Below are 56,680 nucleotides of genomic sequence, written 5' to 3' on the forward strand. Positions count from 1 at the left end.
ATGTGATCCTAAACGGACATTTTCATCATAGATAATATTAGCTAATCTGTTCACTCGTTTTTCATCGGATGAGATTTCGGGGTCGCGCAAAGATTCGCTCGCAATCATTATCGTTGCGACAGGTGTCTTGAATTCGTGCGTCATATTGTTGATAAAGTCAGTTTTCATTTCTGACATTTTCTTTTGCTTGAAAATGATGCTAAGTGTATATACGAAACACCCTATTAATAGTGCGAATAATGCCAGCGTAGGCAATATAAGATAGCTCATGTTGTCTGCGATAATAGACTTTTTATTCGGAAAATATACGGACAGCAGCCCGGGGGTCTGATTATTGGCATCACCCTGAAAAAGTGGAGTGCTATAACGTGTAATCTTGTCTGTTGAATTGAAATTGGCGGACGTTTGGATGTTAAAGATTAGATTGTTGTTGTGTCTGTCACGAATCTCTATATTGAACGGTGTGTGAATATCGCGGCGATCCAGTTCATCTTTGATCAATCGCTGTACAGATGCAATATTAATACGTTCCCGAAGTGGTTTTTTTGCTAACTCCATGGCGATAGCTACCTGCTCTACCAATTCCGGATTCTTACCGCCTAAGATAGCCACTGAATCTTCTAAGCTAAACGCACTTTCCAGTTTACGCAAATTTAACTCTTTTAGTTTTCGCTCATAATTGTATAGTTCGAAGGCGATTTTATCGCTTGATTTGGGCGGGAGAACGATCGTGTAGAGTTTAGCTTTTCCTGTGGTGCCGTCTATTATGGGAATGCCGTATCGGACACTATCATCCTTTGCAGCAATGGGTGGTACGTTTACGGTTGCGACAATGCTTACATCACTATTGATAAAATTCCCATCTCGACTAGGGCCTTGGCTGATTTGTATATCCACATATCGCTGATATGCCGGTCGTCGGATATAAGTTTCATAGAATGAATTCTCCAGTTCTACCGCATTGCCGTATTGGTCTTTTAGTTCGCGTTCCGCATCCCGGAATCGGTTTTCGATTTCGATTTGTTTTTGTTGGAGCAGTTTTATTTTTTCTTGAATGTCTAATTGTTCACTTAAAAGACGTTCCTTCTTTCGTTGTTTCTCTTGATCCTCTAAGTATTTTGTTTGGTTCATTTTTTGCTGTTCTCGGGTAAAGAGATAGATTTCTCTACGCTCTATGAGTCCAGAAACAGCATTTAACGAGGCCATTACACCTTCGTCAAATAATTTTGACTTCTGTTGGTATGTTTCTCGAATAAAATAATACTGCATAGCAACGACACCTAATAAGGCAATCGACATTAACCATATTATTAATGCAATACTTCTTTTTTTCATTTATTTATTTTTTCAATGGATGATGAGAGCTCGATATAAATAAGCATTGCCCTGTGTGTCAATATTATTTACATCTCGGTTTCATTCGAATTTAATTTTCTTTCACATGGTAATGAAGCCTTTTACCACAGTTGGTACCGCGAACATATTTGTCTCTGTTAAACATACTATACACCTCGGATAATTTCATTTTGTACAAAAATAGCAATGAAAATAGCTGTTCATACGCATTTAACACTATTTAACAGCTTATTTTATAGTTGATTAAGTTTCTGGTGTCTTTAAATGATAGAACTTCCTTTGCAATATATTGACAGCCGACACTTTCTTTTCACAGAACCTGCATTTTAGCTGGATTAAAGAAGATAAAGATTGTTTACTTAATAGGTTATGGTAGGGATAATCCCTATCCCACCTTCTGTATATATGACATTAAACACCTATAAAATAGGTGTTTAATGTATGAGTTAATACTAACTTTAGCGAATCATAATCCAATATATAGGACGAAGAAAGAGAGATGTAAAGCAAAGGAAAAGGGCTGTAAAAGATGCAGCCCTTTTCCTATTATCGATATATTAATCTTTATTTTAATTCGGATACACGAATAGTGTTTGTTCTTCCTTTTTCGTGTAGGGGAGTTGAGGAAGTATTAATTACGATTTGACCCGGTTCTACCAATTGATACTCTCTAAGTAAACCATTGACATCTTGAATCGTGCCGTCTGTACTTTCGTATTTTTCATAAATAAAGGTGTTAACACCCCATACTAAGCTTAAAAGCCGTAGTAAGGTTCTGTTTCCCGTGAAAACATAAATATTAGCATCCGGACGATAGCTGGCAATTTCCATTGCTGTATAGCCCGATGTTGTCATGACGGCAATTGCTGATGCTTTTGTTTTTTCAGCTAAGAAAATAGACGAGCTACAGATTGCGTCTGGAATTTTAGTAATATCGATATAGGTGTCTTCTTTAGAACTGTAATAAGGGTAAGAAGTGGATTCTACATGTGTAATCACTTTGGCCATAGTCTCGATAACAATTTCAGGGAATTCGCCCACTGAAGTTTCACCGCTCAACATCACAGCATCAGCGCCATCTAAAACAGAATTTGCAACGTCGTTTACTTCTGCGCGGGTAGGACGTGGTGTTGTAATCATACTTTCCAACATCTGCGTTGCGATAATTACCGGTTTTGATAAATCGCGACATTTTTGAACAATGATCTTTTGAAGCCCCGGAACCTCTTCCATGGGCAATTCAACACCTAGGTCACCGCGGGCCACCATTATTGCATCCGTAGCTTCAATAATAGCGTCGATATTTTCAATGGCTTCTGGTTTTTCGATTTTCGCAATTATCTTCGCATGACTTCCTTTTGCGGCAATGATTGCTTTGCCTTGTTTGATGTCTTCCGCAGACCGGACAAATGACATGGCAATCCAATCTGCACCATGATCCAATGCAAAGTTAAGGTTGTCCAAATCTTCTTCCGTCAATGAAGGAATGGAAACTTTTGTATTTGGTAAATTTACGCCCTTTCTTGAAGTTAAAACGCCACCATGGACTACTTCACAGTTTACCGTATCTAAATGATTGGTATTGATGACACGTAATTGGAGTTTTCCGTCATCCAACAAGATGATTTCGTCTTCTTTTACATCATTAGGGAAATTTTCGTAGGTAATATATATACGATTTTCGTCGCCAATTAATTCATGTGTGGTGATTTCTACAGTAGATCCATTGATTAATATGGCACCGCCTTCTTTCATTTTTCCAATACGGATTTTAGGTCCTTGTAAATCTGCTAAGATGCCGACATTGAAAGGGTTTTCAGCGTTAATTTCATTGATAGTATTAATAACTTTTAGATGATCCTCTTGACTCCCGTGAGAAAAATTTAGACGGCACACATCAACGCCTTTGGCGATCATGCGTGTTAGCACTTCCTTATTGGAAGAGGCGGGCCCTAGAGTTGCTACTATTTTTGTTCTTTTTTGAATCTTCTTCATGTAAGTATTCTTTTGTTCTTCTTTACTTTAATTAACAAGTACCTGATAATTTTCAGAAATCATTAATTTAGGTTAAATATTACAATGTGTAGTTTTTACACACTGTGAATAATCTGCTAAAATATTAGATTTTCTTTAGATTTCAATGTAATTGGGTCAATTTCTTTTACTAATAATATATCTTTTACTTTTTTTAGGTTTTCCATAAGAGCTTCTAAATCCTCTTCATCGATGAAATGCTTGATGATTAAGAAATAATCAAAATTAGCTGCTTCGGGCAATAAAAAGCCATTTTCAACACTTTTGTTATTTATAATATAAAACTCATATTCAAAAGAGTCGTTACAATATCTATACGTTGTAAAATGATGGATATTATCTTTTTTATTCTTTGATTTTTCGAATACAATGTGATAATCCAATTCTTCCTGGGTTTTATTTTTAAGATTATTATTGTGATCTAAAGGGTCTTCTTTGCCGTAGGTGAATTTAAGTCCGGTATGCTTGTTAATGAAATGGCAAAGTCTGTAATCACGAAGAGAAGAACTGATGCCAATTAAAATAAAATCCAGTTCAAGGTCAAAATCTGTTTCTAATTTGAATGTTATTTTATTCAAGGTGTTTGTAGTATTTTTTTTTACGAAAATACAATTTATGAAAGGGTTTTATGTTGCCGATGTGTAATTTTTGTATTAAATTAGAATATATTTGCAAAAAGATAATTCTTTTACTAATATTGAAAGAGGTTTGTTAGAGCCATTTAGGGGTATAAAACCCAAAATTATTGTTCTTTATTTTTCGCTAGGAATCAAAAGAGTTTGATTTTTGGGGAAATTTATTTTTCTTTGCACAGATTTATTAAACAATTAAACTATAAAATCATGTCAGATATCGCATCAAGAGTAAAAGCAATTATCGTAGAAAAGTTGGGTGTAGATGAAAACGAAGTAACACCAGAAGCTTCTTTCACGAATGATTTAGGTGCAGACTCACTTGATACAGTTGAGTTGATCATGGAGTTCGAAAAAGAATTTAACGTTGCAATTCCTGATGACCAAGCTGAAAATATCAGTACCGTAGGTCAAGCAATTGCTTATTTAGAAAAAAACGTTAACTAACTAATTTTATTAGGCCAAGCATAATAGATGGAGCTTAAAAGAGTAGTTGTAACAGGATTAGGCGCACTTACACCATTGGGCAATACCGCTCCAGCATACTGGGATGGATTGCTTAATGGTGTAAGTGGTGCTGCTCCTATTACGCAATTTGATGCGTCAAAGTTTAAAACACAATTCGCTTGTGAAGTAAAGGGTTTTGATCCGCATGAATTTATGGATCGAAAAGAAGCACGTAAGGTCGATCCTTTTGTGCAGTATGCTATCGCCTCAACTGATGAAGCGGTAAAAGATGCTAATTTGAACTTTGAGCAATTAGATACAAATCGCATAGGAGTCATTTGGGGCTCTGGTATTGGTGGATTGAAGACATTTTACGATGAAGTATCTGCCTATGCCAAAGGGGATGGTACACCTCGTTTTAATCCATTCTTTATACCCAAAATGATTGTGGATATTGCTCCAGGTCATATTTCCATGCGTTATGGTTTACGTGGTCCGAATTTTTCTTGTGTATCTGCATGTGCATCTTCAACAAATGCTATGATAGATGCGTTTAATTATATCCGCACCGGTATGTCGGATATAATCATCACAGGAGGTTCGGAAGCCATTATCAATGAAGCTGGAATAGGTGGATTCAATGCGTTACATGCGTTATCTACCCGAAACGATGATCCCCAAACTGCCTCGCGTCCTTTTGATAAAGATCGTGATGGATTTGTTGCGGGTGAAGGTTCGGGTACTATTATCTTGGAAAGTCTTGAGCATGCGTTAGCAAGGGGTGCGAAGATTTATGCGGAGATAGTAGGAGGAGGCATGAGTGCCGATGCAAATCATATTACCGCACCACACCCCGAGGGTTTGGGTGCGAAATTAGTGATGACTAATGCGCTAAGGGATGCTAATATGGACGTTACAAATATTGATTATATCAATGTACACGGAACATCCACTCCTCTGGGGGATATTAGTGAAACTAAAGCAATAAAAGAATTATTTGGTGAACACGCTTATAAACTGAATATTAGTTCGACTAAATCTATGACAGGTCACTTATTAGGTGCTGCTGGAGCTGTTGAAGCTATTGCATCGATTTATGCTGTTCAAAATGATATAGTGCCGCCTACGATTAACCATTTTACGGATGATCCAGAATTGGATAATAAATTGAATTTCACTTTCAATGCTCCTCAAAAACGTGTGGTTAATGCCGCTATGAGCAATACTTTTGGATTCGGAGGTCACAACGCTTCTGTTGTGATTAAAAAATACAAAGCTTAATAGTGTGGGTAGGCTAAAGATCTTAATAGGTAGTTTTACAGCTACCTATTTCTTCTTATAGTAAAAACATGTCGTTTAGTATTTACAAGCTCTATTTATCTCCTCAGAAAGCTTATATTAAGAAGCTTAAGAATTTGCTTGGGTTTGTCCCGGGTAATGTTAAGCTATATCAAATGGCTTTTCGACATAAGTCTGCTGCGAAAATAATTAAGGAAGGTGTAAAAAATAGCAATGAGCGGTTGGAATTCTTGGGAGATGCCGTATTAGGGTCGGTCGTGGCTGAATTGCTTTTTAAACTTTATCCCTATAAGGATGAGGGGTTTTTAACGGAAATGCGTTCAAAAATCGTCTCCCGAGCCAATTTAAACCAATTATCCCGAAAATTGGGACTGAACGAATTAATTCAGTACGATGCGCGGATGATAAGCTATCCTAATAAACAGGGCTCGTTACTCGGGGATGCATTTGAAGCCTTGATTGGCGCAGTGTACTTGGATAAGGGGTATCAGTTTACGCGTGAATTTTTGCTGTCACGGATTATAAAACCTCATGTTGATATACACACACTGGAGAATACGGAGACAAATTTTAAAAGCCGTTTAATTGAATGGTGCCAACAGGAAGGTAAGGATGTACAATTTGTGCAAACGGATAACCCTGAAGGAGAATCGCCCAAGATGTTTAGTATACAAGTGCAGGTAAATGGTGAAGTGTGTGGCTTAGGACGTGATTTCAACAAAAAGAGTGCGGAAAAGCTGGCAGCAGAACGTGCTTGTGAATTTCTCAGGATTATCGAATCGGTATAGCACTGCTTTTTTAACTTTAATTCCTTTTTTCTTATTCACTTTCTTATATTACCTTTGCGCTATGGCAATAGTAAAACCCTCTTTGGCAAAAGGTACACGTGACTTTTCTCCAATCGAAATGGAGAAACGTAATCATATTTTTAATACCCTAAAAGTTGTTTTTAAAAAATTCGGGTATAATGAAATTCAAACTCCTTCTTTTGAAAACCTGTCTACACTTACAGGAAAATATGGAGATGAAGGCGATAAATTGATTTTTAAAATATTGAATTCCGGGGATTACTTAGCAAAAGCTCCTTCGGAGTTGTTAGCCTCCAAATCCTCCAATAAACTTATTACACATCTTTCGGAAAAAGCTTTGCGCTATGATCTAACAGTTCCATTCGCACGTTATGTTGTTATGCATCAGAATGATATTTCATTGCCTTTTAAACGTTTTCAGATTCAGCCCGTGTGGCGGGCAGATCGCCCTCAACGAGGTCGCTATCGGGAATTTTATCAATGTGACGTGGATGTGGTAGGTTCCGACAGTTTATTAAATGAAGCAGAATTTATTTTAATCTATCAAGAGGCGTTAACGGCTCTTGGGCTAAAAGATTTTACAATCAAAATCAATAATCGTAAGATCTTAACAGGAATTGCAGAAGTGATGGGTAAGCCTGAGCTTATTGTCGACATGACAGTAGCCATAGACAAGTTAGATAAAATTGGTTTAGAAGGTGTAAATAAGGAACTTCTGGAAAGAGGTTTTACAGAGGCCGATCTGGAAGTGCTAAAGCCAATCATCTTGTTAGAAGGAACTAATCATGAAAAGCTTGAGCAACTAAAATCTGTTTTATCTTCTTCCGAAATTGGGCTAAGGGGGATTGCAGAAATTGAGGACGTATTTGACTATGTGAAGCAATTTCAGGGGGCTGAAGAGATACTGAGTATGTTGGTTGAAGTGGATATCACCTTAGCGAGAGGACTGAATTATTATACAGGATGTATCTTTGAAGTAAAGACTAATGAGGTAGCGATGGGGAGTATTGGTGGAGGTGGTAGATACGATGATCTGACCGGAATGTTCGGTCTGAAAGGCTTGACCGGAGTGGGTGTTTCTTTTGGAGCAGACCGTATTTATGATGTACTGGAGGAGCTGGGTCTGTTTCCCAAAAACACGATGGCAAGTACGAAATTGTTGATTGTGAATTTTGATAAAAATTCCGAGTCCTTTACATTGCCGCTACTCTATAAGCTACGTCAGGAAAATATTGCCGCAGAACTTTATCCAACAGCCGTAAAATTGAAAAAGCAGATGGGCTATGCTGATGCGAAGGCAATTCCATACGTTTTGTTGGTAGGAGAGGCGGAGATTCAATCTGGAAAGTTGACGTTAAGAGATATGGTTACCGGAGAGCAGGAGTCATTAGCGGAGGAGAGATTAATTGAAATTTTAAAATAAAACACACAGCCAAAGGAAAGCCTGTCGTCATTTTTGTTACTTAAATAGTTCTCCGTGCAAGGCTATGTGTTATTTTGATATGAATAATAAAATGTAATAAAAATTAACCAATTAGGATGTTAAAAGTATCCTTTTTGTCGTTATAAATTATTAGATTTGTAATCAGTTTAGTAAGAAACAAAGACTATAAAATGAGTTCAACACCTATAACAAAAGAAACATATTTAGAGTGGTATAAATCCATGCTGCTCATGCGTAAGTTTGAAGAAAAAGCTGGTCAATTATATGGGCAGCAAAAAATCCGTGGTTTTTGTCACTTATACATTGGTCAAGAAGCGGTGGTGGCTGGTACTATTTCGGCAACAAAACCTGAAGATTCATTGATTACATCTTACCGTGATCACGCACACGCATTAGCAAAAGGTGTCTCTGCAAATTCATGCATGGCTGAATTGTATGGTAAAGCTACGGGCTGTTCTAAGGGTAAAGGCGGTTCTATGCACTTCTTCTCGAAAGAGCACAAGATGATGGGGGGGCACGGTATTGTAGGCGGTCAGATTCCACTAGGAGCTGGTATAGCATTTGCTGAAAAATACTTAGGTAACGATAATGTGAATGTATGTTATATGGGAGACGGTGCTGTTCGTCAAGGTGCTTTTAACGAAACATTAAATATGGCAATGTTATGGAAGTTGCCTGTAATATTTGTTTGTGAAAACAATGGATATGCCATGGGTACGTCTGTAAAACGCACAACGAATATGATGGATATCTACAAAATGGGTTTAGGCTTTGATATGCCGAGTATGCCTGTAGATGGTATGGATGTCGTAGCAGTGCACAATGCTATGGATGAAGCTGTTCAACGTGCACGTGCAGGCGAAGGTCCTACTTTCTTAGAGATCCGCACCTACCGTTATAAGGGGCACTCTATGTCTGATCCGGCTAAATACCGCACGAAAGAAGAACTTGAAGAATATAAAGGTCGTGATCCATTAATTACTACTAAAGCTGCTATTATGGAAAATAATTATGCGGATGACACATGGTTTAAGGAAGTAGAGGCAGAGATCAAATCTATTGTGGAAGAATCTGTAAAATTTGCAGAAGAATCTCCATATCCTAGTGATGATGAACTGTACAACGATATTTATGTACAAGAGGATTATCCTTTTATATTGGACTAATTCATACTAATTACTTTAACATTTAAAGATATAATCTACTATAATACATGGCTGAAGTAGTAAAAATGCCGAAAATGAGCGACACCATGACTGAAGGTGTGATTGCTAAATGGCACAAAAAAGTTGGAGACAAAGTTAATTCTGGAGATCTTGTTGCAGAGATCGAAACAGATAAAGCGACAATGGACTTTGAGTCTTATCAAGAAGGCACATTGTTGTATATAGGGCCAAAAGAAGGTGAGGCGGTAGCAGTAGATGCTATCATCGCGATCTTAGGTGAAGAGGGTGAAGCTTACGAAGCTTTATTGAGTGGAGAATCAAGTGAAGCGGCACCTAAAGAGGAACAAAAAAAAGAAAATGGTTCTTCTTCGGAAGGTGAATCAAAGACGGCCGATACAGGTAAAACAGTAACTCCTGAAGAATTGGATTGTACTGTTATCACGATGCCCTTATTAAGTGACACCATGAAAGAAGGGGTCATTGCACAATGGAATTTTAAAGTAGGTGATACCATTAAATCTGATGATGCAATTGCAGATGTAGAAACAGATAAAGCTACAATGGAAGTGACTGCTTATGCTGATGGTACTTTATTGTATGTTGGCTTAGAAGCTGGAGAGGCTGCAAAAGTGAATGATATTATTGCTATAGTTGGCCCTGCAGATACTGATGTTACCCCTTTATTGAATCAAAAATCTACACCTGTAGCAGCGTTGGAAGAAAAACCTGAAGCTAAAGAAGTGAAATCAACGTCTGACTCTTCTTCAGTCGCAAGTACTACTGAATCGTCGTCTTCATCAGATGATTCACGCGTAAAAGCCTCTCCTTTAGCACGTAAAATTGCGAAAGATAAAGGCATCAATTTAAATGATGTAAAAGGTTCTGCAGATGGTGGTCGCATTGTGAAGAAAGATGTAGAAGGTTTTGTTCCTACAGCTAAAGTTGCTTCATCTCAAGAAAATGCTAAATCAGAAACGAAAGCAGTACGTATTCCGCAGTATGTCGGAGAAGAGATATATACGGAGGTAAATGTTTCGCAAATGCGCAAAACAATTGCTCGTCGTTTGGGCGAGTCATTATTTACTGCACCACATTTCTATTTAACAGTAAGTATAGATATGGATAATGCAATGGTTGCGCGTGCTCAAATCAATGATGTAGCTCCAGTAAAAGTATCATTTAATGATATAGTTATTAAAGCTGTAGCTATTGCATTGAAACAACATCCTGCAGTGAACTCTTCATGGCAAGGTGATAAGATACGCTTTAACGAACATACAAATATAGGTGTAGCTATGGCTGTAGAGGATGGCTTGTTAGTTCCTGTTGTCCGCTTTGCAGATGGTAAATCCTTATCGCATATATCTGCTGAAGTTAAAGATTTTGCACAGAAAGCTAAATCGAAGAAACTTCAACCGGCAGATTGGGAAGGATCTACATTTACCGTGTCTAACTTAGGTATGTTTGGCATTGATGAATTTACATCTATTATCAATTCTCCTGATGGAGCTATTCTTTCTGTAGGTGCAATTCAGCAGATTCCAGTTGTCAAAAATGGCGCTGTTGTCCCAGGTAATATCATGAAGTTGACGTTAGGTTGTGATCACCGTGTGGTAGATGGTGCTACTGGTGCTCAATTCTTACAAACATTGAAAGGATTATTAGAAGCTCCAATTCGTTTACTAGCATAATCGAATTTTAGTCACAATATCGGGGCCACTTTAGATAATAAAGTGGCTTCTTTTTTAGCTGTTGTCGTAGAAATACGACTTAATAATTATCGGTAAATATTTTTAGTTGGTGAGATTTACAATACTTCAGTTCATTTTTATTCTTTCTTTTATTGGGTTTTCGGGTTGTTCAAGTGTCGAAGAAAAACACGAGGAAGTCGTGCAAAAACAAGCAGAACTTGATAGTATAGCCTTAATATATGATCCTGCTCAAGCCAATAGGCAGATTGATGAATTTATGGTAAAATTACATAAGAAATCTGGCTTTAATGGAAATGTACTTGTTGCTAAGAAGGGTAAAATTATTTATCAAAATTCATTTGGATGGGCTGACTATCTGCGTAGAGATAGCCTGAGGATTGATTCTAAATTTGAGCTAGCCTCTGTTTCTAAACCCATGACAGCCCTTGCTGTTTTACAGCTGGTAGAAAGCGGAAAGGTCAAATTGGATCAGCAGGTGAGTGAATTTTTTCCCGGTTTCCCCTTTGAAGGCGTAACGGTTAGGCAATTGTTGACACATCGTTCAGGCTTGCCCAATTATGTGTATTTTGTGGAGAAATTATGGCCTGATCGAAAGAAGGGAATGAGCAATATGGATGCGATCAATTTGTTGATCGAGCATAAACCTAATCGCTATGGTGCTGCCGACGGAAGGTTTCATTATAATAATTCCAATTACATGCTACTTGCTGGGATAGTGGAGAAGGTATCGGGACTTGATTTTGGTGTTTACATGATGGAACATGTTTTTAAACCGGCGGGAATGAAGAACACTGCGGTTCTATCCAAAGCGGTTTATGAAAAAATTCCAACTAATGTAATAGGACATGATCGTACATGGCGGCGTTCTGTGGTTCAAGACTATTTGGACGGACCCGTAGGCGATAAAGGAACTTATAGTACTGTACAGGATATGTACTTGTTGGATATTGCCCTCCGTGAAAGTAGATTGTTGGACAAATCAATTTTGGATTCTGCATATGTTCCGCGAAGTGATGCGAAAAGAGGTGTTTTTAGCTATGGATATGGTTGGCGTACATTTACACCGGCAAACGGACAAATAGTTTATCATACCGGTTGGTGGCATGGGTTTAAAAATCTCTATGTCAGGGATTTGAAAAATGACATAACAATTGTTCTTTTGTCAAATTTTGTGAATAGTAGCTTAAATCAGTTAGATGATTTGTATAAAATCTTAGAAATGCCTATTTTGAGACAAAATGCTTATAATGCGAATGGAGATTTTGTTGTTAATTAATTATTAAATAGATAATATGAAAAAGACTTTGATTTTGGGTGCAACTACAAATACTACTCGGTATTCTTATTTAGTGGCGAATAAATTGGTGCGTAAAGGACATTCTATTGTCAATGTGGGGCGTAAAGTAGGAGAGGTCGCAGGGGTTACAATAGAACCCGCAGAGACTATTCATACGGATATCGATACCATTACGATGTACGTAGGTCCTCAAAATCAAGCACCTTATTACGACTATATTCTACAAACTAATCCAAAACGGGTTATCTTTAACCCAGGTTCTGAAAATCCAGATTTGCAACAGAAATTAGAACAGGCAGGTATTGAAATAATAGAAGGCTGTACCTTGGTTATGTTGAATACAGGACAGTTTTAGCAATAGAAAACAACGTTAAAGTGGCCGATCATCTCGATTGGCCATTTTTTATTGAAAGCAGAATAAATTCCTAGCCGTGAAAAATTTCTAGGAAGTCTAGGCAGTTTCTGTTGGGGGTGAGTTGCGGTACAGGGAATCCTCCAACATTCTTATAAAAGGATATACCTAAAGCAATACTAATGCTATCAGACTCTTGGATATCATCAACGCTGTTGCGTATGTCGAACGCCGGTGAAGGTATGTTGATTTGCAACAGATCACTGCATCCGTAGCGAACAGCAGTATGCATATTGCTGTGGTTGATTTTCAATATGACGAGATGTACGCGAAAAAAGACAGTATCTCCATCTTTATCCTTAGGGATGTCCATTTGCACCTTGGGTGTTAATTTTGGTATACGTGCATAAAATTCGTTTGTTTCTTTAAATATAGTTGATTTCAATAGGCAACAGGAAAACATCCTTAAAGGGAGAGTCGGCATTAAGACTAAAATTTTTTAGAAGTTTAAGGTTAACTGGGCTGACAAATCGTTTACCTCGCTCGTTCACCTCGTCTGCTTTCAAAATGAGATGCAGCCGCTTGTTAAGTCGCGTTATATGAGAGGGTTCGTAGAATAGTTCATAATGGTCTTTCATAGCGGTTTTTACGGCTAAGCGGATTTCTTTGGCAAAGGAGCTGGCGCGGCCAAATTCCGATGCATTTTCTTTAGAGCGCTCGGCTATGTTGTTGATTTCATTTTTATTCTTCTTACCGACCTTTTGCCTTACCCGATATTGGTCGTCTGTTTTGTAAAAATTGAGGTTACCTATATTACCTTCTAGTTTGATATCACCTTTTTGAAACGCCATTTTAGTTTTTTTGGTTATGCTAAAGTAAGAAAATCTGCAATAGAAATACATTATATATACACATTTAATGTATATATAATGTAAGTATAATGTATATTAAAAAGCTATAGTATTCCTACATAATACTTATATTATACCTGTATGATATTTGCTTGTTATTTGTGTTTGATAAATAATAAAATTGCTATTGTTTCATATTGACGTATATGAAATAGATAAAGTGTCGGCTTTTTAATGTGGAAATGCACTGGCGGTATACTGCTTGTTTAAATTTATTTTTATCTGATCTACTAGCTGGATGGTATATGGATATAAAATAAAAAAATAATTCACTAATTATTTGATAGTTATAAAAATGTTTGTACTTTTGCAGTCCCTTAATGGGAATAGTGTGTCTTGAGCGAAGCCCTACTGCTTCGATGGACTTTAATTAATTTATTTTATAACATGTCAGGAATTATTGGTAAAAAAGTAGGAATGACCAGCCTGTACAACGCAGAGGGTAAGAATATCCCTTGTACAGTAATTGAGGCTGGGCCGTGCGTGGTTACGCAGATACGTACGGAAGAAAAGGATGGCTATTCCGCTGTTCAATTAGGCTATGATGATGCCAAAGAAAAGAACACGACAGCGCCTTTGAAAGGACACTTCGCAAAAGCAGGAGTGACTCCTAAGCGTAAACTAGTTGAATTCAAAACTTTTGAAGATGAGAAACAACTAGGAGACATCGTGGATGTAACACTTTTCGCAGAAGGCGAGTACGTAGATGTAGTCGGTACTTCTAAAGGTAAAGGTTTCCAAGGTGTAATGAAGCGTCACGGATTTGGTGGTGTAGGTGGTGCGACTCACGGTCAGCACAACAGACTACGTGCTCCAGGTTCATTAGGTGCTTCTTCTTGGCCTTCACGTGTATTCAAAGGAATGCGCATGGCAGGTCGTACAGGTGGTGACAGGGTAAAAGTTCAAAACTTACAAGTATTGAAAGTTTATGCAGATCAAAACCTAATCGTTGTTAGTGGTTCCATTCCAGGAGCTAAAGGTTCTTATGTAATCGTAGACAAATAGTAGAGATGGAAGTTAACGTATTAAATTTATCAGGTAAAGAAACAGGTGCCAAGGTGCAACTGCCTGAGTCAGTATTCGGCGTAAAGCCAAACGACCATGCGATCTATTTAGATGTGAAACAATACTTAGCGAATCAACGCCAAGGAACTCACAAATCGAAACAACGTAATGAAATCGCGGGTTCTACTCGTAAATTACACAAACAAAAAGGTACAGGTGGTGCTCGTGCGGGTTCTATCAAATCTCCATTGTTTAATGGTGGTGGCCGTGTATTTGGTCCACAACCTCGTGACTACAGCTTCAAATTGAACAAAAAATTAAAGCAATTAGCACGTAAATCAGCGTTAAGTTACAAAGCACAAGAAAGTAACATTGTGGTATTGGATGCAGTAAGCTTCGATACGATCAAAACAAAAAACTATGTGTCTTTGATAAGTGCGTTGAACATCGCTGACGAAAAAACTTTATTGGTTTTGCCAGCGTATGATAACAATGTTTATTTATCAAGCAGAAACTTGAAGAAAGCAAAAGTTGTTGTAGCATCAGATTTAAATACATACGATGTATTGAATGCTACTAAATTATTGTTGACTGCAGATTCTGTTAAAACTTTGGAGGAAGCATTAGCTAAGTAATATGGAAATTATTAAAAAACCTATCTTAACTGAGAAAGCTTCAATAATGACGGAGAAATTAAACCGTTATGCTTTCAAAGTAGATCATAGAGCAAACAAAATTCAGATTAAATCAGCTGTTGAAGAAATGTTCGGTGTTACAGTATTAGCAGTGAATACAGCAGTAGTTGCTGGTAAAGCAAAGAGCCGCTACACAAAAGCAGGCTTTGTATCTGGAAGAGCTCCTAAATATAAAAAGGCCGTCATTACAATTAAAGATGGTGAAACTATTGACTTTTACAGTGTTATATAAATAAAATGGCAGTTAAAAGATTCAAACCGGTAACCCCTGGTACTCGTTTCAGAGTAGGTGCAGACTACTCTGATGTTACAACTAACGTTCCTGAAAAATCGTTGGTAGTAAAAATCAAGAAATCAGGCGGTCGTAATAACTCCGGTAAAATGACTATGCGTTATCTCGGTGGGGGACATAAAAAATCATACCGATTAATAGATTTCAAACGCGATAAAAAAGATATCCCCGCAACAGTAGCAACGATCGAATACGATCCAAACCGTACTGCACGTATTGCGTTATTGCATTATGCAGATGGTGAGAAACGTTACATTATTGCTCCAACTGGTCTTGCAGTAGGTCAAACTGTTGTAGCAGGTGATAAAGTAGCCCCAGAGGTAGGTAATACTTTACCATTAGCAAATATTCCGCTAGGTTCTATTATTCATAATATTGAATTGAACCCAGGTCAAGGAGGCTCAATCGCACGTTCAGCTGGTACATATGCACAATTGTCAGCACGTGATGGTAAGTATGCTATCATTAAATTGCCTTCAAGTGAGACACGTATGATCTTATTGACATGTGTTGCGACTATCGGTTCCGTATCGAATGCGGAAAAATCTAATCAAGTATTAGGTAAAGCAGGTCGTAAACGTTGGTTAGGTCGTCGCCCTCGTGTACGTGGTGTAGCTATGAACCCGGTAGATCACCCTATGGGAGGTGGTGAAGGTCGTACTTCAGGAGGTCACCCTCGTTCACGTACAGGTGTGTTAGCTAAAGGCTTCAAGACACGTTCGAAGAAGAAAATATCAAATCGTTACATCATTGAGAGAAGGAAAAAATAATGGCTCGTTCAATTAAAAAAGGTCCTTATATCGATCACAACTTAGAGAGAAAAGTTCTTTCTATGAATGAAACTAACAAAAAGTCAGTTATCAAAACATGGTCTCGTAGATCTATGATTTCCCCTGATTTTGTTGGCCATACCTTCGCAGTGCACAATGGGAATAAATTTATTCCAGTTTATGTAACAGAGAATATGGTAGGTCACAAGCTTGGAGAATTCGCGCCTACGCGTACATTCAGAGGCCACGCAGAAAAGAAAAAATAATAGGTAATGGAAGCAACAAAAAAACTCAAAAAATCTGTCTTAATTAGACAGCGCAAAGAGCAGGAAAAAGCTCAAGTAGGAGGAGCTTCTACTGCCAAGTTATTGAACTGCCCTACTTCACCTCGCAAGATGCGTTTAGTAGTGGATCTAATCCGTGGCGTAAAAGTGGAAAATGCTTTATACATTCTTAAGCACTCAAGTAAAGAAGCTGCTGGTCGTGTTGAAAAATTATTATTATCAGCGATCAAAAACTGGGAAACTCAAAATGAAGGAACTTCATTAGAGAACTCTGCTTTATATGTGAAAGAAGTATCAGTAGGCGGAGGCCGTCAACTAAAAAGATTACGTCCGGCTCCACAAGGTCGTGGATATAGAATTCGCAAGCGTTCTAACCACGTAACGTTGGTAGTAGATAGTTTAAATAACGTTAACAACTAATTTATTATAGAATGGGACAAAAAGCAAATCCAATAGGTAGCAGATTAGGGATCATCAAAGGATGGGACTCTAATTGGTTCGGAGGAAAAAACTATTCCGATAAATTAGTTGAAGATGAGAAAATCAGAAAGTATCTTTCTGTGCGTATCGCTAAAGGTGGTGTAGCAAAAGTTGTTATTGAGAGAACTTTGAAACGCATCACAGTTACTATCCATACAGCTCGTCCAGGTATCGTTATCGGTAAAGGTGGTCAGGAAGTTGACAAGATCAAAGAAGAATTGAAAAAATTGACTAAGAAAGATGTTCAAATCAATATTTTCGAGATCAAACGTCCTGAGCTTGATGCTAAATTAGTAGCTGAAGGTGTTGCTAAGCAATTAGAGGCGCGTATTTCATTCCGTCGTGCAATGAAAACGTCAATCGCTTCTACGATGCGTATGGGTGCAGAAGGTATCAAAATCATGTGTTCTGGCCGTTTAGGTGGTGCTGAAATGGCGCGTACTGAACAGTACAAAGAAGGAAGAACTCCTTTACACACATTGCGTGCTGATATTGACTACGCTTTAGCTGAAGCATTAACTACGTATGGTAAGATTGGTGTAAAAGTTTGGATCTGTAAAGGTGAGGTTTACGGTAAACGTGACTTATCTCCAAACATCGGTCAAACTTCAGGTGTAAAAACACGTGGTGGTAACGAAGGTGGTGCAGATCGCCGTGACAACCGTGGTGGAAACCGTGGTGGTCGTCGTGACAACAACAGCAACAACAATCGTGGTGGTAACCGTGGTGGTGCAAAAAGAGGTTAATTAAATAATTTAGATTTTAAAATATCTGTAATAACAGATTATAATAAATACGAACATGTTACAGCCAAAAAGAACGAAGTTCAGAAAGATGCAGAAAGGCCGTATGAAAGGTAACGCTTCTCGTGGAGCGGAATTAGCTTTCGGTTCTTTCGGTATCAAAACATTGGAGCAAGCATGGATCACTAGCCGTCAGATCGAGGCAGCTCGTATCGCCGTGACACGTTTTATGAAACGTGAAGGCCAAGTATGGATCCGTATCTTCCCTGATAAGCCCGTTACTAAAAAACCTGCAGAGGTACGTATGGGTAAAGGTAAAGGTGCTCCTGAATACTGGGTGGCAGTAGTACGCCCAGGCCGTATGTTATTTGAAGCAGAGGGTGTGCCTTTAGAAGTAGCTAAAGAAGCATTACGCCTTGCAGCTCAAAAATTACCGGTTCAAACTAAGTTTGTGATACGTAGAGATTACGTAGAAGCATAATAATAGAGTTTGGTAATGTCAATAGTTTAAGCCTTACGGCCGTTACCCGTAAGGCATTATATAAACAGAATTGATAACCCAACACAACTGAGACGCCAACTGAAACTGTTCGACTTGTCGAGATCGTTTCATTGCCATCAGTCAAAAATTAGAAAATGATGAAAAATTCAGAAATCGTAGAATTATCAAAAGAGGACTTAGCAGCTCGTCTTGTAGAAGAGAAGACTGCCCTTAACAAATTGAAATTTGCACATGCTGTTTCTGCTATTGAGAATCCAAACGTTCTTAAAGCAGCTCGCAAATCTATCGCTCGTATCTCCACTGAGATCACGAAACGTAAGAATGCTGAAAAATCTGAAACAGCCTCTGAGGCATAAAAATTAAGTCGAAATGGAAAGAAAATTAAGAAAAACAAGAATCGGCTTGGTAGTTAGCAACAAAATGGACAAATCCATTGTAGTAGCTGTTGAACGTAAAGTGAAGCACCCTATCTATGGTAAGTTCGTAAAGAAAACTACTAAATTCAAAGCTCATGACGAAACTAATACCTGCGGTATCGGCGATACGGTATTAATCATGGAAACGCGTCCGCTGAGTAAGACAAAGAACTGGAGATTAGTTGAAATTTTAGAAAGGGCTAAATAACATGGTACAACAAGAATCAAGACTAAATGTGGCTGACAATAGCGGAGCTAAAGAAGTTTTAGTAATCCGTGTATTGGGCGGTACGCGTAAGCGTTATGCATCTATCGGTGATAAAATTGTTGTTACCGTTAAGAGCGCTCTACCTTCTGGAAACGTGAAAAAAGGATCAGTTTCTAAAGCGGTAGTCGTACGTACGAAGAAAGAAATACGTCGTAAAGATGGTTCTTACATTCGTTTCGATGACAACGCGGCAGTATTATTAAATAACAACGATGAACCACGTGGAACACGTATCTTTGGCCCAGTTGCAAGAGAATTACGTGAGAAGCAGTTCATGAAAATTGTATCACTAGCACCGGAGGTTTTATAATTATGGCTTACAAAAAAACAACAACAACTACACACAAAATCAAAATTAAAAAAGGTGATTTAGTGAAAGTTATCGCTGGTAATTCTAAAGGTGTTCAAGGAAAAGTATTGCAAATTTTAGTGGATGCAAACAGAGCTATCGTAGAAGGCGCTAACATCGTAAAAAAACACACTAAACCAAGTGCGGCTAATCCTAATGGTGGTATCATTGAGAAAGAAGCTGCTATCAACATCTCAAACTTAGCTTTAATCGATCCTAAAACAGGTGAAACAACACGTATAGGACGTAAAGTGAATGCAGATGGTAAAATAGTTCGTTACGCAAAAAAATCAGGGGAGGAGATTAAATAATGACTTACGTACCAAGATTAAAAGCGAAATATGCGGAAGAAATCCGTACGACGCTTAAAGAAAAATTTCAGTATAAAAGTGTTATGCAAGTTCCAAAACTGGAGAAAATTGTCGTATCACAAGGTATTGGAGCAGCTACAGCTGATAAGAAATTAATTGACAATGCAATTTCAGAATTGACGTTAATTACTGGCCAACAAGCTGTCGCTACTAAATCGAAAAAGGATATTTCGAACTTTAAATTACGTAAAGGTATGCCAATTGGAGCTCGCGTAACATTACGTGACAACAATATGTATGAATTCCTTGATCGTTTGATCGCAGTATCTTTACCTCGTATCCGCGATTTCCGTGGTATCAACGACAAAGGATTTGACGGAAGAGGTAACTATAACTTAGGTATTACCGAGCAAATTATCTTTCCTGAGATTAACATTGACAAAATCAATAAAATCCAGGGTATGGATATTACATTTGTAACTTCAGCGGGTAATGATATCGAAGCATTGGAGTTATTAAAGCAATTCGGTTTACCGTTCAAAAATCAAAATTCGAATAACAATGGCTAAAGAAGGATTAAAAGCACGCGAAGTAAAGCGTCAAAAATTGGTAGCTAAATTTGCAGAAAAACGTGCAGCTTTGAAAGCGGCTGGTGATTATGCAGCTTTAGACAAATTACCGAAGAATGCTTCACCTGTACGTTTACACAACCGTTGTAAATTAACTGGTCGTCCTAAAGGATATATGCGTCAATTTGGTATCTCTCGTGTTACATTCCGTGAGATGGCATTAGATGGAAAGATCCCGGGAGTAAAAAAAGCTTCTTGGTAATTTAAAAAAAATATTTACTTTTGCCCGGATAAACCTGAAAAATGGTTTATCGGGTTTTTTCATTGGAATAGTTATTTATTGCGTTTCGAAATTCATTCGTATAAATGAGTTCGATACACTCGGTTTCTATTTCAATGGTAGTGAAGCTTGTTTGAATTATTTATATTTTTTAGGATGTTCAAACAGGTTTGCGTTGCAAATTTTATTAACAGATAGTAGGTCAATGGCTTAGGTTAGCCAAAGAAACCATTATCCTAATTTTATATTACATAATGAATACAGATCCAATAGCGGATTACCTTACACGAGTAAGGAATGCCATTAAGGCCAACCACAGGGTTGTTGAAATTCCTGCATCGAACCTAAAAAAGGAAATTACTAAAGTTCTTTTTGACAAAGGTTACATTGCTAACTACAAATTCATCGAAGAGGGACCTCAAGGTTCAATCAAAATCGCATTGAAGTACAATCCAATTAGCAAAGTACCGGCTATTCGCACATTGACACGTGTGAGTAAACCTGGTTTAAGAAAGTATGCAAGTGTTGACAACATGCCTCGCGTTTTAAATGGTTTGGGTATTGCTATCTTGTCTACATCGAAAGGTGTAATGACAGATAAAGAGGCTCGCTTACAAAACGTAGGTGGTGAAGTTTTATGTTACGTTTATTAATCTAGGAAAAAACACACAAAGAGATGTCAAGAATTGGAAAAGCGCCTATCGCTATCCCCTCGGGAGTATCGATATCTGTATCAGATAAGAATCTGGTAACAGTGAAAGGCCCTAAAGGTGAATTAACACAACAAGTAGACAGCGACATTACAGTAAAAGAAGAAGATGGTAACATCGTAGTAAGTCGTCCTACTGAACAAAAAAAGCACAAAGCATTACACGGGTTATACCGCGCATTAATCAATAATATGGTTGTGGGTGTAACAGAAGGTTACAAAACTACGCAAGAGTTAGTCGGTGTAGGTTACCGTGCTTCAAACACTGGTAATACATTAGAGTTAACATTAGGTTTCTCTCACCAGATTGTTTTTGTATTGCCACAGGAAATTAAAATTACAACAACTGCTGATAAAGGTAAAAACCCTACTATCACTTTAGAGTCTATTGACAAGCAATTAATTGGTCAAATAGCAGCTAAGATCCGCAGCTTCCGTAAACCAGAGCCGTACAAAGGTAAAGGTGTGAAGTTTGCAGGTGAAGTATTGAGAAGAAAAGCAGGTAAATCAGCTAAAAAATAATAACCATGGCAGGAAGTAAGACAAATCGCAGAGAGCGAATTAAAAAAGGAATAAGAAAGAACCTGACTGGATCAGTTGAACGTCCACGTTTATCAGTTTTTAGAAGTAACAAAGGTATCTACGCTCAAATTATCGATGATACAACTGGAAAAACTTTAGTATCTGCTTCTAGCAGTTCAAAGGATTTTGCAGCTTCAGGTAATAAAGTTGAGCAATCTAAAGCAGTGGGTAAATTAGTAGCAGAGAAAGCTGTCGCAGCAGGTATTAGCAAAGTAGTTTTTGACCGTAATGGGTACTTATACCATGGCCGTATTAAATCATTGGCTGAAGGTGCTCGCGAAGGCGGTTTAGACTTTTAATCAATATAGAAATGGCATTAAGCAACATAAAAAGAGTAAAATCAAGCGAAATTGAATTAAAAGATCGCTTAGTAAGCATCCAACGCGTAGCAAAGGTGACTAAAGGTGGTCGTACGTTTAGTTTCTCCGCTATCGTAGTTGTTGGTGACGAAAATGGTATCGTGGGATATGGTCTAGGTAAGGCAAAAGAGGTTACAGAAGCGATTACTAAAGGTATCGATGATGCTAAAAAGAACTTAGTTAAAGTTCCTATCATCAATGGTACTGTTCCTCATGAGCAATACGGTAAGTACTCTGGAGGATCTGTATTGATTAAACCAGCTGTACACGGTACAGGAGTATTAGCCGGCGGCGCGATGCGTGCGGTATTGGAATCAGCCGGTATCAAAGACGTATTAGCTAAATCATTAGGATCATCGAACCCACACAACGTAGTGAAAGCAACGGTTGACGCTTTAGCCAGTATGCGTGATGCGTATACAGTGGCTCAACATCGTGGAGTCGATTTAAACAAAGTATTTAACGGTTAATTATCATGGCAAAAATCAAAATCACCCAGATAAAGAGCGTTATCGACAGAAGCGAGCGCCAAAAGAAAACTATTGAGGCATTAGGTTTGAGAAAATTGAACCACTCAGTAGAAGTTGAAGCTACACCGGCTATTATCGGTATGGTACGTAAAGTAAACCATTTAGTAGCTGTAGAAACTATCTAAAATATACTATGGAAAGGGTACTTGTATCCTTTCCATTAGTTGTTAATAATCAAATTGTTAATCGTTGTGTCCTGTTTAGTGAGAGCGAAGGCACAGCATAATCTTAGTTTAGAATGAACTTAAGTAATTTAAGACCAGCAGCTGGTTCAACAAAAAGCAAAAAGCGTATTGGTCGTGGTCAAGGTTCTGGCCGTGGAGGTACGTCAACACGCGGTCACAAAGGAGCAGGTTCTCGTTCTGGTAACAGTACAAAAATCGGTTTCGAAGGTGGTCAAATGCCTTTACAACGTCGTGTGCCTAAATTTGGTTTCAAGAACATCAACCGTGTAGAATACAATGGAGTTAATTTAGATGTATTGCAAGGTCTTGTTGAGAAATTCAATTTAACAACTATTGATTTTGACACATTAAAAGTTCATGGCTTAGTTTCTAAAAATGATTTAGTAAAAGTATTAGGCCGTGGCGAATTTACTGCTAAAGTAGAAGTTAAAGCACATGCATTTTCAGCTTCTGCACAAAAAGCTATTGAAGCTGCAGGTGGTTCTATCGTTAAACTTTAATACATGAAGAAACTAATCACAACCTTAACCAATATATGGAAGATCGAAGATCTACGTAAGCGTATTTTAAATACGTTGCTTTTTCTTCTCATCTATCGTGTTGGATGTCACGTGGTGTTGCCGGGTGTTAATCCAGATGCGTTAGTTACTGGGCAAAAAGAAGGCCTTCTAGGTCTATTGGATATGTTTGCCGGGGGATCATTCTCTCGTTCAGCTATCTTTGCTCTAGGTGTAATGCCTTATATTTCTGCATCTATCGTTGTACAGTTATTGGGGATTGCAGTTCCTGCTTTTCAAAAAATGCAAAAGGAAGGTGAGTCTGGTCGTAAAAAAATGACGCAGATTACACGTTACCTTACATTGGCTATTACCTTGGTACAAGCGATAGCTTATGTGAGAACACAAATTGAGCCAGCAGCTAAAACAATTGCTGATCCAATGTTCACTATTCTTTCTGCAATAGTTTTGACCGCAGGTACGTTGTTTGTGATGTGGTTGGGTGAGAAAATCACTGATAAAGGTATCGGTAATGGTATTTCGTTAATCATTATGGCGGGTATTATTGCGCAGCTTCCGGCAGGACTTACCGCAGAGTGGGCTTCGCGTATGGCACCTAGTGGTGGCGGTATTATTCCGTTATTGTTAGAATTTATTGCATTATTCTTTGTCGTTATTTTTACTATTTTGGTAGTACAAGGCGTACGTAAGATTCCTGTGCAGTACGCTAAGAAGATTGTTGGTAACAAACAAGTAGGCGGTGTACGTCAGTATATTCCGTTGAAAGTGAATGCGGCGGGGGTAATGCCTATTATCTTTGCGCAGGCAATTATGTTTTTGCCTATGTCTTTATCACAGTTTTTTCCAAATATTCAATCGGATTTCTTAACGTCTTTGAGTAACTATACTTCGGTAACGTATAATGTAACCTTCGCAATCTTGATTATTGCATTTACATTCTTCTACACTGCTATCATGGTTAACCCTCAACAGATGTCTGAGGATATGAAGAAAAATGGTGGATTTATTCCAGGAATTAAGCCGGGATTTGATACGAATCTATTTATAGATAATGTTATTTCTCGTATTACATTTCCAGGGGCATTCTTTTTGGCAATCATTGCCATTCTGCCAGCGATAGCCAGTTTATTTGGTGTGAATAATCAATTTGCGCACTTTTACGGAGGCACGTCATTATTGATTTTAGTAGGGGTAGTTTTGGATACATTGCAGCAAATTGAAAGTCATTTATTGATGCGTCATTACGATGGATTAATGAAGACTGGCCGAGTGAAAGGCCGTTCAGCAGCTGCTGTAGAAGGATATGATCAATCGGCTATTTAATCTTTGATGTCGAAGGTAATTTATAAAACAGAAGAAGAGATTGAGCAAGTGCGAGAGTCTGCAAATGTACTCTCGCATTTACTTGCTGAGATTGCCAAAGAAATGAAGCCAGGTATTACTACCCTGTCTCTTGACAAATTGGCGCATGATTATATTCATGATCACGGAGGCACACCGGCATTCTTGAATTATCACGGATTTCCATATTCTTTATGTATTTCTGTAAATGATCAGGTGGTGCATGGTTTTCCAAGTGAATATGTGATAAGAGATGGTGATTTGATTTCAGTGGATGGGGGTGTCAATCTGAACGGATTCATTAGTGATTCGGCTTATACGTTCGGTATAGGTGAGATTTCATCAGAAGCTCAGCAGTTGTTAGATGTTACAAAGGATGCTTTGTACAAGGGCGTAGAGCAAGCTGTCGCAGGTAAGCGCGTAGGTGACATTTCTTCTGCAATTCAAGAATATGTTCAGCCGTATAATTTCGGTATTGTTCGTGAGTTAGTAGGACATGGTGTGGGCCTTCATTTGCATGAGAAGCCCGAAGTGCCGAACTATGGAAAACGAGGTTCAGGTCCTAAGTTAGAACCAGGTTTGGTAATTTGTATCGAGCCGATGATTAATGCCGGCAAGGCTGGAGTTAAGTTCTGGGATGATGGATGGACTGTAAGTACACAGGATGGTAAGTTATCTGCTCACTTCGAACAAATGGTTGCAATACGTAAAGGTCAGCCTGATGTATTGTTGTCGTTTGAGCATGTTGAGGAAGTTTTGAATAAAAAGTAATTGGTTTTCAATATTTTTTATTTATCTTTGCACTCCTGTTTGTGCAGGCTGTTAACAACGTAAATAAGTAATTGATATATGGCTAAACAAGCCTCAATAGAACAAGACGGTATAATTAGAGAGGCACTTTCTAATGCAATGTTCCGTGTAGAATTAGAAAATGGACACGAGATTATTGCTCACATTTCTGGTAAAATGCGCATGCACTATATCAAGATTTTACCTGGGGACAAGGTAAAGTTGGAAATGTCTCCCTATGATCTGACTAAAGGAAGAATAACTTATCGTTATAAATAAGGTTTTGCTCTAATAGAGCTTAAATAATTAGTAAAATGAAAGTAAGAGCATCAGTAAAAAAACGCAGTGCGGATTGTAAAATCATCCGTCGTAAAGGAAAGATTTTTGTGATCAACAAAAAGAACCCTAAATTTAAACAACGTCAGGGATAATTTATTAACAAAATCGCTTAAAATAGTATATGGCAAGGATATCAGGTATAGATTTACCTAAAAACAAAAGAGGTGTGATTGGCCTTACTTATATCTTCGGTATTGGTCGCAACACTGCTGCTTATATCTTAGATAAGGCAGGTATCAGTCAAGACGTAAAAGTATCAGAGTGGAATGATGATCAATTATCCGCTATTCGTACAATCATCAATGATGAGATCAAAGTAGAAGGTGCTTTACGTTCAGAAGTTCAATTGAACATCAAACGTTTGATGGATATTGGTTGTTACCGTGGCTTACGTCACCGTAAACATTTACCAGTTCGTGGTCAACGTACGAAGAACAATACGCGTACACGTAAAGGTAAACGTAAAACAGTTGCAAACAAGAAAAAAGCTACTAAATAATTAAGAAATGGCTAAAACTAAAAAAGCTACCAAAAAGCGTATCGTAGTTATCGAGCCTGTTGGTCAAGCTCATATCAACGCTACGTTTAACAACATTATTATTACTTTAACAAACAATTCAGGTCAGACAATTTCATGGTCTAGTGCTGGTAAAATGGGCTTCAGAGGTTCTAAAAAGAATACTCCGTATGCAGCATCTCAAGCGGCTAATGACTGTGGTAAAGTTGCTCACGATTTGGGTTTACGTAAGGTAGAGGTATTCGTTAAAGGCCCAGGTGCAGGACGTGAGTCGGCAATCCGTACATTACAAACTGTAGGTATCGATGTAACTATCATTAAAGATATTACTCCACTTCCTCACAACGGTTGTCGTCCTCCAAAACGCAGAAGAGTTTAATAAAATTATTGTTTAAGATAAGCTTCGTCAGTTATAGACTGATAGATACTTCAAACAGAAAAAAGAAATGGCAAGATATACAGGACCTAAGTCCAAAATCGCGCGTAAATTTAGAGAGCCAATTTTTGGCCCGGATAAAGCGTTAGAAAAAAAGAATTATCCTCCCGGTCAACACGGACCGTCAAAGAGAAGAGGTAAACAATCTGAATACGCTATTCAGTTGTTAGAAAAGCAAAAAGCAAAATATACCTATGGGGTATTGGAGCGTCAATTTGCTAACCTATTTGCAAAGGCATCAGCAAAACAAGGTATCACAGGTGAGAACTTCTTGAAATTATTAGAAGCTCGTTTAGATAACGTGGTATACCGTTTAGGAATTGCTCCTACTCGTGCTGCTGCTCGTCAATTAGTTTCACACAAGCACATCAATGTTAACGGTAATTTAGTTAACATCCCATCATATAGCTTACGTCCAGGTGATGTAATCTCTGTTCGCGAACGTTCACAATCTTTAGAAGCTATCAGTACATCTGTAGCAGGAAGAGCAATCAATAAATTTGGTTGGTTGGAGTGGAACGTAAGCGATTTGACAGGTACATTTGTTACTTTCCCAGAAAGAGCTGATATTCCTGAAAATATTAAAGAGAACTTAATCGTAGAGTTATACTCTAAATAATAACTGATAGATATATGCATAATCTGAAATTTGGATTATGCATATTCTATTAAGATATACTTATTGTTATAAAAAAATATTAAAAGAATATAAATGGCAATTTTAGCATTTCAAAGACCGGATAAAGTAATCATGCAAAAATCAACAGATTTTGATGGTACTTTCGAATTTCGTCCATTAGAGCCAGGTTTTGGTGTAACTATTGGTAATGCTTTGCGCCGTATTTTATTGTCCTCACTAGAAGGATATGCAATTACGTCGATAAGGTTTTCTGGCGTTTCGCACGAATTCTCTACGATCAAAGGTGTAGTGGAAGACGTAACCGAAATCATCTTAAACTTAAAACAAGTACGTTTTCAGAAATCAGGTGAACAAGGAGATAGTGAGAAAATCTTTGTAGTTATCAATGGTCAAGATCAGTTCAAAGCTGGCGATATCACTAAGTTTTCTAACAATTTTACAGTGTTAAATCCAGATTTAGTTATTTGCAACATGGAAACTTCAGTTACGCTTGAAGTTGAATTGTCAGTTTCTAAAGGACGTGGTTATGTGAATGCTGAAGAAAATAAAGTAACTGATGGTCCTGTAGGTGTGATCGCTATCGATTCGATCTATACTCCGATCAAGAATGTGAAATATACCATTGAAAACTACCGTGTAGAGCAAAAAACTGACTACGAGAAATTGTTGTTAGATATTTCTACTGATGGTTCTATTCACCCTGAAGAAGCTTTGAAAGAAGCTGCTCGTATCTTAATCCAACACTTTATGTTATTCTCTGACGAAAATATGTTGTTAGAGTCTCAAACTAAAGAAGAAACTAAGGTAGTAGACGAGGAAATTTTACATATGCGTAAAATCTTGAAAACTGAATTAGTTGATTTAGATCTTTCAGTACGTGCATTGAACTGTCTAAAAGCGGCTGATATTCGTACTTTAGCAGAGTTAGTAACTTATGACGTAGCGGATATGTTGAAGTTCCGTAACTTTGGTAAAAAATCATTAAGCGAAATTCAGGAATTGGTTAAATCGAAAGGTTTATCATTCGGAATGAACTTGTCTAAGTACAAATTAGACGAAGAATAATTAATTAAATAATAAGCGACCTGATGCATAATTCCTCTTTGTAGTATTGAGTATAGCGTATTAAGTAGAGAGATTTTTACTTTTTACTTTTTACTTTTTACTTTTTACTTTGAATAAGAACGGTATGCACAAAAAACAAAACTAAAATGAGACACGGAAAAAAAGTAAATCACTTAGGCCGCACTGACAGTCACCGTAAGGCGATGTTAGCTAATATGGCGACTTCATTAATCAAACATAAGCGTATCACGACTACGTTAGCAAAAGCGAAAGCTTTGCGTCAATATGTTGAGCCATTGATTACAAAATCTAAGAACGACACGACTCACTCTCGTCGTACGGTATTCGCATACTTAAAAGACAAAGACGCGGTTACAATCTTGTTCCGCGAAATTTCGGAAAAAGTAGCTACTCGTCCAGGTGGTTATACACGTATTATTAAATTGGAAAACCGTTTAGGTGATAACGCGGAAATGGCGTTCGTTGAATTGGTTGACTACAATGAAGTATACGGTGCTACTGCTAAAACTGAGAAAAAATCTACACGACGTCGCGGTTCTTCTAAAAAGAAAGCTGTTGAAAGTGCTGAAGCTCCAGTAGAAGCTGTTGAAGAAGTGAAAGCTGAAGAAGCAGCTGAAACAACTGAAGAAACTTCTGCTACAGAGGAGAAAAAGGATTAGTCTTTTTTTTCTATGAGAAAAAAGCCTATCATCACTGATGATAGGCTTTTTTTGTTATTGATGAGCTATTTAAGCTTTGTCTTACTTATATTTGTAATCGGCTATACAGGCCTTTTATATTTTTATTCATGAACTTATTTAACGTTTATCCAATAAATCCAATCAATATTGTTAAAGCTTCAGGTTCTACCGTTTGGGATGCAGAAGGTAATGAGTATTTAGATTTATATGGTGGCCACGCTGTTATTTCCATCGGTCACACCCATCCATATTATGTGGAATCATTGACAAATCAATTAAGTAAAATTGGTTTTTATTCCAACTCTGTAGAGATCCCGATTCAACAACGCTTAGCGGAACAATTGGGCGAGGTGTCCGGCAAAGAAGATTATACGTTGTTTTTATGTAATTCAGGAGCTGAAGCAAATGAAAATGCCTTAAAATTAGCCTCTTTTCATAACGGCCGTAAAAAAATTATAGCTTTTAGTAAATCATTCCATGGCCGTACATCTTTGGCTGTAGCTGTTACGGATAATCCGAATATAGTGGCCGCTGTAAATCAGACGGATAACGTAGTATTCTTGCCCTTTAATGATGAAGAAGCGTTGTCAAATGTGTTTGCAGATTGTGGAGAGGAGATATGTGCAGTTATTATTGAAGGTATTCAGGGTGTAGGAGGTATTCGCGAAGCGTCCATTCCGTTTCTAAAGCTAATTCGTTCATTGTGTGATCAGTACGGATCAGTTTTTATTGCGGATTCGGTACAGTGTGGATATGGTCGTACAGGAGATTTTTATTCTCATGATTACGCTGGAATTTATGCTGATATTTATTCAATGGCCAAAGGAATGGGTAATGGGTTTCCGATAGGAGGGATCGCTATTGCACCAAAATTTAAAGCGTCTTTTGGTTTATTGGGTACTACATTCGGAGGTAATCATTTAGCTTGTGCTGCAGCTCTTGCTGTTTTGGAGATTATTAAACAGGATAACCTGTTGCAAAATGCAGCTCAGGTAGGATCGTATTTGATTGGGGAATTAGAGAAGTTTGATAAGGTGATGGACGTTCGTGGTAGAGGGTTAATGATCGGTATTGATCTTCCAGAGGAACTTTCTACAGTAAAGAAGGATTTATTGTTAAAGAATAGAATTTTTACAGGTGAGGCAAAACCTAATGTGATACGCATATTGCCTGCACTCAATATTACAAAAGAGATTGCCGATAGATTTTTGACCGCTTTGGATGAGCGTTTAAAGGCATAGATTAAAAGGTTTAGTTTTTTACCGAGTTAAGGAGCTCATCGAAGATAAATTTTAAATATGAAGAAGTTTTTTTCAGTAACTGATGTAGATAATTTAGATCGTATAGTAAAAGAGGCACTTGAATTAAAGGCCAATCCATATATAAATGAAACATTAGGAAAATATAAAACCTTAGGTCTAGTATTCTTAAATCCAAGTTTGCGTACACGTCTTAGTACACAGAAAGCGGCTACGAATCTAGGTATGTCTGTGATGGTAATGAATATGGATAAAGATGGTTGGGCATTGGAAACGCAGGACGGAGTGGTGATGAATGGTTCGACAGTGGAGCATATTCGTGAAGCGGCGGCTGTTATGGGCGAATATTGTGATATTTTAGGTTTGCGTTCTTTTCCTTCTTTAAAAGACAAAGAAGCAGACTATAATGAAGATTTGTTCAATAAATTCATCAAATTTTGTGGAGTTCCGGTAATTTCCTTAGAAAGTGCTACACGGCATCCGTTGCAGAGTCTGACAGACCTAATTACCATTACTGAACATAAAAAATCAATCAAACCAAAAGTGGTTTTAGCTTGGGCGCCACATGTGAAAGCATTACCACAGGCGGTTCCAAACTCTTTCGCAGAGTGGATGTGTAAGGCACAAGCGGAAAATCTGGTAGAATTCACGATAGCCCATCCGGCAGGTTATGAGTTAAATGAAGAATTTACTAAGGGAGCCACTATTACATCGAATCTGAAAGAAGCATTGGCTGATGCGGATTTTGTATACGTAAAGAATTGGTCTTCTTATAAAGAATATGGTGAAGTTTATCCAGTGGATGAAAACTGGATGATGGACAACGAAAAGTTGGAATTAACAAATGATGCTAAAATAATGCATTGTCTTCCGGTAAGACGTGATCTGGAACTTTCTTCTGAAATATTGGATGGACCTAATTCTTTGGTTATTAAAGAGGCAAGTAATCGGGTGTGGGCAGCGCAGGTAGTTTTGAAGCGTATATTAGAAGATTTAAAATAAAACTATTGAATAATAGATGTCAAATAGCACACTACATATAATAAAGATTGGCGGAAATATAATTGACGATAGCGGTCAATTAGCGGTTTTTCTTGAGAAATTTGCAGCTATTCCGGGAAAAAAAATATTGGTGCACGGAGGAGGTAAAATCGCTACACGTTTAGCTTCCGACTTGGGGCTTGAAGCAAAGATGGTAGACGGTCGCCGTATCACGGATGAAAAGATGTTGGACGTAGTGACAATGGTATATGCAGGACTTACGAGTAAGAATATTGTCGCAACATTGCAAAAATATAACTGTGACGCATTGGGATTAAGTGGTGCAGATGCTAATGTGATCAAAGCAATTAGGCGTCCGGTGAAGGACATCGATTACGGCTTTGCTGGAGATATTTTAGCGGATTCGGTGAATACGTTGTCTATTAAAAAATTTCTGGATGCTGGATTTACCCCAGTATTCTCGGCTATTACACATAATGGGAATGGACAATTATTAAATACAAATGCAGATACGATAGCCTCATCGTTAGCGTTAGCTCTTTCTGAGTTGTATGAAACGTCATTGATTTATTGTTTTGAGAAGAATGGTGTACTGACCGATATTAGAGATGAAGATTCTGTAATTGAAAGTATTAACTTCGAAAGTTTTGAAAAGTTGAAATCTCAGGGAGTTATTAACGAGGGAATGATTCCAAAGTTGGACAATGCGTTTAATGCAATTAGTAAAGGCGTTAAAAATGTTTATATTGGCAACGCTTTAAATTTGCACTTATTTCAGCAAGGTAAATTTGGTACCTGCTTAGCGATAAAATAATCAAACTAAACCGTATGCGAAAAATAACCATAATTGGATCGGGTAATATTGGATTGGCACTAGCCAAAGGCTTAGTGAAATCTAAAGAATATCAAGCGAATAATATTACGCTGACAAGGCGTACCCTGCAGTCTCTTCAAGAAGAGAAGGAATTGGGGTTTGATGTAAGTGCAAATAATCAAGAAGCTATACAAGGGGCCGAAGTGATTGTATTAGCCATTTTACCCCAGCAGATTCGTAAAGTAATGGAAGAAATTCTTCCTGCATTATCACCCCGTCAAATTGTAGTTTCTGTTGTATCGGGAGTTTCTTGTGCTAATATCAAAGAAGTGTTAGGATTAGATACGGTGGTAGTGCGTGCAATGCCCAATACTGCGATAGCTATTGGCCAATCAATGACTTGTATTGCAACAGATACTGCCGCTTCAGAGGAAGTGGCCGTGGTAGAAAGACTATTTGAAACGGTCGGTTCTGTAGTTGTGATCAACGAAGATTTGATGACATCTGCTACCGCATTATGTGCATGTGGAATAGCTTTTTTCTTGCGTAGTATTCGCGCGGCATCACAAGGAGGGGTAGAGATAGGTTTCCATGCACATGATGCATTGAAAATGGCAATACAGACCGCTAAAGGAGCAGCAGATTTGTTGTTGCAAACGAATAGCCATCCGGAAAGTGAAATCGATAAGGTCACATCACCTAAAGGATGTACTATTGCTGGGTTGAACGAAATGGAGCACAATGGATTTAGTTCTGCTTTTATAAAAGGAATCAAATTCTCCGCTAAGCAAGCTGGAGGTTTATATAATGACTAGTATTGCCCAACTAACTGAAGGTAGCATTAATTTGCTTCGACAACTGATTTCTATACCCTCATTTAGTAGAGATGAAGAGGGGACTGCGTCTGTGATTGGACAATATTTAACCAATCGGGGTGTAAAAATACATCGCGTGGGTAATAATGTAATCGCTTACAATCAATATTTTGATAAAGACAAACCCACGTTGTTGTTAAATTCGCACCATGATACCGTCAAACCTAATCCGGGTTACACCAAAAATCCTTTCGAAGCGTCGATAGAAACAGGTAAATTGTATGGATTGGGGAGTAATGATGCCGGAGGGTGTTTGGTATCCTTGATTGCCACATTTTTATATTATTATTCCCGAAGTGACCTAAAATATAATATTTGTTTAATCGCTTCAGCAGAGGAAGAGGTGTCTGGAAAAGGCGGTATCGAAGAAGCTTATAAACATGTTGTTTCCTGTGCATTTGCGATAGTAGGCGAGCCTACGCTTTTGGATTTAGCAGTGGCTGAGAAGGGATTGATGGTGTTGGATTGTATTGCTCATGGCGAATCCGGGCATGCTGCCCGTGAGGAAGGTGTGAATGCAATATATAATGCCCTAGAAGACATTCATTGGTTTAAAAACTATCAATTTGAAAAGACATCATCGTATTTAGGACCAGTAAAAATGTCTGTAACGATGATCAGCGCCGGTTCACAGCATAATGTTGTTCCTGCTTCTTGCTCGTTTGTGGTGGATGTACGCACAACGGACGTATATTCCAATGAGGAAGTTTTAAATATCATTCAGTCACAGGTGCAATCGAAAGTAATAGCACGTTCTATACGTCTAAATCCTTCAACGATAGATCTGCAACATCCTGTTGTCCTTTCGGGTATAAAATTAGGCAAAAAGACTTATGGAAGTCCCACAATGAGTGATCAGGCTTTGTTGCCTATACCATCGTTAAAAGTAGGTCCGGGAGATTCGGCGCGTTCGCATACGGCCGATGAGTTTATATATCTCGATGAGATTGAAGAGGGGATAAGGTTCTATATAGATCTTTTAAGGGATGTTTTATAATATTAGAAATACAAAAAAGGCAGCATCGCTGATCATGATGCTACCTTTTTTGTATAAATAGATCCGTATTAGATCAGTTGTTTCAGCAAACTGGTCCAGCTAACCAATTCTCCTATTATTTTTTCTAATTCATCAGCATTCACGCGCTCTTGTTGCATGCTGTCGCGATGACGGATAGTAACCGTATTATCCTCCAATGTTTGGTGGTCTACCGTGATACAGTAGGGCGTGCCAATTGCATCTTGACGACGGTAACGCTTACCTATTGCATCTTTCTCATCGTATTGAATATTGAAATCCAATTTCAGTTTAGTCATGATGTCACGAGCTTTTTCCGGCAAACCATCTTTCTTTGTCAAAGGCAAGACAGCTGCTTTTACCGGAGCAATAGCTGGGTGGAATTTCAATACCGTACGGGAGTCTGTTTTTTCTTCGGTAGATAGGTCTTCTTGTACCAAAGAATTTGCCAATACGGTTAGGAAAAGACGATCCAGACCGATCGAAGTTTCAATTACATACGGAATATAATTTTGGTTAATCTCCGGATCGAAGTACTGCATTTTTTTCTTTGAGAACTCTTGATGTTGTTTCAAATCGAAATCAGTACGGGAATGAATTCCTTCCACCTCTTTGAATCCAAATGGAAACTCGTATTCTATATCCACGGCAGCATTTGCATAGTGTGCAAGTTTTACATGATCGTGGTAACGGTATTTGGTTGGATTAGAACCTAACGCCAAATGCCATTTTAAGCGGGCGTCTTTCCATTTTTCATACCATTCCAACTCCGAACCCGGGCGTACAAAAAATTGCATTTCCATTTGTTCGAATTCGCGCATCCGCATGATAAATTGTCGGGCAATTACCTCATTTCGGAAAGCTTTACCAATCTGTGCGATGCCAAAAGGAATTTTCATTCTTCCGGTCTTTTGCACATTCAGAAAGTTTACAAAAATACCTTGAGCGGTTTCAGGACGAAGATACACTTGTTCTGCACCATCAGCCATGGCACCCATTTGTGTAGCAAACATTAAATTGAATTGACGAACATCAGTCCAGTTTTTAGTTCCTGAAATAGGGCAAACGATATTGTATTCTTCGATAATAGCTTTCAAGCGAACGAGATCATCTGCATTCAATGCGTCATCTAGATCCTTTTGCAATTGTGCTGCTTTATCTGTTTTGCCGTCTTTTTCATACCGATCGATCTTATCTTCGATCAGCTGATCGGCGCGGTAACGTTTTTTTGAATCTTTATTATCGATCATTGGATCGTTGAATCCATCCACGTGACCGGAAGCTTTCCAAGTGGTAGGGTGCATGAAAATCGCGGCGTCAATACCTACAATGTTTTCATTCAATTGTACCATGGATTTCCACCAATACGTCTTTAGGTTATTTTTTAATTCCGAACCTAATTGACCATAATCATAAACGGCACTTAGACCGTCATAAATTTCACTTGAAGGAAATACAAATCCGTATTCCTTAGCGTGAGAAATAATATTTTTGAAAAAGTCGTCTGTTTGCTTGCTCATAAGTGGCAAATATAACTAAAAGAACAAAGATAAAAGAACAAAGATTAAGGATGGGATAACAAATCCCGAACCTGTTCCGTTGCATTTTTATTGTCTACTTTTTTGATAATGTGCTGGATAATTCCGTTTTCGTCAATGATAAAAGTTGTACGGGCTGTGCCCATGTATTTTTTGCCGTACATGTTCTTTTCGACCCAAACACCATAATCGTTAACAATTTTTTGATCTTCATCAGCTAATAGCGTGAAAGGCAATTCAAATTTAGCGATGAATTTTTGATGTGATTGTTCGCTGTCAATGCTGACACCGATTACTTCAATCCCATCATTAACCAGGCTTTGGTAATTGTCGCGGTAATTGCATGCTTCGGTCGTACAGCCGGGTGTATTATCTTTTGGGTAAAAATACAAAATCACTTTCTTGCCGTTGAAATCAGAAAGTTTTACTGTTTCACCTTTTTGATCTTTAGCGGTGATCTCAGGAGCTTTATCTCCTATTTGTAGTGTTGCCATGTCATTTGTTGTTTAAAGATGAAAGAACAATGAATAAGGATAGTCTTTAATCCATTAATCTTTGTGCTATTTTGTAAATTTTGCTTCATACACTTTTTCATTGTCTTTCCAGTCTGTTACAACCAGTTTAAATGTATGGGTTCCTTTGGGTAGCGAAGAATCAAAGCGATGCCAAAGATGTCTGTTTTTGGAATCGTATTCCATTAATACCCACTCGCCGTTTATATAACCATTAAAAGACTGGATTCCGGAAAAATTATCTGATATCGTAAAATCTATCTTAGATTGTGCAGCTACATTTTTGCCATTGCTGAGGTTGCGAGGCGTAATCGAGGGAGCAACGGTGTCTACAGCGACATAAAAATTTCCAAAATTACGTGTATTTACAGTTACCCAACCGTTTTCAAATTTGCCTCCCTCAGAACCAGACTCGACAGAAGCAATTAAGGCTTTGTTTTGTAAATGTGGAGGAAGATTAGTTGGTTTGATACTTAATTTATACGTAGTAAATAGTGGAATGAAGCTGTTGTGTACTTTTTGCAATAAAGAATATCCGGTAGCCACTTGAGGCGCCTCACTGTATTGGAAGTCGAGATGATCGTACAATACACCTATAGGCATGTCTATTTTAATATTGGGCGACTCGAATTTGTTGTCTTCATTATAGGCAAATCGTTGGATGCTTGACGGTGCATTCACCTTTGGATGATAAGTCGTTTTATTTTGCACTTTAAAATTTAGTTCGCTGCAGTTCCCATGTACATCTTTCACTACGTATTTAACGTCATGGACGAGATCATCTTCCAGCTCGATAATGCCCCTATTTTTTAATAGCTTAAAAATGTCAATGGGGTTACCTGGATCTTTAAAGCTTTTCTGCACTTTAGCCTTTGCCGTTTTCCAATACGGATAATCGATATAAGAATGAATGCCTCTTGATGTATTGAAATCCAACTCTTCAAAGAGAACCGTTGAAATAGGTTCGGCATCAACAAATAGTTCAATTGAATATACTCCGTTTTGAAATCCACCAGCGCGATGTCTATCAATGGTATTGATCCCTAGGCCGAATTTACCATTGACCGGAATTACTGCAGGCGAAGCTAATGTATATCGACTTGAACTGTTTGCTTTTACCTGTTGATGTCGCCTAGGTGTATGCTCATTGAAAATTCCATCATTGAGATCGTAAATAGTAACGCCATGAATTGTAGGATTAAAACGATCAGTGAAATGTAATCCGAATAATTGAGGGTTTAAAGGATGCTGACTTTTGGTGTCTCGAATTTCAAAATGCAAATGCGGACCAGCAGAACCGCCGGTATTTCCGGCATTTCCAATCCGCTGCCCTTTCGTTAGGTTCACCCGGCCGGGTTCAAGTATGATGTCTACATCAAATCGTCTTTGTTTATATTGTTCTGCACGTACGATGTTTGTGAGCACATCGTTAAAACTGTCCATGTGAAGATAAACAGAAGTATACCCATTCGGATGATCGATGTAAACCGAATTACCTCCCCCTCCGATTTGCACGCGAACACGCGAGACATAACCTTCTGCGGCTGCATGTAATGGAAGGCCGATCTTCTGTTGCGTACGATAGTCATCACCCGCGTGGAAGTGTGTCGAACGCAATTCTCCGAATGTCCCCGACGCATCCGGAGCAATATTCAGTGGATTGCGAAAATATCCTTGAGGGTAGTTCCGTGAAGTGATGATATCATTATTCTGGGCTACTGCGGAAAAATAAAGCATGCCACAGCCAATGGCCAATATAAGTTTGTGCATAACTATTTTATATTGCAGGTAAACATAGACTTACCTTCCAAAAACCCTTCCAGTTTGTCTCCAATTTGTATCGGACCTACTCCAGCAGGTGTACCCGTGTAAATTAAATCACCTTTACGCAACGTGATGTATTTCGAGATGAAGACGATAAGGCTGTCAAAATCAAACATAACATGTTGCGTATTACCCTCTTGAACAGTCACCCCATTTTTTGACAGCGAAAAGGTCAGGTCGTTTACATTTTCAAATTCCTCCTTTGGGATCAAATTGCTTATGACAGCCGAATGATCGAACGCCTTTGCGAGTTCCCAGGGTAATCCTTTTTCTTTATGTGTAGATTGGATATCCCGAGCTGTAAAGTCGATTCCTAAACCTAGTGCATCATAATATTTATGGGCAAATTTTGGGGATACATGCTTTCCTTCATTACATATCCGAAGGACGACTTCAACTTCATAGTGTATATCCTTCGAAAATTCCGGATAATAAAAATCTTTATTATCCTTCAAGATAGCGGTATCCGGTTTCATGAAAATTACGGGCTTTTCGGGAATCGGATTATTTAATTCTTTTGCGTGATCTATATAATTTCTGCCTACGGCTATTACCTTCATCTGTTTATTTTTATTATTCGTTCTAACATGTATACGCTGCATGTCTTGTATAAACAAAAATAGATAAAATAAAAGTAATGCAGCTAGTGCAAAATCGTTGGTATATAATTCCTATTTTGCAAAAAAAGAAAAGATTACATGATAGCACAATTAGACGCTGTATTATTTGATTTAGATGGAACATTAATTGATTCTGAGTTTTTTTATTATAGCAATTGGTCTCCAATATTAGCGAAGGAGTTTGGACTCCAGATTACTTTTGAAGATTGGATACAGTATTTTGCCGGACATACTTTGGTGCGTAATGTGGGCATGCTGATGGAAAGCTATGGAATAGAAACGACAGAAGAGTTTATGTGGAAAGAAACCCGTGCTAACTATGCTAAGTCGGATATGACGACGATTCGACTTATGCCGTATGCCCGGGAAATTTTAGAAAAGTTAATAACTGAAAATATAAGATTGGCATTAGTTACTTCGAGCTATAGAACTACGGTGGATACCGTTTTGGGTCATCATGGTTTATTGGAGTATTTCGAGTTTTTTATTACGAGAGAAAAGGTTGTTCATGCAAAACCAAATCCGGAGCCTTATCTGTTGGCTACGGAGATTCTAGGTGTTCCTCAGAAAAATATTATTGCAATAGAAGATACATCGACTGGCTGTGCTGCAGCACAGGGAGCGGGGTTAACCTGTATTGCGGTAACAAAATATAGCTCGGAAATCAAAAAACTGTCTAAAGCTGACAGTATTGTAGGTAGTTTGAAGGAAGTCAGCGGATTGTTATTTGCAAATGAGTGATATCTCATTTGCAGTAAGTAGGGCTAAGTAGTTTCTGTTAGAAAGTTATGACGATCTAGTGGGCTAATTTGATAACTTTATTGTATTTTTAGTTTTCCGTAGTATAAAATTCTATGAATAGAAGAACAGCAATAAGACAACTATTTGTCGTCGCCGGGGGTATAATAATCGCGTCATCCTGTTCGTCGGATGTAGGCGGTAGTTCTATCCAGCTTAATACGATAAGATTAACAGCCAAAGATGAAGCTCTGTTAGCAGATCTAGTAGAAGCAATTATACCGTCGTCAGATAGCCCGGGAGCCAAGGAACTTAACTTGCATCTTTTTGTGATGAAGATGGTTGATGATTGTTCTGATCCGGAGGAACAGGAACAATTTATAGCCGGTTTAAAATCCGCTAAGAAATTAGAAGGTAAATCTACAGATGAAATTTTGGCTTACTTGGAGGAATTGCCCAAGGATGATGTATTTCTTCACCTCCTAAAGCGTCGTACGATTCAAGGTTATATGAATTCCGAATATGTGATGAAAAATAAATTAGTTTATGAATTGATTCCGGGAAGATATAACGGAGCAGTAAAAATTGAAGCATAATTTTCTATGGCAAATTTGAATATTGACACTGTAAAAGACAGAACGTATGATGCGATTGTGATTGGATCTGGAATCAGTGGCGGATGGTCTGCCAAAGAATTATGCGAGAAGGGATTGAAAACGTTGGTTTTGGAAAGGGGTCGGGATGTACAGCATGTCAAAGATTATCCAACAACCAATATGTATCCCTGGGAGTTCGAACATCGTAATGAACTGCCTTATAAAATAAAAAAGGAGAATCCTATCGTGAACAGGTGCTATGCATTTCACGAAGATGCAGCACATTTTTTTGTGAAGGATAACGAGCATCCTTATGTACAGGAGAAGCCATTCGATTGGATCAGAGGCTATCAAGTAGGGGGAAAGTCTTTATTATGGGCTCGACAGACACAGCGTTGGTCTGACTTTGATTTTGACGGCCCGGCACGTGATGGTTTCGCGGTGGATTGGCCGATAAGATATGCAGATTTAAAACCTTGGTACGATTATGTTGAACGTTTTGCAGGTATAGCCGGAGACAGAGATGGCTTACCCGAATTACCCGATGGCGAATTCTTGCCGGGATATCCCTTGAATGTAGTCGAGAAATATTTTAAGCAGAAAATAGAATCGGTCTATCCCAGCAGGAAAGTTATTTCGGCGCGTTGTGCGCATCTATCAAAACCGAATCAGATTCATTTGGACCAAGGGCGCGTACAATGTCAGAACCGTACCTTATGTCAGCGCGGTTGTCCTTTTGGTGGATATTTTAGTTCTAATTCGTCGACTTTACCATGGGCAGCGAAGACGGGAAATTTAACATTGCGTCCAGATTCTGTCGTGCATTCTATTCTGTACGACGATGATAAAGGAAAAGCGATAGGCGTCAAGGTGATTGACCGAAATACAAAGGAAGAAATCGATTTTTATGCAAAAGTGATCTTTGTAAATGCCGCGGCATTGAATACCAACCTGATCTTGCTCAATTCCAAATCCCAACGGTTTCCCGAAGGGTTGGGTAACGACAGCGGAACATTAGGAAAATATGTCGGCTTTCATAATTATAGTGCACGCATATATGGCGAATATGAAGGTTTATTGGAGTATAAAACGGACGGACGTAATCCTGCCGGAGGGGGCTACATTCCGCGTTTTAGAAATCTTCATCGACAAGAAACGGACTTTTTGAGAGGCTATGCTGCAGGTTTTGGGGCTTGGCGAATGTCAAATTCCGATCAGTCGGGTTTGGGGCTTAACTTGAAGGATTCGTTACTTAATCCAACATGGGGTAATTGGGGCGTGGGATCTCACATGATGGGGGAGACCATTCCAAAAGAATCAAATTATGTGACGCTAGATGCGGATAAAAAAGATGATTGGGGTATACCTCAACTAAAAATCGCTATCGATTATGATGATAATGATGCGAAGATGAAGAAGGATTATCTGGATACGATGGAAGAAATGTTTATCACAGCAGGGTTTACAAATATTCAGCGGAATGAGAGTTCGCAGGCTCCCGGTTTAGATATTCACGAGATGGGAGGCGTACGTATGGGATTAGATCCAAAAACTTCAATGCTGAATAAGTGGAATCAGTTGCATGCTGTACCCAATGTATTTGTAACCGATGGTGCTGCGATGACTTCTACCTCGACTCAAAACCCATCCTTAACGTATATGGCTTTCTCCGCCCGATCTGTAGATTATATGGTGCAAGAAATAAAAAAAGGGAATTTAGTGTAATTCCCTTTTTTTATTTTTATACCTCTACGGTTGCATCCATTTTAAAGTCATCATCCATTAAATGGACAATCTCCATTGACTTTTCGTAGTTTGTTGATTTTTTAGAGAAGAAATCGTGTTGTGTGGTTTCGGTATTCAACCCATTCAATACGATCGGATTTACCTGTTTTACTTCAAAAACCGGATCAAATCCTAAATTCATCAAGGCTTTATTTCCGTTGTACCGTACATATTCCTTTACTTCTGCAGTGAGTCCCACAACAGTGTACAGCTCTTCGGTATATTTGATTTCGTTTTCGTATAAGTCATTTAGTAGAGTTAGGAATTTCTCTTTGACTTGTTCTTTATTGGAAAGCTTTGCGTATACTTCTTGCGCGATTAAACCCACGAATACACCATGTATCGATTCATCCGCAACGATCTTTTTGATGATATCTGCAGAGGCCACCATTTGCCCTTGTCCGCACAACCACAATGGAAGGAAGAAACCAGAATAGAATAAAAATGACTCTAATAATACCGAGGCAGCTAATGCCATGAATAGTTCTTCATCAGAAACATTTTCTTTATCAATGGCACGGTAATACTTGTCGATGGTTCTGGCTTTATATTGCAAGAATTTATTTTTCGACACCCAACCAAATACATCATTGATCTCGTTTGTTGTCGATACCGTGGTGAAAATAGTAGAGTATGATTTGGCATGTATAGCTTCCATCATACACATATAAGATAGTACAGCTTTGTTTTGCAATGAATCGATATGATCGATAATTTTAGGCATACCCGTATGACTTTGCAGTGTATCCAATAAGGTCAAGCCTCCCAAAGCTTTTTTATAGCACTCTTTCATGTCCCAGCTTAATCCTTTCCAGCTGTCGATGTCTTTTGAAGGAATATATTCTGTGTCGATCCAGAATTGTCTGATATTTTGTTCCCAAAACATTAATGCATAATCGTTGTCCGGGGTATTCCAGTTTACCGCTTTAAATTGTTTACTCATTACGTGTTCTATTTGTTAAAGAAGCTGAAATAGAATACGTAATAAACCGTTCTTATTTCAGCTTCTGTGTTTTGTGTAGTGGGTTAATGTATTTTTATGCCGAACACGATACACATTCGTCAATACTTGACTTACGTGTACGGGTGTAATACAAGGATTTTAAGCCTAATTTGTGTGCATAGATATAGTATTTTGATAGGTCGCGCGTACTATCCTTTGAGTTGGTATGAAGGATAGTCGATACACCTTGATCAATATGTCTTTGGATTACGGAAACCAGTTTTAATACCTTGAATTGATCCATATCGTATGCTGATTTGAAGTAGAAGTAATTATCGTTCGTCAAATAAGGCATAGGATAATACGTTGTGCTATCTCCATACTCACGCACTTCGATGATATCTACTACAGGCATTACCGATGCAGTTGCATTCATGATGTAAGATGTAGATTGATTAGGAGCAATCGCTAAGCGGTAAGCATGGTATACTCCGTGTTCCTGCACTTGTGCCTTCAGGTTAGTCCAGTCGTCTACTGTTGGGATATGTACGCCTTCAAATAGCTCTTTTACCTTATCTGTTTTAGGTATGTATTCGCGATTCAGATACATGTCGAAATACGAACCATCGGCATAACCTGATTTTTCGAAACCTGTAAATGTTTTGCTGCGCTCTTTTGCAATTTCCATAGATGCTTCTAACGAATAGTAGTTCATCATCATGAAGAATGTATTTGCAAAATCTAAAGCTTCTGTAGATTCGTACATGATGAAGCTTTTTGCCAGGAATCCATGTAAATTCATAGCACCTAAGCCTACGGAGTGCAATTCGCGGTTCGCTTTTGCAATGGAGGGTACCATCTCGATATTTGTCACATCAGATACTACGGTCAGCGATCGCATTGCGGTTTTTACCGTCTCTTTGATACGCTTATTATCCATTACAGTTGCGATGTTCAATGAACCGAGGTTACATGAAATACCATAGCGGATTGTATCTTCTCTACCATAAATTTCGATATCAGAAACTTCCGAAACTTGCATAATCTCTGTACATAGGTTAGAAAATTTTACTTTTCCTATTCCATTCAGAGCATGTGCGCGGTTCGCGTTTTCCTTAAAGAAAATATAAGGATAGCCCGATTCTTTTTGGGTTTGTGCGATCTTCACCAACATGTGGCGGGCATTGATTTTTTTCTTCTTGACGTTTGGATTAGTGATTAGCTCATCATACATTGCGTCCATATCCATCTCGTCAAGAGGTTTACCATACTCTTGCATTACGGTATGTGGATAGATTAAGTAGCATGCTTCGTCTTTCTCGGCCAATTCCATGAATTTATCAGGAATAATAATACCGATGGATAGCGATTTAATACGTACTTTCTCGTCGACATTAATTTTTTTACAATCCAAAAATTCTTCTATATCAGAATGGAAAATATTTAAATATACCGCTCCAGCTCCAGGACGCTGCCCTAACTGGTTGGCATAGGAAAATGTGTCTTCCATAATCTTCATGATAGGTAATACACCGCCTGCACGCCCGTCTACACCTTTTATTGCTTCGCCACGCGCACGGATTTTTGAAATATTAAATGAAACTCCTCCACCTATTGAAGATAATTTCATTGCTGAATCGACTGCATAGCCGATACCATTTAAATTGTCTCCTATTTCATCCAAAAAACATGAAACAAGTTCTCCAGAACGTTTTTTTCCAGCATTCAAGAATGTCGGGGTAGCAGGCTGATATTCTTGATTGATCATTATTTCGGCGTATTGGATTGCTTTTTCAACTCCTTCTTCGCGCGCTAAAAATAAGGATACCGCCACGACACGGTCTTCATAGCGTTCTAGGAATTTTTCTCCAGAGTCATCGCGTAGTGCATAGCTTTGGAAAAACTTGAAAGCCGCCATAAAGGATTGAAAACGGAATTTCTTCGCATATACAAAATTGTACACTTCTTCCATTTGTTCAAACGTAAACCATTGATAGAAATCGATATAGTAATCGTTTTCTATCAGATAATCAATTTTTTCCTTTAAGTTGTAAAAGAATACCGTATTCTTATTAACATACTCTAGGAAATAGGCGCGAACAGCCTCTTTATCTTTGTGAAGGCTGAACTCGTCATCATGTTTAATCATGATTTCGTTATTAAGCAATATCCAGTTTTTTGCTACCTCGTTTGCTATCATAGTATTGATTTTTTATGATGTCTATAAATTGATTAATATCCTCCATGGTACCCGACAGCTCAAATTTGAAAGCCATTGGAATATCATATTGTTCTGCAATTTTATCTGCTGCAATGCCAAAATTTCTTCCCCAGTTGCGGTTGCCACTTGATGTTACTGAAAAAAAATTGCTGTGCTGTGTTTGTAAAAATTCTTCAGTCATCGGGGGTACTTTACCAAAGTTCGTTGTAAAAGTAATAAGGTGCCCCGGTGTATCAACAACCATATCCTTGTGGATACGGTGTGCTGTCCAGCCTGTAATCTGAGTCACTTTATCAATAAAACGCTGTACATTGCCCGTTCTGCTATCGTAATATAAATGTGTCATGTCAACATGTTTTAAATAATACGAGATTCTTATTGTGCAATAGCTGCTTCTAACTCTTCTGGTCTGAATCCTATGATACGGTGTGTTATTTCGTTGTCTTCTAATATAATTACAGTAGGTACTGTTCTTACTTTAAACTTAACCGCTAATTCAGGTTCATCGAAAGGATTAACCGTTTCGTAAGAGATACCTTTGTTGTCAAGGTAAGCCGATACTTGTGCGCATGGGGCACAGTCATTTTTTTCGAATTTAATGATTCTTGCCATGTTATAGTTAAGTTTAGAAGTAACAGAAGACGCTAACCCTCTGGTACCATGTATTTAATGAATTATGATTTTTTGAGATTGTCAGTAATCTCTTGCTAAACAAATATCATATATTTTATACGCGAGCGGTAGTTATACTTTTCCACATTAATTTTAACACTTCGATGGAAATGCGCTTGATGAAGGTAATTTTTGTATAATGATTTGTTTTACAGGTTTTAAGATATGTGGATAACTTTAAAATCCTTTTTTGTAGTTGAATTTCTACACGTAAAAAATGACTAATTTATGCAAAAAAAACTATCTAATTTTGTGGATTATATCAAAAAAATAAGTAAACTTATAGGGGTTTCCTAGTGATTTAATATTATTAAAATTAAGTCATTCTTTTACATTAAATAATCTATTCTAATGCACAAATTTATCTTTCTTTGGCTCTTTCTCTTTGTGTTTAACATTCAAGCACAAGAGCATGTTACCTATCAACAACCCTCTTCAGAAATATTGACACTAGCCGATTACCAACGGCCGCCAACTATCCGCATAAGTGAGGATAAAAGTTGGATTGTGTCCGTTTATCGTTCTACATATAAGAGCTTAGACGAACTTACTCAAGAGGAGCTTCGACTAGGAGGGCTACGTATCAATCCGCTGACGAATATATCAAGTACTGCTACCTATTCGAACGATTTAAAGATTAGGAAAACAGGAGAGAAAACTGATATACCCGTTTCAGGACTGCCGGAGCAGGCAAAGATAGCACATATCAGCTTTTCACCAGATTCCAAGGTGTTGGTGTTTACACACACCACAACTCAAGGTGTTGAATTGTGGTGTGTTGAGTTGTCGACTGCAAAAGCCAAAAGGTTGACAGCCGACAATTTGAATGCCAATTTAGGAACACCCTATACTTGGTTTAAAGATAGCTCCAAATTGTTGATTATGAGATTGCCCGGAGATCGCAAGCAATTGATCGACAGTAGTAAAGATTTGCCGTTAGGCCCTATCGTATCAACTAGTACGGGACAAGTTTCGCAATTGAGAACCTATCAGGATTTATTGAAGAATCCACAGGACGAATCAAATTTTGAAACACTAGTAAATTCCGAACTGTATATAGTAGATCTTAACGGGCAGCAGACTAAGTTTATGGATAGCGATATGTTTGTTCAGGAATCATTCTCACCGGACGGACGCTACCTATTGGTTACCACGATTAAGCGACCATTTTCCTATGTCGTCCCTTATTCTCAATTTCCACAGGAAACAAAGGTTTACGATCTAGCCGGAACCCTTATCAAGGTCGTCAACGAAGTTCCGCTCACAGAGATTCAGCCTAAGGGGTTTTCCTCTACGCGTAAAGGTAAAAGATCAATGGGTTGGCGAAGCGACAAAGCATCCAGTCTATATTATGTCGAGGCGTTGGATGAAGGGGATGCCACCAAGAAGGTTGAATTCAGGGATGAACTTTTTACGTGGGAGGTGCCATTTTCCAGCTTACCAACATCTTTGATGAAATTAGCCGATCGCTACAGCGGTGTGTTATGGGGCGATGAAGAAAATACATTGGTTTATTCCTCTTGGTACGACACCCGTAGTGTAAAGACATTCTTATTGAATCCTACTACAGGCTCGTCAAAATTAGTTTTAGATCGTAACTCTCAAGATGTATACAGTGACCCGGGCAATGTCCACATGCATCGAAATCAATATGGCAGACAAGTTATGTTTATCCATAAACAGAAAGCTTATTGGGTAGGAAATGGTTTTACAAAAGAGGGGCAATTTCCTTTTATCGATGAATACGATCTAAAGACGGGCGCAAAAAAAAGATTGTATACTTCTGATATTCCAGGCAAAAAGGAAACGATAGTCGATCTTGTTGATATCACAAAAGGAGATATCATCGTATCCGTAGAGTCACCCACATTATACCCGAACTATTTTCTTAAAAACATTAAATCCGGTAAATCATCTGTGCTAACTACATTTGAAAATCCATTTAAAGGGTTGGACGATGTTTACAAAGAAGTAATTTCTTATAAACGTGCTGATGGCGTTGACTTAACAGGAACATTATATTTGCCGTCTGGATACGACAGGAATAAAAAGGAAAAATTGCCTTTGCTGATCTGGGCATATCCAACAGAGTATAAAGACAAGAGTACTGCGGGACAGAATACGGCAAACCCCAATGACTTTACTTTTCCATACTATGGGTCTTTTGTTTATTGGGTAACCAAAGGCTATGCGGTATTAGACGATGCTGCTTTTCCAATTATTGGAGAAGGTACGGATGAACCCAATGATACATTTATTGAACAACTTGTTGCAAATGGAAAGGCGGCTATCGATGCAGTAGATAAGCTTGGGTATATTGACCGCACGAAGGTTGGTGTGGGCGGACATTCCTATGGTGCTTTTATGACGGCTAATCTATTGACACATTCGGATTTGTTTGCTGTCGGCATCGCACGTTCTGGCGCTTATAATCGTACCTTGACACCGTTTGGTTTTCAACGGGAACAGCGGAATTATTGGGATGTACCTGAGGTATATAATACCATGTCTCCGTTTATGCAAGCCGATAAAATGAAAACTCCCATGTTATTGATCCACGGTACAGCAGATAACAATCCTGGAACGTTTACATTACAGACGGAGCGCTACTTCCAAGCATTAAAGAATCTCGGAGCACCTGTCCGCATGGTGTTATTGCCGTTCGAATCGCATGGATACCAATCCAAAGAAAGCGTATTACACGTCCTATGGGAACAGGATCAGTTTTTAGAAAAGTATCTGAAAGGAAAATAAAAATTATAGGTGCATCGTACAATGCACCTATAAAAAATCTATATGTTATTATTGGGCTGCTTTTACTTGAAACGGTAACAAGTAATCAACAATATACCTTATACCAGGTATTCAAATAGGGTCTGATCTTTATTGACTTCGATAAAATCGAATTTATACATTTTCATACGTTCGATAAAGCTGATATAATCCTTAGGATCATTTAGTTCAATACCAATTAATGCTGGGCCGCGTTCACGTTCGGTCTTTTTGATGTATTCAAAACGTGTAATATCATCCTTAGGACCAAGTACCTCGGTGACTAAGAGACGCAATGCACCGGGACGTTGCGGAAAACGAACAATAAAGTAGTGTTTGAATCCTTCATAGAGCAAGGACATTTCCTTGATTTCGCTCATACGATCGATATCGTTGTTGCCACCAGAGACAATGCAGACTACCTTTTTACCTTTGATTTCTTCTTGATGGAATTCCAATGCCGAAATGGACAGTGCCCCGGCCGGTTCGGCGACAATGGCATCCTTGTTGTAAAGTTCTAAAATGGATGTACAAATTTTACCTTCCGGAACAGACTTTACAGAATCCAATAGTTGACTGCTGATCGAATAGGTTAATGCACCAATCTTTTTGACCGCTGCTCCATCTACGAACTTGTTGATGTGTTCTAATTCGATCGGTCCTCCATGGGCAATAGCTGCTTGCATAGAAGGGGCTCCTTCGGGTTCAATACCATACAGTTTTACCTGTGGAGCAACTTTTTTCAGATGATAGCTCACGCCCGAGGATAGTCCACCACCTCCTATAGGGATAAAGACCGCGTCTAAGTCCGGGAGATCTTCCAAGATCTCTACAGCTACGGTTCCCTGGCCTTCAATGATTTTAATATCGTCAAAAGGTGGGATAAAATTCATATTGTGTGCCGTAGCATACTCCGTTGCTGCTTTTTGGCAATCGTCAAATGTATCACCGGTTAGTACGATCTCAATGTGGCCATTTCCCCACATTTCGGTCTGCGTAATCTTTTGACGAGGCGTAGGTCCGGGCATAAAAATAACACCCTTGATGCCTAGCTTTTTGCAAGAGAAGGCTACCCCTTGTGCATGATTACCTGCGCTGGCACATACCACTCCACGTGATCTTTCTTCTTCTGATAGACTCACGATCTTGTTATAAGCACCTCGTAACTTGTACGAGCGTACCACTTGAAGATCTTCTCTCTTTAAGTATACGTGTGCGCCATATTTTTCAGAAAGATGCAGGTTGTATTGTAGCGGTGTGCGCGTTACAACGTCTTTTATACGTTCTTTGGCGCGCAGCGAATCTATTTCTAATGTTGATAAGTCCATTTTATATTGGAGAATGGATAAAAGAGTAAGGATTAAAGACATCTTTGATCCTTACTCTTTTATCCTTGTTCTATATTATTTAACTAAGGCAAGTAGGTCTTCATCGTTAATGTCTTTTTTTGCATCAGCGATAACTAAGAAACGCTCGTATGTAGTGGCCAAAGTTTCTTTATCCAAATGGTAACCTAGGCGCTCTAAGTGATGTTTTAACGCATGACGGCCTGATCGTGCAGTCAAGATAATATCAGCTTCTTCCAGACCGACATCCTCCGGACGGATGATTTCATAATTTTCACGATGTTTTAAGAAGCCATCCTGATGGATCCCTGAACTATGCGCAAATGCATTTCGGCCTACGATAGCTTTATTGGGCTGTACCGGCATGTTCATCATGTCACTCACTTTGCGTGAGATATAGGTAAACATCGTACTGTCTATATTAGAGCTCAGATTTCCAAAGGATTGATTGTGTACTTTTAAAATCATTGCTACTTCCTCCAATGATGTATTGCCTGCACGCTCTCCGATACCGTTGATCGTACATTCTACCTGCCGAGCGCCGTTCTGCACTGCAGCAATAGAATTGGCCGTTGCTAATCCTAAGTCATTATGGCAATGTGCAGAGATGATAGCCTGGTCAATATTTTTGACATGTTCTTTAAGGTATTTGATCTTCGCGCCATATTGATCGGGTAGGCAATAACCATTTGTATCGGGAATATTGACTACTGTAGCACCGGCAGCAATTACAGCTTCGATCATTTGAGCAAGATAGACCAAGTCGGCACGTCCGGCATCTTCAGCATAGAATTCTACGTCTTCGACATAGGATTTTGCATGTTTGACGGCTGCTATGGCTCTTTCCAAAATCTCTTCCCGGGTGCTGTTGAATTTGTAATGGATATGCATATCCGATGAACCGATTCCGGTGTGTATACGCGGACGTTTGGCGTATTTTAGCGCATCAGCAGCTACATCAATATCGTTCTTATTGGCTCTGGTTAAGGCGCAGATAATCACGTTGTCAACAGCTTTGGATAACTCGACAACCGATTGGAAATCTCCGGGACTTGATACCGGAAATCCAGCTTCAATAATATCAACGCCCAAACGTTCTAGATCTTTAGCAATTTCGACTTTTTCTGTCGTCGTTAATTGGCATCCGGGAACTTGCTCACCGTCGCGAAGCGTCGTGTCGAAGATGTATAAGTGATTAGGATCGTGTAACATAATTTTAAATTAAAAAGTTAAAAACAGTCATTGCGAGCGAGCAGATCAATCTCTTTATTCAGCTAGATTACTTCGCTCTGCCCGCAATGGCGAGCTATTTATTTAATATATTCTAATACTTTAGCACCCATTTCGTTTGTGCCTAAAACTTTATTGGATGCAGTTTCCGCATTTGCGATATCACCTGTTCTCCAACCCGCTTTTAATGTATCCGCTACGGCTGTAGTCACCAACTTAGCCTCTTCCTGTAAACCAAAAGCAATATCGAGCATCAAAGCTGCAGATAGGATAGAAGCTAATGGGTTCGCTTTGTTTTGACTGGCTATATCGTGTGCTGAACCGTGGATGGGTTCGAAAAATCCTGTTCCGTCACCAATAGAGGCCGAAGCTAACATACCCATAGATCCCGCAATTTGTGAAGCCTCGTCTGTCAATATATCGCCAAATAGATTCGCCGTCAATACGACATCAAATTTTTTCGGATTCTTTACCAACTGCATTGCCGCATTATCGATAAACATGTGTTCAGTTTCTACATCAGGATACTCCTGTGCGATCTCCTGTACGACTTCGCGCCACAGACGAGAGGTCTCCAGTACATTCGCTTTATCGACAGAGCATAATTTTTTATTACGCGTACGTGCCGCATCATAAGCTTTGCGTGCGATGCGTTCTACTTCGTAACGGTGGTAGTTCATCAGGTCAGAAGCGAATGTGTTGTCCTCATTGCGTCTTTTTTCACCGAAATATACATCTCCTGTCAATTCGCGGAAGAATAAGATGTCTGTTCCACGTAACACCTCCGGTTTCAAACTGGACGCATCTAATAGTTCATCGAATAATAAGATCGGGCGCAGGTTGGCATAGAGTCCCAACTCTTTGCGTATTTTCAAGAGACCTTGTTCCGGACGTACCTTTGCTGAAGGATCATTGTCATACTTCGCATGACCAATGGCACCAAATAAAATCGCATCTGAAGCTTTTGCTTTTTCCAGGGTTTCATCGGGAAGTGGATTACCAGTCGCTTCAATAGCCGTGTGCCCCATGATAGCTTCGTCAAAAACAAATTCATGGTTATATTTTTGGGCTACGGCTTCTAATACTTGCTTTCCCCAAGTAGTTACTTCTTGTCCAATTCCATCGCCTGGAATAATAAGAATATTTTTTTTCATTATAGTGTTAAACGTTTTCTAATATATTTTCTACGGCTATGACTTCGCCCTGTTCTAATACAATTCGCTGTTCGATGCATTTCGGTAATTGACTCTCGTAATGACCCACATAAATTAATGTTTTACCATGTTGTGCCAATTCATCTACCACATCGTTAAAATATTGGGTTTGATCACTATCCAAACCCTGGCAAGGTTCATCCAATACCAATAAAGGTGGATTCTTGATAATTGTCCTTGCGAGTAGTGCTAAGCGTTGCTTGCCCAGCGGTAAGGTATGAATCAATTGATTCTTGTATTCCGTTAAATCGAAAAAAGCCATCAATTCTTCAATCTGTTTTTGCTCCTGAAATTTAACATCGATAAACCAACCGATGCTATCGTAAAAACCAGAAGCGATGGTATGCCACACCGTCGCATTTTGGTCAAAATACCAATGCATTTCCGGAGAGATAATTCCAATTTTTTGTTTAATGTCCCAAATACTCTCTCCCGAGCCTCTCTTATTACCAAACAGATGAATATCCATTCCATAAGATTGTGGGTGGTCACCATTGATCAGACTCAACAAGGTAGATTTACCAGATCCATTAGGCCCCTGTAAAACCCACTTTTCGCCGATCTTCACTTCCCACGAAATATTTTTCAGTACGTTTTTCTCACCATAATGAATATGCACGTTACGCAATTGTACAATAGTATCATAAGGTGTATGTGGTACTTCTTTTAAGAAAGCCGGCAGAGTGCTACATTGACGTATGCTTTCTTTTGCAAACGCTTGGGGACTGGCTACCTCATCAATTTTTCCATCCCGCAGTTGTGCGAAACGATTAATGGCGTTCGGAAGGCGGGTGTCATTACTGATAATAACTAAATGTACACCCTCCTCGGCTAGCTCATCAAGCCATTGGTTTAATATAATCCGTGAATTTTTATCCAAGCCGGTATAAGGCTCGTCAAGAATTAAAAGTTGCGGTTTAAGCCATAGACCTTTCACCAACTGAAGCTTTTTGTGTTCGCCACTCGAAAGCTCGATCAATTGTGACTGCTGCACATCGGCAAAGCCAAATTCGATCAATCTGTTTTCTATCTCCGAAAAATCTAAATTCTCCTGCTGCGCAAAATGTTCCAATTCCGCTTTTACCGTTAAGGTATCTTGCCCTTGGTGTTTATTGTAGCGCTGTTGATAATAGAAATTTCGGTCTCCTTCCAGATTAGTAAATTGAAACCAATTGGAAATATAGTAGGCTTTTGCAGGTAAGTGACTTGTCGTGTCAAAATGTATTCGTGTATTTCCATTTGCTCCTGTCAGACCTGCAAGAGCCTTACCTAAGGTTGTTTTGCCTGTTCCGCTTTTGCCACCGATAAGCCATTGTTGTCCCTTCTGGATCGTCCACGAAAGATTATTCAATACGATTTGTGTGGCGTATTGAACCGAGAGATGCTGTATCTGGACAAAAGGTATTGGCATTATCTGTTTTGTTCGAATTCTTCGATTAGATCTTTTTGACTTAGGATATAGTCGATGTCATCATATCCATTAATTAAACACGATTTTTTGTATGGATTGATTTCAAAAATATATTGATCTCCTGTCGTGGGAATGGTCACGGTTTGTGCTTCTAGATCTACGATTAACTCGGCATTGGGATTGGTAAATACCACATCAAATATCTTTTCCAAAAAGTCGTCGGGAACTTGGATCGGCAATACGCCGTTGTTCAAAGCATTCCCTTTGAAGATATCTGCAAAGAATGAACTGATAACTACGTCAAATCCATAATCTTGAATCGCCCAAGCAGCGTGTTCCCGTGAGGAGCCACAGCCAAAGTTTTTACCAGCGACTAAGATTTTTCCGTTATAGATCGGGTTATTCAATACGAAATCTGCCTTTGGTTGATTGTCCGCTTCATATCGCCAATCACGAAACAGGTTATCTCCAAATCCGTCACGGGTCGTCGCTTTTAAGAAACGAGCCGGAATAATCTGATCCGTATCAATATTTTCAATAGGTAGGGGTACTACCCTTGAGCTTAATGTTTCAAATTTTTTCATTTTTATCGCTTTGACTACTTTCTACGCTTCCAACAATTCTCTAACATCGACAATTTTGCCCGTAACAGCGGCAGCGGCAGCGGTAAGCGGGCTCACCAGCATGGTACGCGCATTGGGACCTTGACGACCTTCAAAGTTTCTGTTCGAAGTTGAGACACAATATTTGCCTGCTGGAATTTTATCTTCGTTCATCCCTAAACAGGCGGAACAACCGGGCTCGCGCAATTGGAAACCTGCTGCTTCGAATACTTTATCGATGCCTTCCAATTTTGCTTGTGCTTCTACTTGTTTAGAGCCTGGTACAATCCAGACTTCTACATTAGAAGCTTTTTGTTTTCCCTGTACAAAGGCAGCTACCTCACGTAAATCTTCAATGCGAGAGTTTGTGCAACTTCCTATGAAGACATAATCAATAGGTTTTCCGATGACTGCTTCACCATCCTGAAATCCCATATAATCCAATGCTTTTTGGTAAGACGGACGTTCGGATTCGGGTTGAGCAACTGTTGTCGGGATATGTTCGGTAATACCCATACCCATACCCGGATTTGTGCCGTAGGTAATCATCGGTTGGATGTCTGCCGCATCAAATGTCAACACGGAATCAAATTCTGCGTCATCATCCGAATATAATGTTTTCCAATACGCTAGGGATCTTTCCCATTCCTCTCCTTTAGGAGCGAATTCGCGACCATTTACATAGTCAAATGTAATTTGATCTGGAGCAATCAGTCCGCCGCGTGCACCCATTTCAATACTCATGTTACAGATAGTCATTCGGGCTTCCATACTCAAGGATCGGATAGCCGATCCAGCATACTCGATGAAGTATCCTGTACCTCCAGCTGCGGAAATTTTAGCAATAATGTATAAGATAATATCTTTTGCGCCCACACCTTTTTCCAGTTCACCATTAACCTCGATTTTCATCGTTTTTGGTTTTTGTTGCAACAGGCATTGTGTCGCAAAAACTTGCTCCACTTGGGAAGTCCCGATACCAAAAGCAATCGCACCGAATGCACCGTGAGTAGAGGTATGGCTATCGCCGCATACCATGGTTTTGCCAGGTAGAGTAATACCTAATTCAGGTCCTATAACGTGAACAATACCTTGATAAGGATGGCCCAGGCCATATAACTCGATACCAAATTCTGCACAGTTTTTAGTGAGCATATCCACTTGATAACGGGATAGTTCTTCTTTGATAGGAAGGTGTTGATTTAAAGTCGGGACATTATGGTCGGCTGTTGCTACAGTTTGTTGTGGACGTAACACCGGAAGACCTCTTTTGCGCAATCCATCAAACGCCTGAGGAGACGTTACCTCATGGATCAAGTGGGTGTCGATATATAAGATATCTGGAAACCCTTCTTGACGTTTGACGACATGTGCATCCCAAATTTTTTCGACTAATGTTTTTCCCATGTTTCTCTCTTTCTCTATGTTGTTGTAAATTTTATAAGGGGTAAAATAAAAAAAATGAAATTTAACCTCTTATTTCATGGCCTAAATTACGAAAATTTAAATCGTTTTTATTGTTTTCATTGCCGTCATCGCTTTACGTAGCTTTCTACCGATGATTTCAACAGGATGGTCTCTTAAAAGTTCATTGACCTGTACTAATTTTACATTATCTACAGAGCCATCTTTTCCATCGTTAAAGTTTTTGCCGACCAGATCAGTGTCCACTTTTTTCATGAAATCTGTCAATAGCGGTTTACAAGCTTGGTCAAATAAATAACATCCGTATTCGGCAGTATCCGAAATAACACGGTTCATTTCAAATAATTTTTTACGTGCAATCGTATTTGCGATCAATGGTGTCTCGTGTAGCGATTCGTAGTAAGCAGATTCAGCTTTAATACCCGCTTCAACCATCGTCTCGAAAGCCAATTCAACACCTGCTCTTACGAAAGCAACCATTAGCGTGTAATTATCGAAATATTCTTGCTCAGCAATCTTTACATCACCTGCCGGTGTTTTTTCAAAAGCTGTCTCACCTGTTTCTGCTCTCCATTTCAATAAGTTTGCATCACCATTTGCCCAGTCTTCCATCATTGTTTTCGAGAATTCACCGGAGATGATATCATCTTGGTGTTTTTGAAACAACGGACGCATAATATCTTTTAATTCTTCCGAGATTTCGAAAGCTTTAAGCTTTGCAGGATTGCTCAAGCGATCTAACATACCGCTCACACCACCGTGCTTTAATGCTTCTGTGATTACTTCAACGCCGTACTGTACTAGTTTTGAAGCGTATCCCGCGTTGATTCCTTTTTCGACCATTTTGTTGAAAGAAAGAATAGAGCCTGTTTGTAACAAACCACAAAGGATAGTTTGTTCACCCATTAAGTCAGATTTTACTTCTGCTACGAAAGAGGATTTCAACACACCTGCACGGTCGCCACCTGTACCCACACAGTATGCTTTAGCTTCAGCCCAACCTTTACCTTGAGGGTCATTTTCGGGGTGAACGGCGATCAACGTAGGTACACCAAAGCCTCTTAAATATTCTGCACGTACCTCAGATCCCGGACATTTAGGAGCCACCATGATTACCGTTAAATCATTACGG

The 56,680-nt window shown here is 38.8% G+C and carries 66 protein-coding genes (2 of these 66 only partly in view); 46 read left to right on the forward strand and 20 right to left on the reverse strand.

Features of this window, described 5'->3' with window-relative positions; genetic code table 11:
• From E4F24_RS03595 to E4F24_RS03605, 3 genes are all read right to left on the reverse strand, one after another.
• Window positions 1–1,335: the 5' portion of a sensor histidine kinase gene (locus tag E4F24_RS03595; RefSeq protein ID WP_140937310.1), read on the reverse strand. The gene continues 519 nt to the left of window position 1, outside the view; 1,335 of the gene's 1,854 nt are visible here — the first part of the coding sequence; the start codon lies at window positions 1,333–1,335; its stop codon lies beyond the left edge, outside the window.
• Between the two features lie 585 nt (window positions 1,336–1,920).
• A complete protein-coding gene (pyk, locus tag E4F24_RS03600; protein WP_140937311.1) occupies window positions 1,921–3,351 on the reverse strand; it encodes a pyruvate kinase in 1,431 nt (476 codons plus the stop codon).
• Window positions 3,352–3,467: 116 nt separating this feature from the next.
• Window positions 3,468–3,968, reverse strand: a complete 501-nt coding sequence (locus E4F24_RS03605) for an IPExxxVDY family protein (protein ID WP_140937312.1) — start codon at window positions 3,966–3,968, stop codon at window positions 3,468–3,470.
• Window positions 3,969–4,232: 264 nt separating this feature from the next.
• Here E4F24_RS03605 and E4F24_RS03610 point away from each other — a divergent pair, with 264 nt between their 5' ends.
• The 8 genes from E4F24_RS03610 to E4F24_RS03645 all read left to right on the forward strand — a co-directional run bounded on the left by E4F24_RS03610 (window position 4,233) and on the right by E4F24_RS03645 (window position 12,551).
• Window positions 4,233–4,469, forward strand: a complete 237-nt coding sequence (locus tag E4F24_RS03610; protein WP_079643602.1) for an acyl carrier protein — start codon at window positions 4,233–4,235, stop codon at window positions 4,467–4,469.
• A gap of 27 nt (window positions 4,470–4,496) precedes the next feature.
• Complete coding sequence (fabF, locus tag E4F24_RS03615; RefSeq protein WP_140937313.1) at window positions 4,497–5,750, forward strand: beta-ketoacyl-ACP synthase II; 1,254 nt, start codon at window positions 4,497–4,499, stop codon at window positions 5,748–5,750.
• Between the two features lie 68 nt (window positions 5,751–5,818).
• Window positions 5,819–6,556, forward strand: a complete 738-nt coding sequence (gene rnc / locus E4F24_RS03620) for a ribonuclease III (RefSeq protein WP_181182355.1) — start codon at window positions 5,819–5,821, stop codon at window positions 6,554–6,556.
• A 61-nt stretch (window positions 6,557–6,617) separates the two neighbouring features.
• Window positions 6,618–8,000 carry a histidine--tRNA ligase gene (hisS, locus tag E4F24_RS03625; RefSeq protein WP_140937314.1) on the forward strand — a complete coding sequence of 461 codons (1,383 nt, stop codon included), beginning with the start codon at window positions 6,618–6,620 and terminating at the stop codon, window positions 7,998–8,000.
• Window positions 8,001–8,191: 191 nt separating this feature from the next.
• The gene (gene pdhA, locus E4F24_RS03630; protein ID WP_140937315.1) at window positions 8,192–9,187 is read left to right on the forward strand and encodes a pyruvate dehydrogenase (acetyl-transferring) E1 component subunit alpha; all 996 of its coding nucleotides are present in this window, start codon (window positions 8,192–8,194) and stop codon (window positions 9,185–9,187) included.
• Window positions 9,188–9,234: 47 nt separating this feature from the next.
• Window positions 9,235–10,878, forward strand: a complete 1,644-nt coding sequence (locus E4F24_RS03635) for a pyruvate dehydrogenase complex dihydrolipoamide acetyltransferase (protein ID WP_140937316.1) — start codon at window positions 9,235–9,237, stop codon at window positions 10,876–10,878.
• 109 nt (window positions 10,879–10,987) lie between these two features.
• Complete coding sequence (locus E4F24_RS03640) at window positions 10,988–12,175, forward strand: serine hydrolase domain-containing protein (RefSeq protein ID WP_140937317.1); 1,188 nt, start codon at window positions 10,988–10,990, stop codon at window positions 12,173–12,175.
• Window positions 12,176–12,191: 16 nt separating this feature from the next.
• The gene (locus E4F24_RS03645; protein WP_140937318.1) at window positions 12,192–12,551 is read left to right on the forward strand and encodes a CoA-binding protein; all 360 of its coding nucleotides are present in this window, start codon (window positions 12,192–12,194) and stop codon (window positions 12,549–12,551) included.
• A gap of 70 nt (window positions 12,552–12,621) precedes the next feature.
• Here E4F24_RS03645 and E4F24_RS03650 read toward each other — a convergent pair whose 3' ends face one another.
• Window positions 12,622–12,993: a hypothetical protein gene (locus E4F24_RS03650; RefSeq protein WP_140937319.1), complete on the reverse strand. Its 372-nt coding sequence runs from the start codon at window positions 12,991–12,993 to the stop codon at window positions 12,622–12,624.
• Window positions 12,974–13,399 carry a hypothetical protein gene (locus E4F24_RS03655; RefSeq protein ID WP_140937320.1) on the reverse strand — a complete coding sequence of 142 codons (426 nt, stop codon included), beginning with the start codon at window positions 13,397–13,399 and terminating at the stop codon, window positions 12,974–12,976. Before E4F24_RS03655 ends, E4F24_RS03650 begins: the two co-directional genes overlap by 20 nt.
• Window positions 13,400–13,846: 447 nt before the next feature.
• Between E4F24_RS03655 and rplC the strand changes: the two genes are divergently transcribed.
• From rplC to E4F24_RS03825, 34 genes are all read left to right on the forward strand, one after another.
• The gene (gene rplC, locus E4F24_RS03660) at window positions 13,847–14,464 is read left to right on the forward strand and encodes a 50S ribosomal protein L3 (protein WP_136900232.1); all 618 of its coding nucleotides are present in this window, start codon (window positions 13,847–13,849) and stop codon (window positions 14,462–14,464) included.
• A gap of 5 nt (window positions 14,465–14,469) precedes the next feature.
• On the forward strand, window positions 14,470–15,099 hold the full coding sequence (gene rplD / locus E4F24_RS03665) for a 50S ribosomal protein L4 (protein WP_140937321.1): 630 nt from the start codon (window positions 14,470–14,472) through the stop codon (window positions 15,097–15,099).
• Window position 15,100: 1 nt separating this feature from the next.
• Complete coding sequence (gene rplW, locus E4F24_RS03670) at window positions 15,101–15,391, forward strand: 50S ribosomal protein L23 (RefSeq protein ID WP_140937322.1); 291 nt, start codon at window positions 15,101–15,103, stop codon at window positions 15,389–15,391.
• Between the two features lie 5 nt (window positions 15,392–15,396).
• Window positions 15,397–16,221 (forward strand): 50S ribosomal protein L2, encoded by an 825-nt coding sequence (gene rplB / locus E4F24_RS03675; RefSeq protein WP_140937323.1) that lies wholly within the window; start codon window positions 15,397–15,399, stop codon window positions 16,219–16,221.
• Window positions 16,221–16,487, forward strand: coding sequence for a 30S ribosomal protein S19 (gene rpsS / locus E4F24_RS03680; protein WP_002997495.1), 267 nt, complete (start codon window positions 16,221–16,223; stop codon window positions 16,485–16,487). Before rplB ends, rpsS begins: the two co-directional genes overlap by 1 nt.
• 6 nt (window positions 16,488–16,493) lie before the next feature.
• Window positions 16,494–16,925, forward strand: a complete 432-nt coding sequence (gene rplV, locus E4F24_RS03685) for a 50S ribosomal protein L22 (RefSeq protein WP_136900228.1) — start codon at window positions 16,494–16,496, stop codon at window positions 16,923–16,925.
• Between the two features lie 11 nt (window positions 16,926–16,936).
• On the forward strand, window positions 16,937–17,731 hold the full coding sequence (gene rpsC / locus E4F24_RS03690) for a 30S ribosomal protein S3 (protein ID WP_140937324.1): 795 nt from the start codon (window positions 16,937–16,939) through the stop codon (window positions 17,729–17,731).
• 55 nt (window positions 17,732–17,786) lie between these two features.
• Complete coding sequence (gene rplP / locus E4F24_RS03695) at window positions 17,787–18,209, forward strand: 50S ribosomal protein L16 (protein WP_136819168.1); 423 nt, start codon at window positions 17,787–17,789, stop codon at window positions 18,207–18,209.
• 158 nt (window positions 18,210–18,367) lie between these two features.
• Window positions 18,368–18,586, forward strand: a complete 219-nt coding sequence (gene rpmC / locus E4F24_RS03700) for a 50S ribosomal protein L29 (protein WP_136900667.1) — start codon at window positions 18,368–18,370, stop codon at window positions 18,584–18,586.
• Between the two features lie 13 nt (window positions 18,587–18,599).
• The gene (gene rpsQ, locus E4F24_RS03705) at window positions 18,600–18,854 is read left to right on the forward strand and encodes a 30S ribosomal protein S17 (RefSeq protein WP_136900226.1); all 255 of its coding nucleotides are present in this window, start codon (window positions 18,600–18,602) and stop codon (window positions 18,852–18,854) included.
• A 1-nt stretch (window position 18,855) separates the two neighbouring features.
• Window positions 18,856–19,224, forward strand: coding sequence for a 50S ribosomal protein L14 (rplN, locus tag E4F24_RS03710; RefSeq protein ID WP_002997484.1), 369 nt, complete (start codon window positions 18,856–18,858; stop codon window positions 19,222–19,224).
• Between the two features lie 2 nt (window positions 19,225–19,226).
• Window positions 19,227–19,574: a 50S ribosomal protein L24 gene (gene rplX / locus E4F24_RS03715; protein WP_136900225.1), complete on the forward strand. Its 348-nt coding sequence runs from the start codon at window positions 19,227–19,229 to the stop codon at window positions 19,572–19,574.
• Window positions 19,574–20,143 (forward strand): 50S ribosomal protein L5, encoded by a 570-nt coding sequence (gene rplE, locus E4F24_RS03720; protein WP_136819170.1) that lies wholly within the window; start codon window positions 19,574–19,576, stop codon window positions 20,141–20,143. The genes rplX and rplE overlap by 1 nt, the downstream gene beginning before the upstream one ends.
• The gene (gene rpsN, locus E4F24_RS03725; protein WP_093100399.1) at window positions 20,136–20,405 is read left to right on the forward strand and encodes a 30S ribosomal protein S14; all 270 of its coding nucleotides are present in this window, start codon (window positions 20,136–20,138) and stop codon (window positions 20,403–20,405) included. Before rplE ends, rpsN begins: the two co-directional genes overlap by 8 nt.
• A 272-nt stretch (window positions 20,406–20,677) precedes the next feature.
• Window positions 20,678–21,076, forward strand: a complete 399-nt coding sequence (gene rpsH / locus E4F24_RS03730) for a 30S ribosomal protein S8 (protein WP_136900223.1) — start codon at window positions 20,678–20,680, stop codon at window positions 21,074–21,076.
• 23 nt (window positions 21,077–21,099) lie between these two features.
• Window positions 21,100–21,654, forward strand: a complete 555-nt coding sequence (gene rplF / locus E4F24_RS03735) for a 50S ribosomal protein L6 (protein WP_140937325.1) — start codon at window positions 21,100–21,102, stop codon at window positions 21,652–21,654.
• Between the two features lie 5 nt (window positions 21,655–21,659).
• The gene (rplR, locus tag E4F24_RS03740) at window positions 21,660–22,013 is read left to right on the forward strand and encodes a 50S ribosomal protein L18 (protein ID WP_136900221.1); all 354 of its coding nucleotides are present in this window, start codon (window positions 21,660–21,662) and stop codon (window positions 22,011–22,013) included.
• An 11-nt stretch (window positions 22,014–22,024) separates the two neighbouring features.
• The gene (gene rpsE / locus E4F24_RS03745) at window positions 22,025–22,543 is read left to right on the forward strand and encodes a 30S ribosomal protein S5 (protein ID WP_140937326.1); all 519 of its coding nucleotides are present in this window, start codon (window positions 22,025–22,027) and stop codon (window positions 22,541–22,543) included.
• A 5-nt stretch (window positions 22,544–22,548) separates the two neighbouring features.
• Window positions 22,549–22,728, forward strand: a complete 180-nt coding sequence (rpmD, locus tag E4F24_RS03750) for a 50S ribosomal protein L30 (protein WP_136819176.1) — start codon at window positions 22,549–22,551, stop codon at window positions 22,726–22,728.
• A 113-nt stretch (window positions 22,729–22,841) separates the two neighbouring features.
• Window positions 22,842–23,288, forward strand: coding sequence for a 50S ribosomal protein L15 (gene rplO, locus E4F24_RS03755; protein ID WP_136900218.1), 447 nt, complete (start codon window positions 22,842–22,844; stop codon window positions 23,286–23,288).
• Window positions 23,289–23,291: 3 nt separating this feature from the next.
• A complete protein-coding gene (secY, locus tag E4F24_RS03760) occupies window positions 23,292–24,629 on the forward strand; it encodes a preprotein translocase subunit SecY (protein WP_140937327.1) in 1,338 nt (445 codons plus the stop codon).
• 6 nt (window positions 24,630–24,635) lie between these two features.
• Entirely contained in the window at window positions 24,636–25,418 is a 783-nt protein-coding gene (gene map, locus E4F24_RS03765) for a type I methionyl aminopeptidase (protein WP_140937328.1), read from the forward strand.
• Window positions 25,419–25,496: 78 nt separating this feature from the next.
• Window positions 25,497–25,715, forward strand: coding sequence for a translation initiation factor IF-1 (gene infA / locus E4F24_RS03770; RefSeq protein ID WP_002997456.1), 219 nt, complete (start codon window positions 25,497–25,499; stop codon window positions 25,713–25,715).
• A gap of 35 nt (window positions 25,716–25,750) precedes the next feature.
• Window positions 25,751–25,867, forward strand: coding sequence for a type B 50S ribosomal protein L36 (gene ykgO / locus E4F24_RS03775; protein WP_021071232.1), 117 nt, complete (start codon window positions 25,751–25,753; stop codon window positions 25,865–25,867).
• A gap of 29 nt (window positions 25,868–25,896) precedes the next feature.
• Window positions 25,897–26,274, forward strand: a complete 378-nt coding sequence (gene rpsM / locus E4F24_RS03780; RefSeq protein WP_140937329.1) for a 30S ribosomal protein S13 — start codon at window positions 25,897–25,899, stop codon at window positions 26,272–26,274.
• 7 nt (window positions 26,275–26,281) lie between these two features.
• Complete coding sequence (gene rpsK / locus E4F24_RS03785) at window positions 26,282–26,671, forward strand: 30S ribosomal protein S11 (RefSeq protein ID WP_136900215.1); 390 nt, start codon at window positions 26,282–26,284, stop codon at window positions 26,669–26,671.
• 67 nt (window positions 26,672–26,738) lie between these two features.
• Window positions 26,739–27,347, forward strand: a complete 609-nt coding sequence (rpsD, locus tag E4F24_RS03790; RefSeq protein ID WP_140937330.1) for a 30S ribosomal protein S4 — start codon at window positions 26,739–26,741, stop codon at window positions 27,345–27,347.
• Between the two features lie 93 nt (window positions 27,348–27,440).
• On the forward strand, window positions 27,441–28,433 hold the full coding sequence (locus tag E4F24_RS03795; RefSeq protein WP_140937331.1) for a DNA-directed RNA polymerase subunit alpha: 993 nt from the start codon (window positions 27,441–27,443) through the stop codon (window positions 28,431–28,433).
• Window positions 28,434–28,579: 146 nt separating this feature from the next.
• On the forward strand, window positions 28,580–29,113 hold the full coding sequence (gene rplQ / locus E4F24_RS03800) for a 50S ribosomal protein L17 (RefSeq protein ID WP_140937332.1): 534 nt from the start codon (window positions 28,580–28,582) through the stop codon (window positions 29,111–29,113).
• 128 nt (window positions 29,114–29,241) lie between these two features.
• Complete coding sequence (locus E4F24_RS03805) at window positions 29,242–30,375, forward strand: aspartate aminotransferase family protein (RefSeq protein WP_140937333.1); 1,134 nt, start codon at window positions 29,242–29,244, stop codon at window positions 30,373–30,375.
• A 57-nt stretch (window positions 30,376–30,432) separates the two neighbouring features.
• Window positions 30,433–31,395 (forward strand): Rossmann-fold NAD(P)-binding domain-containing protein, encoded by a 963-nt coding sequence (locus E4F24_RS03810; protein ID WP_140937334.1) that lies wholly within the window; start codon window positions 30,433–30,435, stop codon window positions 31,393–31,395.
• A 16-nt stretch (window positions 31,396–31,411) separates the two neighbouring features.
• Complete coding sequence (gene argB / locus E4F24_RS03815) at window positions 31,412–32,209, forward strand: acetylglutamate kinase (protein WP_140937335.1); 798 nt, start codon at window positions 31,412–31,414, stop codon at window positions 32,207–32,209.
• A 14-nt stretch (window positions 32,210–32,223) separates the two neighbouring features.
• Entirely contained in the window at window positions 32,224–33,024 is an 801-nt protein-coding gene (gene proC / locus E4F24_RS03820; RefSeq protein ID WP_140937336.1) for a pyrroline-5-carboxylate reductase, read from the forward strand.
• Complete coding sequence (locus tag E4F24_RS03825; protein ID WP_140937337.1) at window positions 33,017–34,081, forward strand: M20 family metallo-hydrolase; 1,065 nt, start codon at window positions 33,017–33,019, stop codon at window positions 34,079–34,081. Before proC ends, E4F24_RS03825 begins: the two co-directional genes overlap by 8 nt.
• Window positions 34,082–34,149: 68 nt before the next feature.
• On the opposite strand, the gene E4F24_RS03830 is transcribed toward E4F24_RS03825, so the two are convergent.
• The 4 genes from E4F24_RS03830 to E4F24_RS03845 all read right to left on the reverse strand — a co-directional run bounded on the left by E4F24_RS03830 (window position 34,150) and on the right by E4F24_RS03845 (window position 38,533).
• Complete coding sequence (locus tag E4F24_RS03830) at window positions 34,150–35,619, reverse strand: glycine--tRNA ligase (protein WP_140937338.1); 1,470 nt, start codon at window positions 35,617–35,619, stop codon at window positions 34,150–34,152.
• A 44-nt stretch (window positions 35,620–35,663) separates the two neighbouring features.
• Complete coding sequence (bcp, locus tag E4F24_RS03835) at window positions 35,664–36,131, reverse strand: thioredoxin-dependent thiol peroxidase (protein ID WP_140937339.1); 468 nt, start codon at window positions 36,129–36,131, stop codon at window positions 35,664–35,666.
• 66 nt (window positions 36,132–36,197) lie between these two features.
• Window positions 36,198–37,919, reverse strand: a complete 1,722-nt coding sequence (locus E4F24_RS03840; RefSeq protein WP_140937340.1) for a M23 family metallopeptidase — start codon at window positions 37,917–37,919, stop codon at window positions 36,198–36,200.
• A gap of 2 nt (window positions 37,920–37,921) precedes the next feature.
• On the reverse strand, window positions 37,922–38,533 hold the full coding sequence (locus E4F24_RS03845) for a fumarylacetoacetate hydrolase family protein (protein WP_140937341.1): 612 nt from the start codon (window positions 38,531–38,533) through the stop codon (window positions 37,922–37,924).
• Window positions 38,534–38,671: 138 nt separating this feature from the next.
• Between E4F24_RS03845 and E4F24_RS03850 the strand changes: the two genes are divergently transcribed.
• From E4F24_RS03850 to E4F24_RS03860, 3 genes are all read left to right on the forward strand, one after another.
• Window positions 38,672–39,334 carry an HAD family hydrolase gene (locus E4F24_RS03850; RefSeq protein ID WP_140937342.1) on the forward strand — a complete coding sequence of 221 codons (663 nt, stop codon included), beginning with the start codon at window positions 38,672–38,674 and terminating at the stop codon, window positions 39,332–39,334.
• 113 nt (window positions 39,335–39,447) lie between these two features.
• Window positions 39,448–39,927: a gluconate 2-dehydrogenase subunit 3 family protein gene (locus tag E4F24_RS03855; RefSeq protein ID WP_140937343.1), complete on the forward strand. Its 480-nt coding sequence runs from the start codon at window positions 39,448–39,450 to the stop codon at window positions 39,925–39,927.
• A 6-nt stretch (window positions 39,928–39,933) separates the two neighbouring features.
• Complete coding sequence (locus E4F24_RS03860; RefSeq protein WP_140937344.1) at window positions 39,934–41,652, forward strand: GMC oxidoreductase; 1,719 nt, start codon at window positions 39,934–39,936, stop codon at window positions 41,650–41,652.
• Window positions 41,653–41,668: 16 nt separating this feature from the next.
• Here the strand turns inward: E4F24_RS03860 and nrdF are convergent, their stop codons facing one another.
• The 4 genes from nrdF to E4F24_RS03880 all read right to left on the reverse strand — a co-directional run bounded on the left by nrdF (window position 41,669) and on the right by E4F24_RS03880 (window position 45,488).
• Entirely contained in the window at window positions 41,669–42,655 is a 987-nt protein-coding gene (gene nrdF / locus E4F24_RS03865; RefSeq protein WP_140937345.1) for a class 1b ribonucleoside-diphosphate reductase subunit beta, read from the reverse strand.
• A 94-nt stretch (window positions 42,656–42,749) separates the two neighbouring features.
• Window positions 42,750–44,855, reverse strand: a complete 2,106-nt coding sequence (gene nrdE, locus E4F24_RS03870) for a class 1b ribonucleoside-diphosphate reductase subunit alpha (protein ID WP_140937346.1) — start codon at window positions 44,853–44,855, stop codon at window positions 42,750–42,752.
• Complete coding sequence (nrdI, locus tag E4F24_RS03875; RefSeq protein WP_140937347.1) at window positions 44,815–45,222, reverse strand: class Ib ribonucleoside-diphosphate reductase assembly flavoprotein NrdI; 408 nt, start codon at window positions 45,220–45,222, stop codon at window positions 44,815–44,817. Before nrdI ends, nrdE begins: the two co-directional genes overlap by 41 nt.
• A gap of 29 nt (window positions 45,223–45,251) precedes the next feature.
• Window positions 45,252–45,488 (reverse strand): glutaredoxin family protein, encoded by a 237-nt coding sequence (locus tag E4F24_RS03880; RefSeq protein ID WP_140937348.1) that lies wholly within the window; start codon window positions 45,486–45,488, stop codon window positions 45,252–45,254.
• A 411-nt stretch (window positions 45,489–45,899) separates the two neighbouring features.
• Here E4F24_RS03880 and E4F24_RS03885 point away from each other — a divergent pair, with 411 nt between their 5' ends.
• Window positions 45,900–48,302, forward strand: a complete 2,403-nt coding sequence (locus E4F24_RS03885) for a S9 family peptidase (RefSeq protein ID WP_140937349.1) — start codon at window positions 45,900–45,902, stop codon at window positions 48,300–48,302.
• A gap of 98 nt (window positions 48,303–48,400) precedes the next feature.
• Here the strand turns inward: E4F24_RS03885 and ilvA are convergent, their stop codons facing one another.
• From ilvA to ilvC, 7 genes are all read right to left on the reverse strand, one after another.
• Window positions 48,401–49,648: a threonine ammonia-lyase IlvA gene (gene ilvA / locus E4F24_RS03890; RefSeq protein WP_140937350.1), complete on the reverse strand. Its 1,248-nt coding sequence runs from the start codon at window positions 49,646–49,648 to the stop codon at window positions 48,401–48,403.
• A gap of 75 nt (window positions 49,649–49,723) precedes the next feature.
• Window positions 49,724–50,878 (reverse strand): 2-isopropylmalate synthase, encoded by a 1,155-nt coding sequence (locus tag E4F24_RS03895; RefSeq protein ID WP_140937351.1) that lies wholly within the window; start codon window positions 50,876–50,878, stop codon window positions 49,724–49,726.
• Window positions 50,879–50,976: 98 nt separating this feature from the next.
• Window positions 50,977–52,050, reverse strand: coding sequence for a 3-isopropylmalate dehydrogenase (leuB, locus tag E4F24_RS03900; RefSeq protein WP_140937352.1), 1,074 nt, complete (start codon window positions 52,048–52,050; stop codon window positions 50,977–50,979).
• 7 nt (window positions 52,051–52,057) lie between these two features.
• Window positions 52,058–53,521, reverse strand: a complete 1,464-nt coding sequence (locus tag E4F24_RS03905; protein WP_181182356.1) for an ATP-binding cassette domain-containing protein — start codon at window positions 53,519–53,521, stop codon at window positions 52,058–52,060.
• Window positions 53,521–54,105, reverse strand: a complete 585-nt coding sequence (gene leuD / locus E4F24_RS03910; RefSeq protein WP_140937354.1) for a 3-isopropylmalate dehydratase small subunit — start codon at window positions 54,103–54,105, stop codon at window positions 53,521–53,523. Before leuD ends, E4F24_RS03905 begins: the two co-directional genes overlap by 1 nt.
• Window positions 54,106–54,126: 21 nt before the next feature.
• Entirely contained in the window at window positions 54,127–55,530 is a 1,404-nt protein-coding gene (leuC, locus tag E4F24_RS03915) for a 3-isopropylmalate dehydratase large subunit (protein ID WP_140937355.1), read from the reverse strand.
• 96 nt (window positions 55,531–55,626) lie between these two features.
• On the reverse strand, window positions 55,627–56,680 hold the 3' portion of the coding sequence (gene ilvC / locus E4F24_RS03920; protein ID WP_140937356.1) for a ketol-acid reductoisomerase. Its footprint extends 428 nt past the window's final position; 1,054 of the gene's 1,482 nt are visible here — the last part of the coding sequence; the start codon falls outside the window, past its right edge; its stop codon occupies window positions 55,627–55,629.

Source organism: Sphingobacterium lumbrici, from assembly GCF_006476045.1.
Lineage (GTDB): Bacteria > Bacteroidota > Bacteroidia > Sphingobacteriales > Sphingobacteriaceae > Sphingobacterium > Sphingobacterium lumbrici.

Coding starts and splice junctions, on each gene's coding strand:
- leuB (WP_140937352.1), bottom strand. CDS start 52,050: ATGAAAAAAAATATTCTTATTATTCCAGGCGATGGAATTGGACAAGAA.
- ykgO (WP_021071232.1), top strand. CDS start 25,751: ATGAAAGTAAGAGCATCAGTAAAAAAACGCAGTGCGGATTGTAAAATC.
- rplB (WP_140937323.1), top strand. CDS start 15,397: ATGGCAGTTAAAAGATTCAAACCGGTAACCCCTGGTACTCGTTTCAGA.
- leuC (WP_140937355.1), bottom strand. CDS start 55,530: ATGGGAAAAACATTAGTCGAAAAAATTTGGGATGCACATGTCGTCAAA.
- E4F24_RS03845 (WP_140937341.1), bottom strand. CDS start 38,533: ATGAAGGTAATAGCCGTAGGCAGAAATTATATAGATCACGCAAAAGAA.
- rplF (WP_140937325.1), top strand. CDS start 21,100: ATGTCAAGAATTGGAAAAGCGCCTATCGCTATCCCCTCGGGAGTATCG.
- rplV (WP_136900228.1), top strand. CDS start 16,494: ATGGAAGCAACAAAAAAACTCAAAAAATCTGTCTTAATTAGACAGCGC.
- infA (WP_002997456.1), top strand. CDS start 25,497: ATGGCTAAACAAGCCTCAATAGAACAAGACGGTATAATTAGAGAGGCA.
- rpmD (WP_136819176.1), top strand. CDS start 22,549: ATGGCAAAAATCAAAATCACCCAGATAAAGAGCGTTATCGACAGAAGC.
- ilvA (WP_140937350.1), bottom strand. CDS start 49,648: ATGGACTTATCAACATTAGAAATAGATTCGCTGCGCGCCAAAGAACGT.
- rplO (WP_136900218.1), top strand. CDS start 22,842: ATGAACTTAAGTAATTTAAGACCAGCAGCTGGTTCAACAAAAAGCAAA.
- map (WP_140937328.1), top strand. CDS start 24,636: ATGTCGAAGGTAATTTATAAAACAGAAGAAGAGATTGAGCAAGTGCGA.
- nrdE (WP_140937346.1), bottom strand. CDS start 44,855: ATGATAGCAAACGAGGTAGCAAAAAACTGGATATTGCTTAATAACGAA.
- rpsH (WP_136900223.1), top strand. CDS start 20,678: ATGAATACAGATCCAATAGCGGATTACCTTACACGAGTAAGGAATGCC.
- rpsN (WP_093100399.1), top strand. CDS start 20,136: ATGGCTAAAGAAGGATTAAAAGCACGCGAAGTAAAGCGTCAAAAATTG.
- rplC (WP_136900232.1), top strand. CDS start 13,847: ATGTCAGGAATTATTGGTAAAAAAGTAGGAATGACCAGCCTGTACAAC.
- rplD (WP_140937321.1), top strand. CDS start 14,470: ATGGAAGTTAACGTATTAAATTTATCAGGTAAAGAAACAGGTGCCAAG.
- rnc (WP_181182355.1), top strand. CDS start 5,819: ATGTCGTTTAGTATTTACAAGCTCTATTTATCTCCTCAGAAAGCTTAT.
- rplQ (WP_140937332.1), top strand. CDS start 28,580: ATGAGACACGGAAAAAAAGTAAATCACTTAGGCCGCACTGACAGTCAC.
- rpmC (WP_136900667.1), top strand. CDS start 18,368: ATGAAAAATTCAGAAATCGTAGAATTATCAAAAGAGGACTTAGCAGCT.
- E4F24_RS03805 (WP_140937333.1), top strand. CDS start 29,242: ATGAACTTATTTAACGTTTATCCAATAAATCCAATCAATATTGTTAAA.
- E4F24_RS03895 (WP_140937351.1), bottom strand. CDS start 50,878: ATGTTACACGATCCTAATCACTTATACATCTTCGACACGACGCTTCGC.
- rpsS (WP_002997495.1), top strand. CDS start 16,221: ATGGCTCGTTCAATTAAAAAAGGTCCTTATATCGATCACAACTTAGAG.
- bcp (WP_140937339.1), bottom strand. CDS start 36,131: ATGGCAACACTACAAATAGGAGATAAAGCTCCTGAGATCACCGCTAAA.
- E4F24_RS03885 (WP_140937349.1), top strand. CDS start 45,900: ATGCACAAATTTATCTTTCTTTGGCTCTTTCTCTTTGTGTTTAACATT.
- E4F24_RS03840 (WP_140937340.1), bottom strand. CDS start 37,919: ATGCACAAACTTATATTGGCCATTGGCTGTGGCATGCTTTATTTTTCC.
- rplR (WP_136900221.1), top strand. CDS start 21,660: ATGGCAGGAAGTAAGACAAATCGCAGAGAGCGAATTAAAAAAGGAATA.
- E4F24_RS03810 (WP_140937334.1), top strand. CDS start 30,433: ATGAAGAAGTTTTTTTCAGTAACTGATGTAGATAATTTAGATCGTATA.
- E4F24_RS03905 (WP_181182356.1), bottom strand. CDS start 53,521: ATGCCAATACCTTTTGTCCAGATACAGCATCTCTCGGTTCAATACGCC.
- E4F24_RS03880 (WP_140937348.1), bottom strand. CDS start 45,488: ATGGCAAGAATCATTAAATTCGAAAAAAATGACTGTGCCCCATGCGCA.
- E4F24_RS03825 (WP_140937337.1), top strand. CDS start 33,017: ATGACTAGTATTGCCCAACTAACTGAAGGTAGCATTAATTTGCTTCGA.
- E4F24_RS03855 (WP_140937343.1), top strand. CDS start 39,448: ATGAATAGAAGAACAGCAATAAGACAACTATTTGTCGTCGCCGGGGGT.
- E4F24_RS03830 (WP_140937338.1), bottom strand. CDS start 35,619: ATGAGCAAGCAAACAGACGACTTTTTCAAAAATATTATTTCTCACGCT.
- rpsM (WP_140937329.1), top strand. CDS start 25,897: ATGGCAAGGATATCAGGTATAGATTTACCTAAAAACAAAAGAGGTGTG.
- fabF (WP_140937313.1), top strand. CDS start 4,497: ATGGAGCTTAAAAGAGTAGTTGTAACAGGATTAGGCGCACTTACACCA.
- rplP (WP_136819168.1), top strand. CDS start 17,787: ATGTTACAGCCAAAAAGAACGAAGTTCAGAAAGATGCAGAAAGGCCGT.
- nrdF (WP_140937345.1), bottom strand. CDS start 42,655: ATGAGTAAACAATTTAAAGCGGTAAACTGGAATACCCCGGACAACGAT.
- rpsC (WP_140937324.1), top strand. CDS start 16,937: ATGGGACAAAAAGCAAATCCAATAGGTAGCAGATTAGGGATCATCAAA.
- pyk (WP_140937311.1), bottom strand. CDS start 3,351: ATGAAGAAGATTCAAAAAAGAACAAAAATAGTAGCAACTCTAGGGCCC.
- proC (WP_140937336.1), top strand. CDS start 32,224: ATGCGAAAAATAACCATAATTGGATCGGGTAATATTGGATTGGCACTA.
- E4F24_RS03860 (WP_140937344.1), top strand. CDS start 39,934: ATGGCAAATTTGAATATTGACACTGTAAAAGACAGAACGTATGATGCG.
- rpsE (WP_140937326.1), top strand. CDS start 22,025: ATGGCATTAAGCAACATAAAAAGAGTAAAATCAAGCGAAATTGAATTA.
- hisS (WP_140937314.1), top strand. CDS start 6,618: ATGGCAATAGTAAAACCCTCTTTGGCAAAAGGTACACGTGACTTTTCT.
- rplE (WP_136819170.1), top strand. CDS start 19,574: ATGACTTACGTACCAAGATTAAAAGCGAAATATGCGGAAGAAATCCGT.
- nrdI (WP_140937347.1), bottom strand. CDS start 45,222: ATGACACATTTATATTACGATAGCAGAACGGGCAATGTACAGCGTTTT.
- rpsK (WP_136900215.1), top strand. CDS start 26,282: ATGGCTAAAACTAAAAAAGCTACCAAAAAGCGTATCGTAGTTATCGAG.
- rplX (WP_136900225.1), top strand. CDS start 19,227: ATGGCTTACAAAAAAACAACAACAACTACACACAAAATCAAAATTAAA.
- pdhA (WP_140937315.1), top strand. CDS start 8,192: ATGAGTTCAACACCTATAACAAAAGAAACATATTTAGAGTGGTATAAA.
- E4F24_RS03610 (WP_079643602.1), top strand. CDS start 4,233: ATGTCAGATATCGCATCAAGAGTAAAAGCAATTATCGTAGAAAAGTTG.
- rplN (WP_002997484.1), top strand. CDS start 18,856: ATGGTACAACAAGAATCAAGACTAAATGTGGCTGACAATAGCGGAGCT.
- rpsD (WP_140937330.1), top strand. CDS start 26,739: ATGGCAAGATATACAGGACCTAAGTCCAAAATCGCGCGTAAATTTAGA.
- E4F24_RS03850 (WP_140937342.1), top strand. CDS start 38,672: ATGATAGCACAATTAGACGCTGTATTATTTGATTTAGATGGAACATTA.
- E4F24_RS03645 (WP_140937318.1), top strand. CDS start 12,192: ATGAAAAAGACTTTGATTTTGGGTGCAACTACAAATACTACTCGGTAT.
- E4F24_RS03655 (WP_140937320.1), bottom strand. CDS start 13,399: ATGGCGTTTCAAAAAGGTGATATCAAACTAGAAGGTAATATAGGTAAC.
- argB (WP_140937335.1), top strand. CDS start 31,412: ATGTCAAATAGCACACTACATATAATAAAGATTGGCGGAAATATAATT.
- secY (WP_140937327.1), top strand. CDS start 23,292: ATGAAGAAACTAATCACAACCTTAACCAATATATGGAAGATCGAAGAT.
- leuD (WP_140937354.1), bottom strand. CDS start 54,105: ATGAAAAAATTTGAAACATTAAGCTCAAGGGTAGTACCCCTACCTATT.
- E4F24_RS03635 (WP_140937316.1), top strand. CDS start 9,235: ATGGCTGAAGTAGTAAAAATGCCGAAAATGAGCGACACCATGACTGAA.
- rplW (WP_140937322.1), top strand. CDS start 15,101: ATGGAAATTATTAAAAAACCTATCTTAACTGAGAAAGCTTCAATAATG.
- rpsQ (WP_136900226.1), top strand. CDS start 18,600: ATGGAAAGAAAATTAAGAAAAACAAGAATCGGCTTGGTAGTTAGCAAC.
- E4F24_RS03795 (WP_140937331.1), top strand. CDS start 27,441: ATGGCAATTTTAGCATTTCAAAGACCGGATAAAGTAATCATGCAAAAA.